The organism is Bradyrhizobium betae, assembly GCF_004123905.1.
GTDB lineage: Bacteria > Pseudomonadota > Alphaproteobacteria > Rhizobiales > Xanthobacteraceae > Bradyrhizobium > Bradyrhizobium betae_A.
In genome coordinates this window covers 1-56177 of the sequence record NZ_MZXW01000047.1, presented here as the reverse complement: position 1 = coordinate 56177, position 56177 = coordinate 1, and the positions used below count along the sequence as shown (strand labels likewise).

Annotated in this window: 55 protein-coding genes (1 of these 55 running past the window's edge); 28 read left to right on the top strand and 27 right to left on the bottom strand. The window is 61.4% G+C overall.

Going from position 1 to position 56177, the window contains the following annotated elements:
- Nucleotides 1-863: the 3' end of a PAS domain S-box protein gene (locus B5V03_RS32035; RefSeq protein ID WP_245502393.1), read on the top strand. It extends 2509 nt beyond the left edge of the window; 863 of the gene's 3372 nt are visible here — the last part of the coding sequence; the start codon falls outside the window, past its left edge; its stop codon occupies nt 861-863.
- Between the two features lie 870 nt (nt 864-1733).
- Nucleotides 1734-2864 carry an alpha/beta hydrolase gene (locus B5V03_RS32030; protein ID WP_129274388.1) on the top strand — a complete coding sequence of 377 codons (1131 nt, stop codon included), beginning with the start codon at nt 1734-1736 and terminating at the stop codon, nt 2862-2864.
- Nucleotides 2865-3352: 488 nt separating this feature from the next.
- Here the strand turns inward: B5V03_RS32030 and B5V03_RS32015 are convergent, their stop codons facing one another.
- The 3 genes from B5V03_RS32015 to B5V03_RS32005 all read right to left on the bottom strand — a co-directional run bounded on the left by B5V03_RS32015 (nt 3353) and on the right by B5V03_RS32005 (nt 8594).
- On the bottom strand, nt 3353-4135 hold the full coding sequence (locus B5V03_RS32015; RefSeq protein WP_129274387.1) for a transcriptional initiation protein Tat: 783 nt from the start codon (nt 4133-4135) through the stop codon (nt 3353-3355).
- Nucleotides 4136-4299: 164 nt separating this feature from the next.
- Entirely contained in the window at nt 4300-7413 is a 3114-nt protein-coding gene (locus tag B5V03_RS32010) for an efflux RND transporter permease subunit (protein ID WP_129274386.1), read from the bottom strand.
- Complete coding sequence (locus B5V03_RS32005) at nt 7410-8594, bottom strand: efflux RND transporter periplasmic adaptor subunit (protein ID WP_129274385.1); 1185 nt, start codon at nt 8592-8594, stop codon at nt 7410-7412. Before B5V03_RS32005 ends, B5V03_RS32010 begins: the two co-directional genes overlap by 4 nt.
- An 84-nt stretch (nt 8595-8678) precedes the next feature.
- Here B5V03_RS32005 and B5V03_RS32000 point away from each other — a divergent pair, with 84 nt between their 5' ends.
- Nucleotides 8679-9329: a hypothetical protein gene (locus tag B5V03_RS32000; RefSeq protein ID WP_129274384.1), complete on the top strand. Its 651-nt coding sequence runs from the start codon at nt 8679-8681 to the stop codon at nt 9327-9329.
- A gap of 276 nt (nt 9330-9605) precedes the next feature.
- Here the strand turns inward: B5V03_RS32000 and B5V03_RS31995 are convergent, their stop codons facing one another.
- The 6 genes from B5V03_RS31995 to B5V03_RS31970 form a co-directional block, all read right to left on the bottom strand.
- Nucleotides 9606-9818 (bottom strand): hypothetical protein, encoded by a 213-nt coding sequence (locus B5V03_RS31995; protein WP_129274383.1) that lies wholly within the window; start codon nt 9816-9818, stop codon nt 9606-9608.
- Between the two features lie 96 nt (nt 9819-9914).
- On the bottom strand, nt 9915-12116 hold the full coding sequence (locus B5V03_RS31990; RefSeq protein ID WP_129274382.1) for a xanthine dehydrogenase family protein molybdopterin-binding subunit: 2202 nt from the start codon (nt 12114-12116) through the stop codon (nt 9915-9917).
- A gap of 12 nt (nt 12117-12128) precedes the next feature.
- Complete coding sequence (locus B5V03_RS31985) at nt 12129-13109, bottom strand: FAD binding domain-containing protein (protein ID WP_129274381.1); 981 nt, start codon at nt 13107-13109, stop codon at nt 12129-12131.
- Nucleotides 13106-13756 carry a 2Fe-2S iron-sulfur cluster-binding protein gene (locus tag B5V03_RS31980; protein ID WP_129274442.1) on the bottom strand — a complete coding sequence of 217 codons (651 nt, stop codon included), beginning with the start codon at nt 13754-13756 and terminating at the stop codon, nt 13106-13108. Before B5V03_RS31980 ends, B5V03_RS31985 begins: the two co-directional genes overlap by 4 nt.
- 53 nt (nt 13757-13809) lie before the next feature.
- Entirely contained in the window at nt 13810-14217 is a 408-nt protein-coding gene (locus B5V03_RS31975) for a cupin domain-containing protein (RefSeq protein ID WP_129274380.1), read from the bottom strand.
- Nucleotides 14214-15386: an aldo/keto reductase gene (locus B5V03_RS31970; RefSeq protein ID WP_349643407.1), complete on the bottom strand. Its 1173-nt coding sequence runs from the start codon at nt 15384-15386 to the stop codon at nt 14214-14216. The genes B5V03_RS31975 and B5V03_RS31970 overlap by 4 nt, the downstream gene beginning before the upstream one ends.
- Nucleotides 15387-15667: 281 nt before the next feature.
- On the opposite strand from B5V03_RS31970, the gene B5V03_RS43075 reads away from it, so the two are divergent.
- Nucleotides 15668-15976 carry a hypothetical protein gene (locus tag B5V03_RS43075; RefSeq protein ID WP_164988425.1) on the top strand — a complete coding sequence of 103 codons (309 nt, stop codon included), beginning with the start codon at nt 15668-15670 and terminating at the stop codon, nt 15974-15976.
- Between the two features lie 356 nt (nt 15977-16332).
- On the opposite strand, the gene B5V03_RS31965 is transcribed toward B5V03_RS43075, so the two are convergent.
- Together B5V03_RS31965 and B5V03_RS31960 are read right to left on the bottom strand one after the other, a co-directional pair.
- Nucleotides 16333-16578 carry a hypothetical protein gene (locus B5V03_RS31965; protein WP_129274379.1) on the bottom strand — a complete coding sequence of 82 codons (246 nt, stop codon included), beginning with the start codon at nt 16576-16578 and terminating at the stop codon, nt 16333-16335.
- Between the two features lie 369 nt (nt 16579-16947).
- Complete coding sequence (locus B5V03_RS31960) at nt 16948-17880, bottom strand: NAD(P)-dependent oxidoreductase (RefSeq protein WP_164988428.1); 933 nt, start codon at nt 17878-17880, stop codon at nt 16948-16950.
- A gap of 392 nt (nt 17881-18272) precedes the next feature.
- Between B5V03_RS31960 and B5V03_RS31955 the strand changes: the two genes are divergently transcribed.
- On the top strand, nt 18273-18953 hold the full coding sequence (locus B5V03_RS31955) for a response regulator transcription factor (protein ID WP_129274440.1): 681 nt from the start codon (nt 18273-18275) through the stop codon (nt 18951-18953).
- A 60-nt stretch (nt 18954-19013) separates the two neighbouring features.
- Nucleotides 19014-20399 (top strand): sensor histidine kinase, encoded by a 1386-nt coding sequence (locus tag B5V03_RS31950; protein ID WP_129274377.1) that lies wholly within the window; start codon nt 19014-19016, stop codon nt 20397-20399.
- A gap of 24 nt (nt 20400-20423) precedes the next feature.
- Here B5V03_RS31950 and B5V03_RS31945 read toward each other — a convergent pair whose 3' ends face one another.
- The 7 genes from B5V03_RS31945 to B5V03_RS31915 form a co-directional block, all read right to left on the bottom strand.
- A complete protein-coding gene (locus tag B5V03_RS31945) occupies nt 20424-20960 on the bottom strand; it encodes a cytochrome family protein (protein WP_245502391.1) in 537 nt (178 codons plus the stop codon).
- 432 nt (nt 20961-21392) lie between these two features.
- The gene (locus B5V03_RS31940) at nt 21393-22226 is read right to left on the bottom strand and encodes an ABC transporter permease (RefSeq protein ID WP_129274376.1); all 834 of its coding nucleotides are present in this window, start codon (nt 22224-22226) and stop codon (nt 21393-21395) included.
- A complete protein-coding gene (locus tag B5V03_RS31935; RefSeq protein ID WP_245502390.1) occupies nt 22216-22821 on the bottom strand; it encodes an ABC transporter ATP-binding protein in 606 nt (201 codons plus the stop codon). Before B5V03_RS31935 ends, B5V03_RS31940 begins: the two co-directional genes overlap by 11 nt.
- Before the next feature lie 289 nt (nt 22822-23110).
- Entirely contained in the window at nt 23111-23326 is a 216-nt protein-coding gene (locus B5V03_RS31930; RefSeq protein WP_129274375.1) for a hypothetical protein, read from the bottom strand.
- A gap of 33 nt (nt 23327-23359) precedes the next feature.
- Complete coding sequence (locus B5V03_RS42085) at nt 23360-23521, bottom strand: DUF2158 domain-containing protein (RefSeq protein ID WP_283811555.1); 162 nt, start codon at nt 23519-23521, stop codon at nt 23360-23362.
- 246 nt (nt 23522-23767) lie between these two features.
- Nucleotides 23768-25117: a PQQ-dependent sugar dehydrogenase gene (locus tag B5V03_RS31920; protein WP_129274373.1), complete on the bottom strand. Its 1350-nt coding sequence runs from the start codon at nt 25115-25117 to the stop codon at nt 23768-23770.
- Entirely contained in the window at nt 25114-25563 is a 450-nt protein-coding gene (locus tag B5V03_RS31915) for a DUF2231 domain-containing protein (RefSeq protein WP_129274372.1), read from the bottom strand. The genes B5V03_RS31920 and B5V03_RS31915 overlap by 4 nt, the downstream gene beginning before the upstream one ends.
- A gap of 252 nt (nt 25564-25815) precedes the next feature.
- Here B5V03_RS31915 and fdhD point away from each other — a divergent pair, with 252 nt between their 5' ends.
- The 3 genes from fdhD (at nt 25816) to cydB (ending at nt 29199) form a co-directional block, all read left to right on the top strand.
- On the top strand, nt 25816-26643 hold the full coding sequence (gene fdhD, locus B5V03_RS31910; protein WP_129274371.1) for a formate dehydrogenase accessory sulfurtransferase FdhD: 828 nt from the start codon (nt 25816-25818) through the stop codon (nt 26641-26643).
- A 157-nt stretch (nt 26644-26800) separates the two neighbouring features.
- Nucleotides 26801-28210, top strand: a complete 1410-nt coding sequence (locus tag B5V03_RS31905) for a cytochrome ubiquinol oxidase subunit I (protein WP_129274370.1) — start codon at nt 26801-26803, stop codon at nt 28208-28210.
- 2 nt (nt 28211-28212) lie between these two features.
- Nucleotides 28213-29199, top strand: coding sequence for a cytochrome d ubiquinol oxidase subunit II (cydB, locus tag B5V03_RS31900; RefSeq protein ID WP_129274369.1), 987 nt, complete (start codon nt 28213-28215; stop codon nt 29197-29199).
- A 262-nt stretch (nt 29200-29461) separates the two neighbouring features.
- On the opposite strand, the gene B5V03_RS31895 is transcribed toward cydB, so the two are convergent.
- Nucleotides 29462-30709 (bottom strand): cupin domain-containing protein, encoded by a 1248-nt coding sequence (locus B5V03_RS31895; protein ID WP_129274368.1) that lies wholly within the window; start codon nt 30707-30709, stop codon nt 29462-29464.
- A 239-nt stretch (nt 30710-30948) separates the two neighbouring features.
- Between B5V03_RS31895 and B5V03_RS31890 the strand changes: the two genes are divergently transcribed.
- From B5V03_RS31890 to B5V03_RS31880, 3 genes are read left to right on the top strand one after another with little or no spacing between them, the layout of a single operon-like run.
- The gene (locus B5V03_RS31890) at nt 30949-33264 is read left to right on the top strand and encodes an FdhF/YdeP family oxidoreductase (protein WP_129274367.1); all 2316 of its coding nucleotides are present in this window, start codon (nt 30949-30951) and stop codon (nt 33262-33264) included.
- 6 nt (nt 33265-33270) lie between these two features.
- The gene (locus B5V03_RS31885) at nt 33271-33771 is read left to right on the top strand and encodes a hypothetical protein (RefSeq protein ID WP_129274366.1); all 501 of its coding nucleotides are present in this window, start codon (nt 33271-33273) and stop codon (nt 33769-33771) included.
- Between the two features lie 40 nt (nt 33772-33811).
- Complete coding sequence (locus tag B5V03_RS31880) at nt 33812-34219, top strand: thioesterase family protein (protein WP_129274365.1); 408 nt, start codon at nt 33812-33814, stop codon at nt 34217-34219.
- A 117-nt stretch (nt 34220-34336) separates the two neighbouring features.
- On the opposite strand, the gene B5V03_RS31875 is transcribed toward B5V03_RS31880, so the two are convergent.
- Both B5V03_RS31875 and B5V03_RS31870 read right to left on the bottom strand, forming a co-directional pair.
- The gene (locus tag B5V03_RS31875) at nt 34337-35014 is read right to left on the bottom strand and encodes a helix-turn-helix transcriptional regulator (RefSeq protein ID WP_129274364.1); all 678 of its coding nucleotides are present in this window, start codon (nt 35012-35014) and stop codon (nt 34337-34339) included.
- Between the two features lie 57 nt (nt 35015-35071).
- Complete coding sequence (locus B5V03_RS31870; RefSeq protein WP_129274363.1) at nt 35072-35524, bottom strand: DUF305 domain-containing protein; 453 nt, start codon at nt 35522-35524, stop codon at nt 35072-35074.
- Nucleotides 35525-35748: 224 nt separating this feature from the next.
- Here B5V03_RS31870 and rpoH point away from each other — a divergent pair, with 224 nt between their 5' ends.
- The 4 genes from rpoH to B5V03_RS31850 all read left to right on the top strand — a co-directional run bounded on the left by rpoH (nt 35749) and on the right by B5V03_RS31850 (nt 43018).
- A complete protein-coding gene (gene rpoH / locus B5V03_RS31865; protein ID WP_129274362.1) occupies nt 35749-36651 on the top strand; it encodes an RNA polymerase sigma factor RpoH in 903 nt (300 codons plus the stop codon).
- Nucleotides 36652-36879: 228 nt separating this feature from the next.
- Entirely contained in the window at nt 36880-40059 is a 3180-nt protein-coding gene (locus B5V03_RS31860) for an efflux RND transporter permease subunit (protein WP_129274361.1), read from the top strand.
- An 11-nt stretch (nt 40060-40070) separates the two neighbouring features.
- Complete coding sequence (locus B5V03_RS31855) at nt 40071-41321, top strand: efflux RND transporter periplasmic adaptor subunit (protein ID WP_433995354.1); 1251 nt, start codon at nt 40071-40073, stop codon at nt 41319-41321.
- 1043 nt (nt 41322-42364) lie between these two features.
- Entirely contained in the window at nt 42365-43018 is a 654-nt protein-coding gene (locus B5V03_RS31850) for a hypothetical protein (protein WP_129274359.1), read from the top strand.
- A 236-nt stretch (nt 43019-43254) separates the two neighbouring features.
- Here the strand turns inward: B5V03_RS31850 and B5V03_RS31845 are convergent, their stop codons facing one another.
- The gene (locus B5V03_RS31845) at nt 43255-43497 is read right to left on the bottom strand and encodes a hypothetical protein (protein ID WP_129274358.1); all 243 of its coding nucleotides are present in this window, start codon (nt 43495-43497) and stop codon (nt 43255-43257) included.
- A 393-nt stretch (nt 43498-43890) separates the two neighbouring features.
- Between B5V03_RS31845 and B5V03_RS31840 the strand changes: the two genes are divergently transcribed.
- The 4 genes from B5V03_RS31840 (at nt 43891) to B5V03_RS41790 (ending at nt 45621) form a co-directional block, all read left to right on the top strand.
- Entirely contained in the window at nt 43891-44085 is a 195-nt protein-coding gene (locus tag B5V03_RS31840; RefSeq protein ID WP_245502389.1) for a hypothetical protein, read from the top strand.
- Nucleotides 44079-44516 (top strand): CidA/LrgA family protein, encoded by a 438-nt coding sequence (locus tag B5V03_RS31835; protein WP_206736211.1) that lies wholly within the window; start codon nt 44079-44081, stop codon nt 44514-44516. Before B5V03_RS31840 ends, B5V03_RS31835 begins: the two co-directional genes overlap by 7 nt.
- Nucleotides 44517-44581: 65 nt before the next feature.
- A complete protein-coding gene (locus B5V03_RS31830) occupies nt 44582-45256 on the top strand; it encodes an LrgB family protein (RefSeq protein ID WP_206736210.1) in 675 nt (224 codons plus the stop codon).
- A gap of 119 nt (nt 45257-45375) precedes the next feature.
- On the top strand, nt 45376-45621 hold the full coding sequence (locus B5V03_RS41790; protein ID WP_164988427.1) for a hypothetical protein: 246 nt from the start codon (nt 45376-45378) through the stop codon (nt 45619-45621).
- Between the two features lie 290 nt (nt 45622-45911).
- Here the strand turns inward: B5V03_RS41790 and B5V03_RS31820 are convergent, their stop codons facing one another.
- The 4 genes from B5V03_RS31820 to B5V03_RS31805 form a co-directional block, all read right to left on the bottom strand.
- Nucleotides 45912-46244 (bottom strand): cytochrome c, encoded by a 333-nt coding sequence (locus B5V03_RS31820; RefSeq protein WP_129274355.1) that lies wholly within the window; start codon nt 46242-46244, stop codon nt 45912-45914.
- Nucleotides 46245-46254: 10 nt separating this feature from the next.
- The gene (locus B5V03_RS31815; RefSeq protein ID WP_129274354.1) at nt 46255-47496 is read right to left on the bottom strand and encodes a molybdopterin-dependent oxidoreductase; all 1242 of its coding nucleotides are present in this window, start codon (nt 47494-47496) and stop codon (nt 46255-46257) included.
- Between the two features lie 512 nt (nt 47497-48008).
- On the bottom strand, nt 48009-48899 hold the full coding sequence (locus B5V03_RS31810) for a LysR family transcriptional regulator (protein WP_129274353.1): 891 nt from the start codon (nt 48897-48899) through the stop codon (nt 48009-48011).
- Nucleotides 48900-48901: 2 nt separating this feature from the next.
- Nucleotides 48902-49960: a YeiH family protein gene (locus B5V03_RS31805; RefSeq protein ID WP_129274352.1), complete on the bottom strand. Its 1059-nt coding sequence runs from the start codon at nt 49958-49960 to the stop codon at nt 48902-48904.
- Nucleotides 49961-50245: 285 nt separating this feature from the next.
- Between B5V03_RS31805 and B5V03_RS31800 the strand changes: the two genes are divergently transcribed.
- The 7 genes from B5V03_RS31800 (at nt 50246) to B5V03_RS31770 (ending at nt 54925) form a co-directional block, all read left to right on the top strand.
- Entirely contained in the window at nt 50246-50779 is a 534-nt protein-coding gene (locus B5V03_RS31800; RefSeq protein ID WP_164988426.1) for a DUF305 domain-containing protein, read from the top strand.
- A gap of 9 nt (nt 50780-50788) precedes the next feature.
- Complete coding sequence (locus B5V03_RS31795; RefSeq protein WP_129274350.1) at nt 50789-52243, top strand: YncE family protein; 1455 nt, start codon at nt 50789-50791, stop codon at nt 52241-52243.
- Between the two features lie 31 nt (nt 52244-52274).
- Nucleotides 52275-52799: a sigma-70 family RNA polymerase sigma factor gene (locus B5V03_RS31790; protein ID WP_129274349.1), complete on the top strand. Its 525-nt coding sequence runs from the start codon at nt 52275-52277 to the stop codon at nt 52797-52799.
- Nucleotides 52796-53563 carry an anti-sigma factor family protein gene (locus tag B5V03_RS31785; protein WP_129274348.1) on the top strand — a complete coding sequence of 256 codons (768 nt, stop codon included), beginning with the start codon at nt 52796-52798 and terminating at the stop codon, nt 53561-53563. The genes B5V03_RS31790 and B5V03_RS31785 overlap by 4 nt, the downstream gene beginning before the upstream one ends.
- Nucleotides 53564-53684: 121 nt before the next feature.
- Nucleotides 53685-53978 (top strand): hypothetical protein, encoded by a 294-nt coding sequence (locus B5V03_RS43070; RefSeq protein ID WP_433995353.1) that lies wholly within the window; start codon nt 53685-53687, stop codon nt 53976-53978.
- 329 nt (nt 53979-54307) lie between these two features.
- Nucleotides 54308-54553: a DUF3551 domain-containing protein gene (locus tag B5V03_RS31775; protein WP_129274347.1), complete on the top strand. Its 246-nt coding sequence runs from the start codon at nt 54308-54310 to the stop codon at nt 54551-54553.
- 99 nt (nt 54554-54652) lie between these two features.
- Entirely contained in the window at nt 54653-54925 is a 273-nt protein-coding gene (locus B5V03_RS31770) for a hypothetical protein (RefSeq protein WP_129274346.1), read from the top strand.
- Nucleotides 54926-55254: 329 nt separating this feature from the next.
- Here the strand turns inward: B5V03_RS31770 and B5V03_RS41785 are convergent, their stop codons facing one another.
- On the bottom strand, nt 55255-55479 hold the full coding sequence (locus B5V03_RS41785) for a BamA/TamA family outer membrane protein (RefSeq protein WP_245502387.1): 225 nt from the start codon (nt 55477-55479) through the stop codon (nt 55255-55257).
- Here B5V03_RS41785 and B5V03_RS41780 point away from each other — a divergent pair.
- A complete protein-coding gene (locus B5V03_RS41780; protein WP_283811554.1) occupies nt 55408-55896 on the top strand; it encodes a GlcG/HbpS family heme-binding protein in 489 nt (162 codons plus the stop codon). The genes B5V03_RS41785 and B5V03_RS41780 overlap by 72 nt on opposite strands.
- Nucleotides 55897-56177 lie beyond the last annotated feature (281 nt).

Genomic DNA, 56177 nt, shown 5'->3' with positions numbered 1-56177 from the left:
CGTTGCTCAAAGACGATGAGATAGTCGGGTTAATTAGTCTGGCCCGCAAACAGGTGCAGCCGTTCACTGACAACCAGATTTCCCTATTCAGGGACTTCGCTGCGCAAGCTACCATTGCCTTGGAGAGCACCCGCCTCGAGCGGCAATATCGCGAGGCGCAGATGGCGCTGGCGCACGCCAACCGGGTCGCGACGATGGGCCAGTTGACGGCCTCGGTTGCTCATGAAATCAAGCAGCCCACCGCAGCGGCACTCAACAACGCGCGTGCGGCTCTGAATTTTTTAGACAAAAGCCCGCCCGATGTGGCGGAGGTGAGGGAGGCGCTCACCTGCATTGTGAGCGACGCCGGTCGAGCCAGCGACGTCGTCGACCGGATCGGGTCTCTCTTCAAAAAAGCGCCACCCCGGAAGGAGATCGTCGACTTCAATGCGGCGATCCTGGAGGTGACCGCCCTAATCCGCAGCGAAGCGATCAAGAGCGGCGTCACGGTGGGCACACAACTGGCGCGCGAGTTGCCACGCATCCAATGCGATCGGGTGCAACTGCAACAAGTGATGTTGAACTTGATCGTCAATGCCATCCAGTCGATGGGTGACGTCGAGGACGGGAACCGCGAATTACACATCAGCACCGTGAGTATTGAGTCGAAGCGCGTGTGCGTCGCGGTGCGGGATACCGGCCATGGGCTGCGCCCGGAGAGCCTGCCGCGTCTATTTGAACCCTTCTACACGACGAAGCCCCACGGCATGGGCATGGGCCTCTCAATCTGCCGCTCGATAATCGAAGCCCACGGTGGGCGGCTGTGGGCGACCGGGTGCGAGCCAAGGGGGACGCTCTTTCAGTTCACGATCCCCGCTGACTGAGCCGCCATCCGTGATTGATCTCGCTTGTTGGCCCTAGCGGATTCGCAGCGGCGCCGGATGTCGCCTTTTTGCGCGAAAAATGCTGAACTTATCCGATTTGATCGCCATTTGAAGAAAACAGCTCCATTTTTCGAATTGTGCCTACCTCAATCTAGCGTACGCCGCGGGGAATCGCTACAGCGCGCAACGGCGGGGTGGAGCAGAATGGACCATCCGATGGATGGAGTGATGACTGAGGGCTATAGACTGCCGTTTTGGGAGGATGGCCCAAGAGCACTGGTGTGCGGCTTTTGGGCCAGCGAGAGTTGTCTTCATGGCCTGAAGCGAGCTCCCTCCGCTGTCCTCGATAAGCCCCTGTCGCACGCTGTTTTTATATCTGCCGCGTGGGGTGCGGGACGCGATCGGCGACGAGGCCAACGTGCCGCGAATTTGCGATCCGAGTCAGCCGGGCACACCGTTAACGACGTCACAACTTCCAGCGTCGGCAGCCTGCTCTCCGCCCTCAGGTATCCCGACCAAGCTATCCAGTTGTTTGTCGACCACGTCCTGCCGGCGGCCGGGCTATAGTGTCGCGGCTGGTCCGGGGCGGGCGGGCCCCCCGGCAGGAACGAAGCGCGAAGGTGCCCAGTTTTCGCGAGCGTTTCGCCTTTCCTTGGCAATGGCGCCGCACAACGGGCCATTTGAGCAGCGCGTGCTGTCCAAGAAAAAAGCTGCGCGATGACCGGCGTTGTGATCCATGTAGCCGCAGAGTGCGGCTTCACCGATAAAAGTCATGGTCAGCCGGATCGTTGGCGTAAGTCCATGCGCCCTAGCGTCGGGCGCTAATAGCAAGTGAATAGATCAGTGCGTATTGGCTTGGAGACCGTTGCCATGTGGAGCAGCTTTCGTTGTCGCAGGGTAGATTGGGCAGTTGCTGTTCTATTTTCCTTCATTTTGGCCGGTTGCGCTGCCAGACTTGGCCCGGAGGTGTTGACGCCCGTGGCCGCCTCGTCTGGAGAAAAGGCCCTGCAGATCTATGTGGCGACCACGCGTGAGCGCGAGATTTCGTCCGGTAACGTGTTCACTGCGAACAGTGCGAATGCACTTAACTTTGCAAAGTTTGTCGTCTCGGTGCCGCCCAACCACAAGTCCGGCAATGTCGAAATGCCGACCGCACCACCCGATCCAAGGAGCAGCTTTGCTGTAGTAGATCAGGCCGTGATGAGTGAAGCCGATTTTCGCAAGGCCGTCGCTCCGCAAGGCAATACTCGGCGAAAAAAACACAAAGCCTTCGTTTTCGTCCATGGGTTTAACAGCAACTTCCAGGAGTCGCTGTTCCGGCTCGCCGAATTGCAGGCGGACATCAAAATCGAGGGGATTCCGATCCTGTTCTCCTGGCCATCGCAAGGACAGGTAGCTGCTTATGAGATGGACAAGCAATCGGCAAGCTATTCTCGGGACTATCTGATGGCTCTACTAACAATGTTGGGCAGCAGCTCCGAGGTCAGCGACATTGTAGTGGTTGCCCATAGCATGGGTGCTATGTTGACCGTTGCCGCTCTGCGCCAGCTTCGTATCGAAGGCAAAGACCGAGTGATCGCCCGGCTAGGGCGTGTTGTGCTGGCGGCGCCCGACATCAACGCGATAACGTTCCGTGCTCAGATACAAGCCATCGGTCCGCTCGATCCACCTTTGCTGGTTCTGGTTTCCAAGGATGATGGTGCGCTTCGAGTGTCCAGTCTTATTGATGGCGGCATCGCGCGTGCGGGCGATATCAACGTTGACGATCCCGTTGTGCGCGAGGCGGCCCTGAAGGAAAAGGTTCAAATCGTCGACATCTCGAGGCTCGCACAGCACGACGGTCTGGGGCATGACCAGTTCGTCAGTGTGGCTGTACTTTATTCACGACTGCACGACCAAGCCGCGCGTTATCGCAACACTCCTGGCACATTCATCTTTGCGGATGACGATGAGACATTCTTGCGACCGATCGACATCGGAAATCAGGTTGCCGTGCATTGACTGCTTGCAACCGGCAGACAGAACCGGTTGATTTCGTTCGATCGCGGCACGGTGGAGAGAAGGAAGAGTTGTCCGCCGTGCACCAAAACGCAAGATCGAAGCCGAAGAAGACCTCAGGCCGAGGTCTCGGAAAAAGAGGCGCAGATCGCTGGTATGCAGCGTCAGATCGAAGCTCTCCGTCGGAAGGCGCAGCAGGGCTTCCAGCAGTTGCAGGGAGGAACGCAAGTGTTCGAGCTCGAATCGTTGATCCGCGCTCCGCTTCACACCACGAGCTTCGGGTCGGATACGTCGCCATGGAAATCAGCGAGATCGTCCACCTGCGGAACCGTAAAGGAAAGCCCGCGTTTCGCCGCGTCGTTGTTCTCCCCGTGTTGCCAGGGAGGAAAGATGGAGCCGTGCTGGACCCGTTCCGCGGCCTGTGCGGCGAGCGGCAGAAGCAGGGCGGCGGCAAGTGCGGTGGCGAGGACTGCTTTGTGTATTTGATCTGCTCACGCGGCGTAGTGGAAGCCGGCCTGCTGCAGTTCCGGAATGGTCGCCACTATTCCGGGGGTCAGCACGACCCCATCGACGAGATGGTTGGTCAGCTCGGCGGCCACCGCCTCGTGCGCGGCATGATCCGGATTCTTGCCGGAGGCGATCAGCTTTGCCGTCACTTCCCAGATCGCGTTATGGCAAGCCAGGAACACGACGCCGCGCTCCTGCAGCGCAGGGATGGTGTCGCCGACGGGACCGAACACGCTATCGGGATCCTCACTCCGCGCGAAAGCACTCGGGGCGGGTTTCGGCACCGTCAGCGTGTTCGTCTTGAAGCGGTCGCCGGTCAACGTCGCGAGTTCATACTTCTCCCACATCACATGGTCGAACAACGCGAGGTGCGCCGTACCATGCGTGGCGGAGACGGCCAGAAAGTCCTTGTGTCCGAAGGAAAAGACCTGGGCATTGATTGAGTTGCGCATCAAGTTGAGCCAAGGGCCCGCGAGATTGGTGTTGTCCCACACCTGCTTGTGCGTGCCGCGATAGGCGATGATCTCCTTGAGCGCTTCGTTGTCCCAGAACTCGGACTGCTCGAGAATCATCGGCACCGACTTGAAATCGCGTCGGCGCGGCGCGCCGCGTAGCCGGCTCATCAAATCGCCGAGCTCTTGGGCGCCGGGTGGGATGATCTGCGCGGTCGTTGCGGCCTGCGAGGAACCGGCTGCAAGCGCAGCGGTCCCGACTGCCAACGCGCCCAAGCTGACAAGGGCGGTACGCCGTGAGCTATCGAGCGTCATTAGTGTCTCCTCATATTGCTTGCTGGTGAACCGATCGAGCATTGCTCGAAAGGTCCGCCTTACTCCCTATGAGGTAGGAGCGCCACGACAGCACACCAACGCAGTTTTCAGATCGATTCGATCACAAGATCTGATGAATACAATGCGATAGGCGTTGCGCTCGCTCATTCGGCAGGCGCCGGATGGACGTCGCCTGACGCCGCTTGATGTCGTCGCGCACCGAATAGCCAATTCTGCAGCCGATCGAGGTAGAGGTAGACGACGGGCGTGGTGTACAAGGTGAGGATCTGCGACAGGGCGAGACCGCCGACGATTGCGTAACCCAAGGGTTGACGGATTTCTGATCCAACGCCGGTGCCGACCATCATCGGCACGGCCCCAAGGAGCGCTGCCATCGTTGTCATCAGGATTGGCCGGAAGCGCTTGATACAGGCCTGGTAGATCGCTTCTTCCGGCGTCAGACCTTCGGCTTGTTCGGCCTGGATGGCGAAATCGACCAGCATGATGCCGTTCTTCTTGACAATTCCGATGAGCAGAACGATCCCGACCACCGCGATCACGCTCAGGTCGAAATGCGCAGCCATCAGGAGCAGCAACGCGCCGACGCCTGCGGAAGGAAGTGTCGAGATGATGGTGATCGGGTGAATGAGGCTTTCATAGAGCACCCCGAGAATGAGATAGATCACGAACAGCGACGCAGCAATCAAAACCGGCGTACTTTTCAGCGAGGCACCGAACGCCTGCGCATTACCCTGGAAGCTCGTCTGAAGCGACAGCGGCGGATGCAACTCCTTTTCGATCGATTGAATGCCGCCGACCGCCTGTCCGATCGCGGCTCCAGGCGCGAGATTGAACGAGATCGTCACGGAAGGGAACTGCCCTTGGTGATTGACGACAAGCGGCGCGACCTTGACGACCGAATCGACCAGCGTCGATAACGGCACTTGTTGTCCACTCGATGACTTGATGTAGATGCCATTGAGTGCTTCGGGCCCGTACTGGAACTTCGGATTGACCTCGAGCACGACGTGGTACTGCTGCAGCGTCGTGTACATCGTCGAGACGATGCGCTGGCCGAAAGCGTCATCGAGCGTGTTGTCGATCGTGTATGGCAGGATGCCGTAGGACGAGGCGACCTCGCGCTTGATCGTGATATCGAGCAGCGGGCCCGCATTGAGCTGGTCGGTCGTGACGTCCGCGACCGCCGGCAACGTCTTTATCTTGTCGAGGAGCACACCTGCCCAGTGATTGAGCTCGCCCGCGTCAGCGTCGTTCATGGTGTACTGGAACTGGGTCTTGTTCAGCCGCGCGCCGACCGTGATATCCTGCGCGGGCTGCATGTAAAGCGTGATACCCTGGATCTTGGCGAGGTTGGTTCGCAATCGTGCAATCACCTTGTCGATCGGGTCGCGCTGGTCGGCCGACTTGAGCTGAATGAACACGCGGCCATCATTGACGGTGGAGGTACCTCCGCCAGCGCCGACGGCCGAGCCGATCGATGCAACGGCGGGATCACGCATGACCGCATCGAGCATGGCCTGCTGGCGCTCGGCCATCGCCTGGAACGAAATGTCTTGGGCAGCTTCCGATTGACCCAGGATCAGGCCGGTATCCTGTTGAGGGAAGAACCCCTTGGGAATGATGACGTACAGGTACCCGGTCACGGCGATGGTGCCGATCATCACCATCATGGTGATGAAGCGATGTCGCAACACGACCTTCAAACCTGCCTCGTAGGCGCTGAGCAGCAGATCGAAGCCGCGTTCGGACCAGCGATAGAGGCGGCCGTGCTCACGGCTCTCGGGTTTGAGCAGGTAGGCGCACATCATGGGCGTGAGAGTCCTGGAGATCACCAAGGAAAGGACCAGCGCGACACTCACCGTGATTGCAAACTCGCGGAACAGCAGGCCGACATAGCCGCTCATCAGGAAGAGCGGAATGAAGACAGCGATTAGAGAGAACGTGATTGCCATGACGGTGAAGCCGATCTCGCCGGATCCCTTCATCGCGGCGTCGTACGGGGACAAGCCTTCCTCAATATGCCGCGTGATGTTCTCGATCTCGACGACGGCGTCGTCGACGACGAATCCGACCGCGATTGAAAGCGCCATCAGCGACAGATTGTCGAGACTATAGCCCATTTCATAGAGAACCGCGAAGGTGCCGATCAGCGAGAGTGGCACGGTGACGGCTGGAATGATGGTTGCCCAGAAACTACGAAGAAAGATGAAGATAACCATCACCACGAGAGCAATGGTCAGCAGCAACGTGAACTGCACGTCCGCAACCGAAGCCCGGATCGTCTGGGTGCGGTCCGAAATGACGTTGATCTTGATGTCGGCGGGAATCGACGCCTGGAGCGTCGGCATCATCGCCTTGATGCTTTGCACCGTCTCGATGACATTGGCTCCGGGCTGACGCTGTACGGCAAGGATGATGGCGCGATGGTTGTTGTACCAACCGGCGATCAGATCGTTCTCTCCGGCGCTGACCGCGCGGCCGATGTCGCGAATACGGACAGGCGAGCCGTTGCGATAAGCAATGACGAGGTCCGCATATTGCTCCGGGTGAAACAGCTGGTCATTGGTGTTGAGCGTGTAGGTCTGTCGCGGGCTGTTTAGCGTTCCCTTGGCCAGATCGACGTTCGCTTGGCCAAGGACGGTTCGTACATCCTCCAGATTGATGCCTCGCGCGGCCAGGGCCTGTGGATCGACCTGCACGCGAACTGCGGCCTTCTGCTGGCCGCCAATTCCGACGAGACCCACGCCCTGGATCTGCGAGATTTTCTGCAGCAGGATGTTTTCGGCATACGCGTCGACTGTGGTCAGCGGCAAGCTGTCCGAGGTGAGGCCGAGCACAAGGATCGGCGTGTCGGCCGGGTTGACCTTCCGGATCGTCGGCGGATAGGGCAGGCCAGTCGGCAGATACGGGCTTGCCGCGTTGATGGCTGAAAGCGTATCGCTGACGGCCCCGTCAATCTGGCGGTTCAAGTCGAATTGTAGCGTGACCTGGGTGTAGCCGAGCGCGCTCGCCGACGTCATTTGCGTGAGTCCGGGTATTTCCCCGAACTGCAGTTCGAGCGGCGAAGCCACCGACGAGGCCATCGTCTGCGGGTCCGCGCCAGGCAGCTGGGCGGTGACCGTCAGTGTCGGATAGTTGACGTTCGGCAGTGCGGCCACCGGCAGCAACGGATAGGCGATGAGTCCGGCAGCCAGCAGTCCGACCATCAGCAGTGCGGTCGCGATCGGTCGGCGAATGAAGGGCGCGGAGATGTTCATGGGATCGGTGCCTGTAATGCGTCTTGAGCTACGGCTTCATCTGCGGCCTTGCCGTGCAGTGGGACGACATGCGTTCCCGGCCGCAGCTTGTATTGCCCGTCGACCACGACCTGCTCATTGGCCTTCAGACCGGAATCAATCAGCGCCTGGCCGTCACTGACTTGGGCAACCTTGATCTGGCGGAGAGATACCGTGCCGTCCGGATTGACGACGTAGGCATATGGTCCGTTCGGTCCTTGCTGGACGACAGAGGCGGGAACGGTCAGGCCGTTGTGTCGCGTATTGAGCAGCAAGCGTGCATTGACGAGTTCGCCCGGCCACAGGCCGTTCTCCTTATTGGCGAAGTTCGCCTTGAGTTGGATCGAGCCGGTCGTCTGCAGGATCTCGTTGTTGACGAGCCCGAGCTGTCCCTCACCCAGGCGGATCGTGTTGTCCTGATTGTAGGCCAGAACAGATAGCGCTGCCTTCGTCTCCCGCTGCTGTTGCTGGATCTGCGGAAGGACGGTCTCGGGCAGGGTAAAGATCAGCGAAATCGGGTCCAGCTGTGTCACCACGCAGAGGCCGTTCGTATTTGACGGGCTGATGATGTTCCCAACATCGATTTGGCGAATGCCCACCACGCCCTCTATTGGAGATGTAAGTCTCGTGAAACTGAGCTGCACGTTCGCAGCGTCGATCAGAGCCTGGTCCGCCTTGATCGCCGCCTGTAGCTGACTGACCTGCGCATTCTGCGTTTCAACCAATTGAGGCGTCGCCCAGCCCTTGTCGCCGAGCTGGGAGTAGCGGGTCTGATTCGCTCGTGCATTTGCGAGCTGCGCCTGATCGCGTTCGAGATTGGCAGCATATTGATCGATCAGGGCCTGATAGGGCCGTGGATCGATCTGCGCGAGCAGATCGCCGGCGTGGACCCGCTGTCCTTCGGTAAAGTTGATGCTGGTGATCTGACCCTGGATCTGCGCCCGTACGATATCCGTGTTGTAGGCAATCACCGTACCGACGCCAGTCAGATAGATCGGAACGTCATGCTGGGTGACAGTCCCGGCAACGATCGGAACAGGTGGCGCCGGAGTCGGTGCAGCCGCGGCCTTCTCCATCGGGTGAAAATGCGTCAAGTGCAGCAGGCCGGCACTCGCGGCGACCGCAGCCAACACGGCGACAGAAATGACGATCTTCTTTTTCATAGAGGGTTGCTCCGGAGGACAGAAGCTCAGCAGCCGCTTGGTGAGCCCGTTGATGTCGACGTGCCGAGGGATGGGCATCCAGGTGTGAAGGTCGAAGCGGATGCCGCAGGCGGCGTCACGATCGGCATTGCCGGTAGGATCGGCGTCACGTTGCCTGTCACCAGCGGGACTGCCGGCGTGGGAAGCAGCGTGGCGGAACTGACACCGAGATTGCCGATCTCTGTTGAACCGAAGGGGAGACCGGTCTTGGGACTGCCGCCGGACGTTGTCGGAAGGGTCGAAGTTGGGCTGGAGGATGCGGCGATGCTGCTCGAGCCGGAGCCGCACATGCCCGACATGCCAGCGGTATCGAGCGCGCCCGAGATGGGGCTCTGCATCGTTGCTGACGTCATTGACAATGATGAGGTCGTCCCTATTCCCGACGAGGTCGATGCCGCTGTGTTCCCGACTCCGCCCGTTGCTGGTGTTGACCCAGCCATCGCCATTCCGCCGCCGTCATATGTCGACGTCGAGCCATACATTCCGCTTGGCGAGGACCCAAGTGTCGAGCATGCAGTCCCGGTCGTAGGTGTGGCAATGCTACCGGTGACAACAGGAGCCGGGCTGAGGCCTGCTGAAGGCAGCTCGGTTGCGCCCAAACCAATTCCGATCGGTGAAATCGGCGAACCAGTCGTGCTGCCGAGCGGGGAGGTTGCACCGACTGTAGGCGTCGGAGCGGCCATTCCTGTCATCTGAGCAAATGCGGCACCGCTCGCGAACAGCGCAAAACCGGCGGCGATCAACCAACACCTCACGTGCATCCTCCATTCGAACCAATTGGGCGCAGGTAAGAAGTGTCTATGCGTCGGCGCGCTCCTTCCGAATTCGCACGAAGATGGTGAACTGGACCGATTGCCGATCATGCTCGAATACGCATCGAAAGAAGACCCGCCGAAGCGGGTCTGTCTGCATGCCGGACTGGCACCGCCTAGGGCATCGCCGCGGGGCGGGCGTGCCGATGGCTTGGCGGTGTCAATCGTTGACCTTCGGTCCGCCATGATAAACGTGCTCATTGAGTTCCGTTGCAGATGTCGGCGCCTGGTCAAATGCGGCGTAGCCGCTGTCGGCGCGGGCGATTGCCGTCTGAGACATGCGCGGCGGATATGTTGAGATACCCGCAATAGCCGGCAGAACGAATGCAACGAGCATCGTGACGGATGCGATCATGGTCGAGAGCTTTCTCATGCTGTATCTCCTAATGTGAACCCTGATAGATAAGTTGGCTGGCGCGGCCAGATAGGACAAAGCGTTTCCCGAAGAGTTGAAAGTGCCGGTACGCGGCTATGCCTGATCCGGCAGACTAGCGAGCACCTTGTCGAGCGTGATCGGATAGTTCCTGATCCGTGCGCCGCACGCGTTATAGACAGCGTTGGCGATCGCAGCTCCGGCGCCGCAGATTCCGAGCTCACCGATTCCCTTACTCTTCAGCGGATTGGATCGCTCGTCCAGCTCGGGAAGGAACACCGCCTCCAGGCTGGCAGGAATATCCGCGTGTACCGGCACATGGTACTCAGCCAGGTCGTGGTTGACGAAATAACCAAAGCGGGGATCGAGCACGAGATCTTCGTGCAGGGCTGCGCCCACACCGAACACCATTCCGCCAATGGCTTGCGACCGCGCTGTCTTTGCGTTCAAGACACGGCCGGCTGCGAACACCCCGAGCATCCGCCGCAAGCGCACTTCTCCGGTGTCCTGGTCAACGCCAACCTCTGCAAAATGGGCACCGTAGGACTGCTGGGAGAAGTCCTGGTTGTTGCGGCCCGGCTTGATCTCGCCATCGGCTTCAACTCCCGAGCCAACAAGTTCTGTAAGGCTCACGGAACGCTCACCCGTCGCAATGTGGCCGTCGCCGAAATGTGCTGTATTGGGGTCCATGCCGGCGAGCCCCGAAAGTTTCTCGCGCAGCGCGTGGCACGCTTCGAACAGTGCTGATCCAGAACTCGCCGCGCCGAACGAACCTCCTGAGCCGGCCGCCTCCGGAAAGATCGTATCGCCGATATCGACGCGCACTCGTCCCATTGGCAATCCCAGCATTTCCGCCGCGATCTGTGCCAGGATCGTGTAGGTCCCGGTGCCTATGTCGGTCATCGCCATTCTCACCGTAGCTATACCATCGGGATCAAGCCGCACATTAGCTCTTGAGAAACGGAGGGGATTGCCTCGGGTCCCGGCAGAGACGCCCATTCCAACCAACCATCGCCCATTCCGAACCTGGCCAGGCGTTGAACTGCGCTTGTCCCAACCGAATCGGCGGGCGCCCTCTTGCATGCAGGCGACCAGGTGACGGCTGGAGTAGGGAATGTGTTTTTCGGGATCTTCGGCAGGCTCATTCCGGATCCGAAGCTCGATCGGATCGAGCATCAGTTTTTCGGCGAGCTCGTCCATAGCGCACTCCAGCGCCAGCAATCCGACAGCTTCGCCGGGTGCGCGCATGGAGGATGCGACAGGGATATCGAGCGGCACCAAGCGATGTCGCGTCAGCCGGTTCGGACCGGCATAAAGTGAACGGGTCTGCAGCGCAGCCGCCTCGTAGACTTGTTCTGAGGGCAAGTTGCCCGAGAAAACGTCGTGACCGATTGCGGCAATCCGGCCGTCGCGATCGGTGCCAAGGCGGATACGTTGGATGGTGTCCGAGCGATGCGTCGTCACATGGAAGATCTGCTGCCTTGTGAGGGCAACCTTGACGGGCCGCTTGAGGTATCGCGACGCGATCGCGGCCAGGATAGCATCGGCGTTCACCCATAGCTTGCCGCCGAAGCCGCCGCCGATGAAGGGGCTGACCAAGCGCACGTTTGCGAGGGGGATATTCAACGTTCTTGCGATGACCCGCTGGCCCTGGTTTAGCATCTGGTTCGCCGTATGCAGGATCAACTTGTCTCCGTCCCATATCGCGAGCGTTGCGTGCGGCTCCATCATCGCATGGCTTTGCAGCGGTGTGCTGTAGGACACGTCGATCTGCACGGGAGCGTTCGCGTAGGCGTCCGAGAAGTTTCCGACTTCGCTGTCGGCCGGCGCACCGTCCGGCTGGTGTGGGACGCGGGCCAGAGCGAGGTGATGAGGCAGGGCGTATTGTCCCTTCTCCCGATCGTACTCGACTTTGACCAGATAGGCGGCGGCCCTCGCCTGCTCGAACGTCTCGGCGACCACAAACGCGACCGGCTCGCCGTAGTGGGACACGACAGGACCCGTGAGCACAGGATGCGCTTCACGATGATTCCCGGTGCCCTGTTTGGGAGCGTCGCGATAGGTAAGGACAAGTTTGACGCCGGGCGATCGTTCGGCAGTCAGCGTTTCGATCGAGGCTATCCGCCCTTTTGCGATCGAGGCCTCAACGACAAAGCCGTAGAGCGAATTCTGCTGCATTTCATAGGCGTAGTGCGCGCCGCCGGTAACCTTTAATCGCCCATCGACGCGATCAAGCGGTTTTCCGACGATCTTCTCGGCATCCAGCGCGTTCGCCCCGACAGGTCCATCCATTTCCATCTTGATGATCTCTCAAGTGCGGGTGATTTCGCCGAGCACGGCATGCAGGGTGCGGCGGGTCAGCGGGATCTTAAAATCATTGGAGCCATATCCATGCGCGCCCTCGACAACTGCGTCCGCGGCTGCGTCGAACGAATTGGCGCCGGCAGCTGTATTCGTGAGACTGTGTTCGGCGGCGGCGACGCGCCACGGCTTGGGAGCGAGACCACCGAAGGCGAGCCGCGCCGAGCGGATTCGTCCGCCTGCGCTGTCGACGATGGCGGCCACCGAAACCAGCGCAAAAGCGTAGGACGCGCGGTCGCGCACCTTCCGGTACATCTGAGCGCCTGGAGGCGGCGGGGGCAATGTGACAGCCGTGACGATCTCGCCGGAGGCCAGCGCCGATTCAATTTCCGGCGTGCGGCCGGGGAGCCTGTGGAAATCGGCGATGGGAATCGTGCGGGCTTTTCCTTCGCGATCGATCGCCTCGACCTTTGCGTCGAGTGCGCGCATGGCGACCGCCATATCCGACGGATGCGTCGCGATGCACGCCTCGCTCCCGCCCAGGATCGCATGGATGCGGTTGAAGCCGGCGAGTGCCGAACAGCCGGAGCCGGGTACGCGCTTGTTACAGGGTTTTGTGATGTCGTAAAAATAATAGCAGCGCGTCCGCTGCAGCAGATTACCGGCCGTGGTCGCCTTGTTGCGCAACTGGGCGCTCGCGCCGGCGAGCAGGGCACGGCTTAGCACGCCGTATTGCTGCCGCACCCGCTGATCTGCCGCGAGATCGCTGTTGCGGACCAACGCGCCGATGCGTAAGCCGCCTTCCGAGGTCTCATCAATTTTGTCGAGCGGCAACCGGTTGATGTCAACCAAGGTCGATGGCGTCTCCACCTGCAACTTCATGAGATCGAGCAGGTTGGTGCCGCCCGCAATGATCTTGACGCCGGGATTGCTCGCGGCGCTAGCCGCATCCGCGACCGATCGTGCGCGCTCATAGGAGAAGGCTTTCATGTCTGTTCTCCCATTGCCTGCTTGATCGCTGCGACAATGTTCGGGTAGGCCGCACAGCGGCAGATATTACCGCTCATCCGCTCACGAATTTCATTGTCACTCATCTCCGCCAGCGGCTGCGTGAGATCGGCAGTGACATAGCTCGGCATGCCTTGGCGGCGCTCGGCCAGCATGCCCACGCCGGAGCAGATCTGGCCCGAGGTGCAGTAACCGCATTGAAACCCGTCATGCTCGACGAACGCCGCCTGCATGGGATGCAAGTCTTGGCCGAAAGCGAGCCCCTCGATGGTGGTGATCGACTGGCCATCGTGCATGACAGCCAGTGTGAGGCATGAATTGATGCGTCGTCCTTCGACCAGAACGGTGCAGGCACCACACTGGCCGTGATCGCATCCCTTCTTCGAGCCGGTGAGCGCCAGGTGTTCGCGGAGGGCGTCCAGCAGGGTTGTACGGGGATCGAGCGTAAGATGGTGCAGATGGCCGTTCACCCGCAGTTCGATGGATATGTCGGACGGTTCCGCCTGCTCGGTCTCGGCGGCAAGCGCGCCACGTGGAAGGCTACTCAGGAGGAGCGCGGTGGTGCCGGTCTCGATGACCGTACGGCGCGTGACCTCCATGGTTGGAAAGATGGATAGTGTATTTTCCATGTCTGTTCCGTATTTGCAGGGCAGATCAAAGATGCTGGGCAAGGTCACATCGCTCAAGACCAGAACGTGTCCGGTAGATTGACAACGATGGGTACAGGCGTGCTGCGCACCACGACCCATCGGAAAGGCAGGACGCGGGATGGATTGATCTCCATATGCGGGAGAAACGCAGGAACGTGAATGAAGTCGCCGGCCTTGGCCCGTGAGGAGAACTCGCCCTTGCCGCCCCATCGCACTTCGCAACGGCCTGACAGGACGAACGCGATCGTGTCCTGTTCGCCGTGGTGGTGGATTCCGGTTCGTGCGCCCGGCTCCACTTCGAAGAGGCCACCCCAGATTGCCGAAGTGATGCCCAGCGACGGCCCGATCGCGGCAAAACGATGGGAGCCCGATGTTTGAGCGGTCGTCGTGTCGAACCGGTCGCGGCTCACGATTTGGATCGCGGATCGTGTGTCCATCATGCCGCCTCCCGATCCGGGGGCGCCATGAATTCGGGGCCTATCGGATCGCTGATTGTCTCCCGAAGAATTCGGTCGATCTCGGTCATGGCGGCCTCATCGATTCGCCAGCCGAGAGCGTCGGTGATCGGCGAGAGTTGCTCCGCGCGCCGCGCACCCCACAACGCAATGTTCAACTCGCCGCGATCCAGTACCCAGCGTACCGCCAGATGGATCACGCTCCTGTTGAAGCGCTCCCGTGCGAGGCGGTCGAGTCGCTCCACCGCATGGAGATATTGCTGAAAACGTGGCGATCGAAATTTGGGGTCGCTCTTTCGCAGGTCGTCGCCGGTGAAACGGCTCGACGTGGACATGCTGCCGGACAGCAGGCCTCGGCACAGCGAGCCGTAGGCGAGCAGCGCGACCTTCTTCTCGTGGCAATAGGGGAGCACGTCCTGCTCGATTTCGCGTTCGAACAGATTGTAGGGCGGTTGAGCCGTGTGAAGTGGCGCGACCTTGCGGAATTCATCCATCTGTGCCGGGCTGAAATTGCTGACGCCGACTGCGCGAATCTTGCCGGCGCGGTGCAGCGCGCGGACGGCCTCGGCAGTCTCGGCGATCGGCGTCAGGGAATCGGGCCAGTGCACCTGATAGAGATCGATGACATCCGTCCGAAGCCGCCGCAAAGAACTCTCGGCTTCCTCGATGATTCGGGCCTTGCGCGCGTTACGGAACGGCTGGCCGTTTCTCCAGTCGAGCCCGACCTTTGTGGCGATGACGGCGTTCCGGCGGCGACCGTCGGCAAGGGCTTTTCCGACGATTTCTTCCGAGCGGCCGAATCCGTAGACCGGCGCAGTATCGATGAGAGTGATTCCGCGATCGAGCGCTTCCTGAATTGTCTTGATTGCATCGCTTTCGTCGGTTCCGCCCCACATCCAGCCACCGATCGCCCAGGTGCCGAGCGCTATGCGCGATACGCGGATGGAAGTGCCGGGAATGTCGATGCATTCCATGTTCATGTTCGGAACGACCTTCATTTGTTTACTCCTTTGTGGTCTGCGCCTGATTGCATCAGACGGCGCGCGGGGGATGATCGCGCGAACCAGTCTCGGTGCTCTGATCGGACGCTGGCTGTCTCTGAAACTCGCGGCCGCAATTGCAGACCGGCGGCATTGAGTGGGCGAACTTGACAAGTCCGAGGTATTGCCACTGGCGATGGCTCGCCATTGAATTGGACTTCAGAGTCGTCACTATGAATTGACGCCCTCGATCGGGGCCGCCATCGGTCTGGATGACGCGAGCGGATCCAGACCGAAGGCAAGGAGCTGCAGGTGCATTAGCTGCAGCTGAGCGGCAACGGCTGATCAGGATGCAAGACGTACCAATCGTAGCAGTCGGAGCCGCCGCCATAGTACCCGTACCCTGGGCGGTATCTGCCGTAGTGATTCATGGCGTGGTCATGGATACCTGTGCCATGCGCAAGGGAATGCTCGGCAAGGCCGAGATGACCACGACCGCTCGGACCCATGTCGCCACGCATTGCCATGCCGCCGACATGAACGCCTCCGCCGAGGCCGCCCACGTGGGCACCGCCTCCGATACCGCCCATGTGCGCGCCTCCTCCGAAGCCGCCCATGTGTCCGCCACCGCCAAAACCTCCACCGTGACCGCCACCGCCGAAACCGCCGCCGTGACCGCCGCCACCTCCGCCTCCGCCTCCGCCGCCGCCCCGTGCGTCCGCTGCGCCGACAGCCAATGCGGACGCAAGCGCGGCCGTGGCTAGGATCATCATCATTCGTTTCATCAGAACACTCCTTGTATTTGATTTCATCGGCTGGCGCGGCATCCGTACGTGGCTGTGGGGCCAGGCTTTCGTGATGCTTGATAGAGTAGGAATGCTCGCCAGCGTCGCCATTCAAATTGCCATCACAAGGTCCGGAGCAGTGTCTGCTCTCGGCAATTTGAGAAGTTCCGAGACCATAGAGACGCTCAGTTGTTGCTTACTGCCGTAGAGAAGGATCAACAGAAAAACGGGCTGGAAGAGAATCCAGCCCGTTTTTGTCTGTGCGCTGGTCGACGGAGTCACAAGCGCCGAGGCGCAAGAAGAACAGTCGAACAAGCCGAACCGCATTACCCAGATCAGAACGCGCCCGTGCCCGGTTCGCAGGGAACGTTGTTGCCGGTCCACGGCGCCGTTGCAAATGCGCCGACGCGCGGCGCCGGAACGCAAGCACGGTCACCCGAATAGAATGGCGCTTCCGGCGCGGCGGCATTGGCTTCCATGGCGGCGCGCCGGGAGGCGACGCCGCTTTCGCGAGCCATGGCCGGTGTTGCGAGCATTGCCACCGCGATCAATCCAGTCGAGAGCAGTTTGAGATTCGTCATTGAGCTTCTCCGTTGAAAAACAGCGGGCCAAGTCGAGGAGTGGCCCGTCTGAGCAGATGCGGTGGATCGCGGATCAGCCAAACGCACGAAATGTTCACGCGACTTCAATGGAGCGTGAGTCAGGGGCGTGCGGGACAGCAATCGGCATGCGTGCGCGCCGTTGCGACACGTTTCTAACGCGTGCGCGCTCAATCGCGGGTCCGAATGTTAGTTTCAAGGCTCAGCAGGTTCGTGATTGAAGACACCAGGTGACTGCGCAAACCATTTCTCGATCGCAGCTCGCAAAGTGAGCAGAAAGATCTCCGTGCGTCGCTCCGTTGAGGCCCCGGCGCGTTGAGTCGGTCCGACCACGTTGCACGACCGACGGGTCTAAAGTCCGGCTTCCTCCGAAGCCACCATTCCGAGCGCCGTCCAGTCGAGTCCACCGTGGCCACGCGCGATTCCCGTGATCAGGCGGTCGCGAACGACACCCACCGACGGCATAGGAGCGCCGGCCAGCTCCGCCTCGGCCAGCGCCAAGCGGACGTCCTTGAGCGCCAGCGGCATCGTCAGTCCCGGCTTATAGCTGCCGGCAATGAGCCGGCTGCCGTAGTTCTTGTGGACGCGACTGTCGAACATTGTGCCCGTCATGATATCCACGAATTGCTGAGGGTCCTGTCCGCGCTTGCGCAGAACAGTCACGATTTCGCCGAGGACCTCGAGAGCTGTCGCCGTCATCATGTTGCCGAGCAACTTGAGCAGATTGGCCTGTGCGGGATCCGTCCCGATGACGAAAGTCTTCCCCAGCGAATCCGTCAACGACCGGCAATGTTCACAGGACTCCGGCTTGCCTGCCACGATGACGGCCAGTTGGCGCGCTCTGGCGGCGTCGGGGTTGCCGAAAACGGGGGCTGCAACGTAGCCTTGACCGCGACGCTCGTGCTCGAGCAGCAGCGCGGCCGAGGCCCCAGTGCTGATGGTGCTCATTGACAGATGGATCGTGCCGGGCCGTAGCGACTCCGCGATCCCGAATGATCCAAAGAAGGTATCTCGCACGGCAGCGTCATCGGGCAACATGGTGATGATGATGTCGCTGTCGAACAAGTCCGGCCGATGAGTTGTGGCCGAAACGCCGAGCGCCCGGAGGTCGTTGATGCGTTCCGGCCGGCGTACGTAGGCCGATACCTTGCGACCGTCGGCCGCGAGATTGGCCGCCATGGCGGTACCCATCAGGCCGAGCCCGATAAATCCAATTTTGGAGGACATCCGCGAATCAACCTGCGGATTGCCATTCGTGTTCCGTTCGTCGATGTCATCCAGCATGGCGGCTCGCTTTCTTGATCGGGCACCAGAAGGTAAGCAGCCGGCCCGAGGATGTCGTCTAAAATCGATTTCAATGTTGCGCGAAATGGGGCGGCGAAGCCGCGGCGGGGCGACCATGCGCTGGCTGGTCCCCAATCCGCTAAGCCCGTTAAATTGCTATTTAATGGCGCCGCCTTGGCGGAGAGTTTATGTCTTTCCTCGAGGGCCCTGCCGCGCTTTGCCAAAGGCGGCATGCTAGTCCGAAGCGGGCGGCGCTAAGCCAAGTCGTTGGGTAGCGCGGTCCGGCCCATTCCCGGTCGGCTATGTGGACGGTGCCTATGACTTTGCCAACGAGCGAGCATATGATTTCCGGCCGGCCGGCCGGGCACTTTGGCACACTTGAGATCGAGCTGATGATGAAGGTTCTATTGATCGAGGACGACGCCGGAACGGCCGAGGAGATCGTGGCCGAGCTGAGCGAGCTTGGGTTTGAGGTCGAGTGGGCGTCAAACGGAATCGAAGGCCTCGACAAAGCCCGGGCGCTGCATCCCGATGTCCTGATCGTCGATCGCATGCTGCCCGGCATGGACGGACTTACAATCATCGAGGCGCTACGCAAGGAGCAGGTTAGCACTCCGGTCCTGGTGCTGAGCGCACTCGGCGCCGTCGACGATCGGGTGCGGGGTTTGCGAAGCGGCGGAGACGATTACCTGACGAAGCCCTTCGCAGTCGTGGAGCTCATAGCAAGAATAGAAGCCCTGCTTCGTCGTCCCACGGAGAGCCGCGGGACGACGTTGCGGGTCGGTCCTCTTGAACTCGATCTCATCGAACGTACCGCGTGGCGCGGCGAGCGGAAGATCGATTTGTTGCCACGCGAATTCCGCCTGCTCGAATACATGATGCGGCGAAGTGATCAGTTGCTGACCCGTGCGATGTTGCTGGAAGAGGTCTGGAACTACAAGTTCGTCCCCGCCACGACCAATCTGGTCGATGTGCATATGGGCCGGCTGCGGCACAAGGTCGACGGCGCTGGGGAACCCCAGTTGATTCACAACGTCCGGGGCTCCGGGTTTATTCTGCGACCGCAGCAATAGGCGCTGCCAGCGCGGTTGCCTGGCGATCGAATGAGGTACGAACATCAACCGGCGGGATCGATGCGCCAGCTCCAATTCATACGCTCGAACACCTTCCGCTGGGCCTCGGCGGTGGCCGCTGTCTTCGCCCTGCTCATGATCGTGCTGTTCGGCTTCATCTACTGGAAGATCGACGGCTACCTGATTGCGCGATCCGATCGCATGATCGCTCAACAGCTTGATTTCCTGGCAGGCCTGCCGCGGGACCGCCGCGCCGATGCAATCTCGGACCACCTTGGCCAGGATTCCCGGGGCGTTCAGTATGCGGGATTGTTCGATGCTGCCGGCAATCGGCTCGCCGGCAACCTCAAAGAGCTGCCGCGGGACTTCACCGTCGGTGGAGCGGCACAGGCCGCGAGGGTAGCGCCGGTCGGCCAACCGCCAGGTGGCGATCCACTGATCCGGGCGATAGGCCGGCGTCTTGAAAACGGTGATGTCCTCGTGTTGGGGCGGAACGTCGACGAGACCCACGAGATATCGAGCGTCGTGGGGCAAGCCCTCGCGCTCGGGCTCTTGCCGGCACTCTGCCTTTGCTTACTGGCCGGAGCCTGGCTGAGCGTGCGCGCGCAACGGCGGGTGGAGGAGGTCAATCAGCGGGTTCAGCGCATCATCGCCGGCGACCTCCGCGAGCGCCTTCCGCATCGTAACGTCAATGATCCGTTCTCCAGACTGGCTGTGATTGTGAACAGCATGCTCGATGAAATGGAGACAATGATCAATGCGCTCGCCGGCGTCGGCAACGATATTGCGCACGACCTACGAACCCCGTTGACCCGCGCCCGATTGTCCCTGGAGCGCGGGCGTACACATGCAACCACCTTGGAGCAGCTTCAGAGCGTCACGGACAAGGCGATCGGAGGCATTGATCAGTCGCTCGCGATCATCACCGCTCTTCTGCGACTGACGGAGATCGAGAACAGCCGGCGTTCGGCCGGGTTCGGCAATGTTGCGCTGCATGAAATCTTGCGAGAGGTATGTGACATCTACGAGCCGATCGCCGAGGACAAGAGCATCAAGCTTGGCGTGGATATCGACCGCAAGCTGCACGTTTGGGGTGACCGGGATCTGCTCTTCGAGGCGGTGGCGAATCTCGTCGACAACGCCATCAAGTTCACGCCGGCGGGCGGAAAGGTCGGCCTGGATCTAATGCGTGGGGACAGGGAAAGCATCGTGCGCGTGAGCGATACCGGGCCGGGTATCGGCGCACAGGAGCGTGAAGCCGTGCTGCGGCGGTTCTACCGCTCCGACAAGATGCGCAACACGCCGGGTGTCGGGCTCGGACTTAGCCTGGTGGCGGCCATCACCAAGCTGCATGGCTTCCGGCTGATCATCCATCCCGGCTCGGGAGGGCGGATCGAGATCGTCTGTCTGGACAAGGCAAATGGACCAAACTCGTCGCAGATATGATTGAAGCTCCGGGCAGATGCGTCGCTACCGTCCAGCTTTGTCGAAAATCAGGTCTGTTTGGGATGGGCCGGCCGGGCGGCCAATCACGATCGTGCCGTGGTTCAACGCCTGGTGACAGGAGTTGCAGGCGTCGCTGAGCTCGTCATAGGCTTTGCCGAAATCGGCGTCGTCCCTCCGATCGATCGCATCCTTCAGGTCCCCGAGCGGCTTTTGGATAACTGACTCGATCATGTCGGGGAACGGGGTGCCCTCTTCCATTGGATGCGCGCGTCCGAGTCGGCCGAAGGCACCGCGGAGATTGCCTAGCTCGTAATCGGCCAAATTCCAGTTGCCGGCCTGTTCGGCACGCCATATCCGCTCGTGTCTAGGCTGTATCGTGCCGATCATCATGTCGCTGATGCTCGGCAGATACGTCGCCGGTTGAGCGGAGACGCCTGCTGAGCCCGCATGAGCTCCGGGCAGGCGCACAAAGGCGGTTGTCAGCAGGATTACGATGGAAGCTGACAGCAGGCCAAGCGCCAGCGAGCTCTTCGATATCGCAGGCAACGGGCCAAGGTTCATGGTGGTTGTTCCGAACGTCGTAGGCCGGTGTCATCGACGGCCTGGAAATCCGCTCCGTCAGGCGGGTATTGCTCGTGCATTGCAGTCGTCACGCTTACCGAGCGCCTCCCGCACGACGGTTCTGTCACCCGCGCGTCAGCGAGATGGCGCAAACCGCTGCACCGCTGGCCAAAGCCCGCATCGACCTTCCCGTGAGCCACGCGCATGGTGTGGTTTCAACGCCAATGCCGGCAGCGGTGAGGCTGTCAATCTCTGGAACCAGATCCCGGCGGTCATGAGGGGTAGGAGGATCATCGTCTCAACTCGTGGATTATCATCACTTGAGCTAGAACTGGGCTCTCAAAGAGCCGAAGCCTTTCGCAATTGCACGATGCTATCGCCAGCTTGGACGGCTTTTCGGGTGCGGCAAGAACCTGCCGGGAGATGACTCAATCAGCGTGCTTGCCCAGACGGGCGGCTCGAGGCCATTGTCTCCGCCGGCCGAATCGTGAGTTGGGCCGCGGCGGAAAACGCGCGTGAGCGCATGAGAACCGTTGCAACGAGGCCCGTGATGCCGGAGGCGGCCAGGATCATTGCCACGATGATGAATTGGTAGATGCCCGCATAGACCGGACTGGCGCCCGAAACCACCATTCCGGCCATAACCCCCGGGATCCACACCAGTCCCAGGGATTTCATCATGTCGAGGCGAGGCAGAAGGCTCGCATACACGGCATTCTGAAGATAAGGCGCAACGATAACGGCGGGCTCCGCGCCGAGCGACAGGCCCGCCTCGATCTGGCCGACATGGGCAAGGATCTCGGCTCGGAGGCGCTCGATTGCCTGTGCGCACGCATTCATCGCGTTGGCGATAATCATGCTGCCGACCGGGACGAGCATTGAAATATCCGGCTGAAGACTGCCGGTCGCGAGCATCACCGCGATGACGGTGCCTGCACCTGCGGCGATCGACCAGAAACAGAGCGGAAGTGCACCAGCCATTCCCTTGAGACGTTGGGCCGCGGTGATCGCTGCGGCGATCGCCATCATGAAGAGGATGAGGCCGCCGATCAGCAGGCGACCGTGCAGCAGCAGGGCCAGTACCAGGCCGACCAGAACCATCTGCACGAGGCCGCGCGCCATCGAGACGACCGCCTCGCGCTCCACATGCACGGACTGCCACCGACATAGCGCGACGACGGCCGCGCACAACGCGATCGCCCCGCCGGCCTGCGCGAGGCCAGTCAACACGTCGCCGCCGATACTGTTCTGGAGCTCAGCCAGCATGCAGAACCTGCTCGGTGGCGCCGATTCTGGCCAGCCGGCCTGCTTGCATAACCATCGTCCGCCCCGCGAGCCGCTCCGCCTGGGCGCGATTGTGCGTGATGATGAGGCACGTCATTCGCCGTTCCCTGACGATGCCCAGAATGAGCTCCTCGATGTCGCGCACTGACGCCTCGTCAAGGGCGGAGGTCGGCTCATCCAGCAACAGCACCTCGGGCTCGTTCGCGAGGGTCCGCGCCAGCGCGACGCGTTGCGCTTCGCCGCCGGACAAGTTGCTGACGTCGCGATCGGCAAGTCCGGGCAAGCCGACGCGCTCCAAGAGACCCTCGATTTGCGCAGGCGCCAGCATCTTGCCGCGTTGGTGCGGCCCAAACGCAATGTTGGCGGCGATGGTGCCTGGGAAAAGATAAGCTGTCTGCATCACCATGCCAACCCGGCGCCGCAATTCCGGTGGGGTGATGGAACGGTAATCCTGCGACTCGAGCAGGACGGTGCCGGACGTAGGCTCGTCCAGACGATTGAGCAGCCGGAGGAACGATGACTTCCCGGCCCCGCTCGGTCCAACGATGGCGAGTATCTCGCCGGCCAATGCCTGCACACTGACGTCCTGAACGAGAACGCGCCCAACCACCTCCCGTGATAGATGTCTGGTTTCGAGGCCGGTGATTGCGGCAGCCGGCTTGGGCTCGCTTGTGGCCTGCGGAGAGGCGCCCGCTACTGTTCCAATGTCATTCGCGACGCCGTTCGGGCTTGTTGCCACGGAAAGTCCTCTCGACAGGCGCCACCGCGAAAAGCCGGGGAAGTCCAACGATCACGAGACGAGGGATAGCCCGGGTCGGATAGATCAGGTCAGGGTAATATCACGAGAGATGGCGAACACGCGACGTCTAGGCCGCACGTTTGGGAGTATACGGTCCAATCACGCACTTGTAGCCCTGTAACTTCCACTGGCTGTATGGGCCATGCGAGAGCCAGTCGGCGATTCCGCTCTGCGCATTGGTCTCGCATGCGCTCATGGTGATGCCGGATTGCTCGCTATTGGTGACGACCTTTTCCAGGCAGACCGCTCCGTTGCAGACAACTGCCACCAGCGTAATCAACATTCTTGCCTCCAGGATGATTGCAAAACAGCCCGATCAGAATTTCTGCAACACGTCGGCCGGGAAGGTGGCATCGTCGGGTCGGCCGCTATCGTCTGTCCAAATGCACTTGACCTGGTCGTCCTTGACCGCCGAGACGGTCATCATGGGTCCTCCAGATCGCAACCTGACGAGTTCGCCCCGCTCGAATTGGACCATGGCGTCGCCCTTCGGGGATAAAGGTGCTGTAGAGGCGAGTGCGGGACACGATGCGCCGATCGCAAGAAGCAGCGTCGCAACAGTGACGCGTCGTTTGGTTCGCGAAGACATGCCAAGCTCCATCCGTCCTGATTTCGAGGTAGGCGCTCGCTGCGCCGATCCGATTAAATTCGATGACAAGAGTTATCCCACGAGGGGCGAGGCGGGCCTGTTCCCAGGCGTCTCGACCCCACGTCCGTTCGGTCGCTACGAGGCCGGTTTGGGCGTAGCAGAGACACCAGCCGATGAGACGCGCCACACCGCGTTGCCGACGTCGTCGGCAATCAGCAGTGCGCCACTGCGATCCATGGCGAGGCCGACAGGCCGGCCATGGGTGTGGTTGTTCGCATCGAGGAAGCTCGTGACGACGTCCTGCGCCGGGCCGGAAGGCTTGCCGTCTCTGAAGGGGACGAAGACCACCTTGTAGCCGTTGAGGGGTGTTCGATCCCAGCTGCCGTGCTCTCCGACGAAGGCGCCGCTCTCATACTTCGCGGGCAAGCCAAGGCCGGAGGACATGGCAAATCCCAGGGGTGCCACGTGGGAGCTCAGCGAATAGTCCGGCACGATCGCTTTGGCGACCAGATCGGTCCGTTGCGGCTGAACGCGCGGATCGAGGTGTTGACCGTAATAGCTGTACGGCCAGCCGTAGAACCCGCCATCCTGCACTGAGGTGAGATAGTCCGGCACTAGGTCGGGTCCGATCTCGTCGCGTTCGTTGGCAATCGCCCACAGCTTGCCGGTCGTCGGCTCCCACTGTAACCCCGTCGGGTTGCGCGTCCCGCTGGCAAAGATGCGGTGAGCGCCGGTGGCGCGATCGACTTCCCAGATGGCGGCGCGTTCGTACTCGGCTTGGATGCCGTTTTCCGCAATATTGCTGTTCGACCCGACGCCGACATAAAGCTTGGATCCGTCTGGGCTCGCCAGAAGGCTCTTTGTCCAATGGTGATCGATCGGTCCACCCGGCAGATCGGTCAGCTTGGTACCTTTGGCGGTGATGCTGGTCTGCCCGTCCTGATACGGATAGCGCATGATCGCATCCGTATTCGCGACGTAGAGATCGTGACCGACCAGCGCGACGCCGAACGGAGAATTGAGGTGATCCAGAAACACCGTCCGTACGTCGGGAATGCCATCGCCATTGGTGTCGCGGAGCAAGGTGATCCGGTTGGCGTCCTTCGCCTTGGCGCCGGCGAGCGTCTCTACCACGCCGGTGACAAGATCCTTGGGACGGAAGATCGGCGCCTTTGGACCGTTGCTCTCGACGACCAGCACGTCGCCGTTCGGCAGGACGTAAACCGAGCGCGGGTGCTGCAGCCCTGTGGCAAGCGCATGGACCTGCAGCCCCTGCGGGACCTTGGGTGTCTCGGATCCCCAGCCCACCGGTGTCGCAATCCTGATCGGTGGCAGCAGATACTGATGCACCGGGGGCAGCACGGGATTTGCGCCGATCTGCAGCTTCGGGTCACCTCCGGTGTCGTTGCAACCGGCCAAACCCAATCCGGCGACAGCGACCATGATGGCAGCAACCCGGGGCAAGCTCGTCTTGACTTCGGTCATGCCTTTGCTCCGATACGATAGCGGTGGGTCAGCGTCCAGCCGGGGGATATCGCGAAAAGCAGAACAACGAGGACGACACCCGAGAGGGTTAGCCCCATGGGTACGACCGCGGTATAGCCATCCCGGCTATGGACAAGGACATTGAGAATGGACAGCACGACCGCGGCCGCATAGGCAAGTGCGTGGATCCATGCCGGTCTTTGGTTACGAAAGAGATCGACCATCGCGGCCAGCACGACAAGCGCAGCCATGACAAGTCCCCCCGCGATCAGCCAGACGGAAAACCGGTACCACATCACTTCGGCGGTCCCCCAATAGGCCAGGTCGGTCGCGAATGCCGCCGCAAAGTAAGCGACTGGGAATGGCACCAAGATCTGGTGAATAGGTCGTCTGATTGCACCTGCCCGTGGTCGGTCGGCGAGGTCAGTACTTTCCGGCTTAGTCATGCTCCTACGCTCCGTGCATTGAGTTCGCTGTCCTCAAGCCCAAGAATGTTCAGGGGGCCGTATCGGCCTGGTTGGGCTTGCCTCCGATATCGTCGTCGATGGTCGAATGATCTTTCGAATTCGCACGCGGCAAGGGCGAGTCGTTTGCCCAGAGGCGCCGTCGTGCGATCAAGAAAATGCGATCGCGGTGCAGGAAACGTCAGTCTGCAGGCGAGGCTATCTGAACGAGTACGTTATCTGGAAGGAGCAGCAATGATTAGCGATGGCACACTTCGGCAGCGTGCGAAGCTTCTCTGGTGCGGTGGAAACCCCACCCTTTCATCGAGATATGTGGCCGAGGAGAGGGCGATTGCGCTCACCTTTGGCGGGTCCACCAACGCCGTGATGATGGCCACGCCGGCCGATCTGGAGGATTTCGGAGTTGGCTTTGCCCTAACGGAAGGGATCATCGAGCAGGCGGACGAGATTGCCAGTATCGAGGTCGTGGAGAGCAGTCTCGGGATCGAGATCCAAATGTGGCTGGGCCGAGACCGGGCGGACGAACTCTCGGCGCGTCGCCGGGCCATGATCGGTCCGGTCGGGTGCGGATTATGCGGGATCGAAAGCCTGGAGCAGGCCTGTCCCGCGCCACGGCATGTGTCAAGCACAGCGACCTTTCGCGCGCGCGACCTGTTGAACGCCATGACCGCGCTGGCGCCCTTGCAAGAGCTCAATCAGAAGACACGGGGCGTGCACGCCGCCGCGTTCTGGCAACCGCACACCGGCATAGGTCTGGTGCGGGAGGATGTTGGCCGTCACAACGCACTCGACAAGCTGGCCGGTGCGCTCTTGCGAGAGAACATGGCGCGGGCAGGCGGTGCGATCCTCCTGACAAGCCGAGTTTCAGTTGAGATGGTGCAGAAAACCGCGCGGATCGGCGCTGCTGTCCTCGTTGCGGTCTCGGCGCCGACCTCTCTCGCAGTTGAGACAGCTGATCAGGCGGGCATCACGCTGATCGCGGTCGCCCGTTCAGACGGATATGAGATCTTTACCCATCCCGATCGCCTGATCTTTTCCGACTTCCCGACTGTCGCGGCCTGACAGGCTGCTGGGGCCCACAGGATCACGCCGCCGCATGGACCGGCTCCCGCGTGCAAATGCGCAAAATCCGTTCGCTGCGGAAAAGGCCGCGGTGAAGCAGCTCCTACCTACATCGAGGCGGGATCAACGCGGTCCGTGAGGGGAAAAGGATGTTCACATGAATGCAACGGCGCTTCTGCTGTCGCGGATACAGTTCGGCTTCACCATTTCATTTCACATCATCTTCCCGGCCTTCACGATCGGTCTTGCGGCCTGGCTGACCGTGCTCGAAGCCATGCACATGCGAACCGGCCGTGCCGTCTATCAGGCGCTGTTCGAATTCTGGCTCCAGATCTTCGGCGTCGCCTTCGGTATGGGCGTCGTCTCGGGAGTCGTGATGGGATTCCAATTCGGAACGAACTGGAGCGTCCTGTCGAAGATGTCCGGGCCGATCCAGGGTCCGCTTCTCTCCTACGAAACCTTCACGGCGTTCATGCTGGAAGCCAGCTTCTTCGGAGTCCTGGTGTTCGGACGCAAGCGGGTGCCGCCAAGCTTCTATCTATTCTCCACCGCGATGGTGTCGCTCGGGACCACGCTGTCCGCCTTCTGGATCATGACCAACAACAGCTGGATGCAGGTGCCGGTCGGTTATGTCCTCCAGAACGGTTACTTCGTGCCAGACAATTGGACCAAGATCATCTTCAACTCGGTCGTATGGTCGCGCTTTCCGCACATGCTGCTGGCGGCCTACCTCACGGGGGCATTCTGCGTTGCCGCAACCGGTGCCTGGTACGTGCTGCGTGGCGACAATTACGCGGAGTCCAGGGTGATGCTGCGGATGGGACTGTTCCTCGCAGCCCTCCTGATCCCCGTGCAGCTCGTGTTCGGTCATCTCGTCGGCGACTACGTTCACGATTACCAGCCGGCAAAGTTCGCGGCCATCGAGGGGCGTTGGCATGACGAGCAGCCTGCGAGCGAAGTGCTGATCGGGCTTCCCGATCCGGCGACTGAAAGCAATAGATACGAGATCAAGCTGCCGATTCTCGGAAGCATCATCGCCAGCTCGAGCCTGACCTCGAAGGAGGTGGGGCTGACCGATTTCGCGCCGCAGGATCGCCCGCCGGTGCTGATACCGTTCGTAACGTTCCGCATCATGGTCGGCTGCGGGCTGATCATGCTCGCGATCGCGTGGTTCGGGTCCTATCTGAGCATCAAACGGCGCCTGCGCCGAAACCGCGCCATGCTTTGGGCAATCTTCCTCAGTTTCCCGCTTCCGTTTATCGCCATTCTCACCGGCTGGTATGTTGCCGAGGTGGGACGACAGCCCTGGGTGGTCTACGGATTGCTGCGGACGGCCGACGCCGTGACGCCGTTCCTGACGGCGCCGGCGGCACTGACCTCGCTCGTGCTATTCGGAGCGGTTTATCTCTTCATCTTCTCTTTCGGCACATTCTACATCTATCGCCTCTTACGCACCGGTCCGACCCGCCTCGCCGTCGAGGCGCCGCACGGCGCCTCTCCAAACCGCCCGATGTCGCTGGCCGACCCAGAGCTCATTCAGTCAGTTTACCGGAGCGCAGGAGAATAGAGATGGTCTTGTTCTGGGTTGCTCTTCTGGCCATTAGCATATTGATCTATCTGTTGCTCGATGGATTCGATCTCGGGGTCGGCATGTTGTTTGGTCTCGCCGGCAGCGAGGCAGCTCGCGACACGATGCTCGACACTGTTGCGCCGGTCTGGGATGGCAATGAGACCTGGCTTGTCGTCGCCGGCGTGATCCTGTGGGGCGCGTTTCCTCTCGTCTATGCCACGCTACTGTCGGCCTTCTATCTGCCTGTTATTATCATGCTGCTCGGGTTGATCCTGCGCGGCGTGGCCTTCGAGTTTCGCCACAGGGCGGCGCCGCAGTTTCGCTGGATCTGGGATGTGAGCTTCGTGGGCGGGTCGTTCGCTGCGAGCTTCATGCAAGGCGTGACGGTTGGTGCCCTGGTGCAGGGCCTGAAGTTTACCGACGGGGCCTATGTCGGCGGTATTTTGGGTTGGCTCAGCCCGTTCTCGCTGTTGTGCGGCATCGGGCTGTGCCTCGGCTATGCCCTTCTGGGGGCCAGCTGGCTGGTGCAAAAGTGCCGATCGGGCGTCCGTGACAGGGCTCGACGCCAGATTCCCGGGCTGGCGCTCGCGGTCCTGGCGTTTCTGATCATCGTCTTTGCGCATGCTCTGATCGAAAATCTTCCGATCATGCATCGCTGGCTCGATCGACCGTACCTGTTTGTATTTCCTGCCGTCGGAGCTTTGGCCGCGGCCGTGCTGGCCAGCAGTATCCTGCGTCACAACGATCGCTGGCTGTTCGCAGCTGTCGCCGTCATCTTTGTCGCGGCGTTCGGAACGCTGGCACTGTCCTTCTGGCCTTACATGATTCCGTTTGCCATCACGATTGAGGACGCGGCGGCGCCTCACGCCAGTCTCGCCTTCATGTTCTGGGGCGAGGGCCTCTTCGTCTTCCCCTTGATGGTACTCTATGTCGCGATCGGCTACCGGGTGTTCAGAGGTAAGGTGGGAACCACATCAGGTCACTAAGATCCTTCTGCCTTATCCGCGGAAGCGCTCGCGATGCTCGCTGGGACCGGCGCCGATGCGCCGGCGGCGGAGTTTTTTCTCGTTCGGAAAAGCTGAGTCGGATCGCCAAATCTTCGAGGACGTGAGGGTGATTTGACGACATCGCGGCGTCGGCATGCTCCGGCATACGCTCCGAAAGCGAAAGGACCGCCACGAGAAGGCCATCGATCAGATTGTGCTGATCGATGGCCTTTCGCACGTTCAATCGAGCGAGGGGTTAGGTTTATCGCTTCGCCATCACGCCCGGCGCATTGTCGGGCCAACCTGCGATCGTGCGTTCGTCGACATTGAGATGCTGCGCCACGAGTTTCGGCGGGGTGTGCGTGAGCCAGTTGGAGAGCGAGACTTCTTCGTAGCGTGACGCGCGAAACACGCCGATGAATTGCAGATCGGTGTCGCCGACATTCTCGACATAATGGCCGAGGTTCCGCCTGACATAGCCGATGTCGCCGGCATTGAAGTCCATCGTCAGAGCGTTCGGACCCGTATCGAAGACGGTCATGCGCGCCTTGCCCTTGACGTAATATTGCCACTCATCCGCATTGGGGTGCCAGTGCATCTCCCTGATGCCGCCGGGACGAACTGTGACCAGCGCGGCCGCTAGTGCGGTCGAAACCTTGAAATTGCTGCTGTCGGCGATCTGGATGGTTCCAGTATCGGACGATCTAAACGGACGGGAGGATCCGAGCGGGAAGATGAAGGGATGGGTGGGGACGGGGGCCTCCTTCTGAATCGCGGCGCTGTCGCCGGCGAGGTCACCGGGCACGGTGCCCTGGAATATCCAAAGATTGTGCAGCGGGATCCTGGAAAACGTTTCTGCCGGGACGCCGAAGTTCTTGGCCAGGATCTCGGGCGGCGTATGCGCGAACCAGTCCGTGACGAGCAGGGTGTTGAATTCGTCGGCATGCCCGTCATCGAAGCAGATCACGAATTCGCATCCGTCCGGGCCCAAGCCCTGCAGCGAATGCGGCGCCCCCGGCGGGAAGTACCAGAGATCACCCTCCTTGACGTCCGCAACATAGGGGCGGCCCTGCGCATCGAGAACGGTCACACGGCACGTGCCATAGGTCATGATGGCCCACTCGGCAGCCTGGTGCCAGTGCAGCTCGCGGATGCCGCCGGCCGTCAAGCGCATGTTGACGCCGGAGATCTCCTTGGAAATGGCAAAATCGGCAACTGTGACCTCCCGGGCCCATCCGCCATTCTGGATCCGCTTCGGCGCGTTGTTGAACGAGGCCCACGGTGTCGGCATGCCGCCGACATCCGTCGCGGGGGGAGATTGCGCAGAGGGAAATTGATTGCCCAGAACCTTACTCTGCGGGCCCGGATCAAGGAGATTTCCCGGACCCTTCGCGTTGATGGCGCCCTGCGGCGGCTCGTCCGGATTGCCGAAGGATCCGGCCTTTGCTGCGGACACCGTCATCGCCGCGCCCATTGCCGAGGCCGCCAGCAAGTTTCGTCTCGAAATCATGATCGCATCTCCAGGAGGGTTGCACTGCAGAGCCGTTGATAGCGGTCTCTCTCGCTAGAGGTGGGAAAGCGCCGGTATGAGCCAATCCGGAGAAGACGTCGGCTTTTCCAGAATGCACTACGACGTTTTCGTGATCAGACCTTCCGGTTCGTCGCGCTGGCATGAACCGGCATTCTCGAAAGAAAGTCAGCGGTCGGAATTGCAGTTGTTCTGCATCGATACCCGCAGAGGCTCTCGCGATGTCGGAACGGAAAGAAATTTACCCCTATCATCATCCGGCCGGTGGTTGGGGTGCTCTCAAGGCCCTCAGCGAGCACCTGATCGAGCAGCGGATTCCGATCAAGGGGGCGAACACGCTCCGTCGCATGAATCAGCCCACAGGCTTCGACTGTCCCGGGTGCGCCTGGCCCGATCCGAAACACACTTCGTCATTCGAGTTCTGCGAGAATGGTGCCAAGGCGGTGGCGTGGGAAGCGACTGCCAAGCGCTGCACGCCGGAGTTCTTCGCCGAACACCCGGTGGCCGAACTTGCCACCTGGAGTGACTATGATCTCGAAATGCTGGGCCGCCTCACCCATCCGATGGCGTATGATGGAGCAACGGACAGCTACCTCCCGGTGAGCTGGAGCGAGGCGTTCTCGATCATCGGTCGCCATCTGAACGCGCTGCCCGACCCTGACATGGCGGAGTTCTATACCTCCGGCCGCACCTCGAACGAAGCCGCCTTTCTCTATCAGCTCTTCGTGCGGGAATACGGCACCAACAATTTCCCCGATTGCTCAAACATGTGCCACGAGGCAACGAGCGTCGGCTTGCCCCAGTCCATCGGTGTGGGCAAGGGGACGGTCCTGCTGGAGGATTTCGACAAGGCAGACTGCATCTTCATTTTTGGCCAGAACCCCGGGACCAACAGCCCGCGCATGATGACCAATCTGCGCGATGCCGCCCGTCGTGGGGCTTCGATCATCTCGTTCAATCCGTTCCGTGAGCGCGCGCTGGAACGGTTTCAGGCCCCGCAGAGCCCGATCGAAATGGCGACGTTGAGTTCGACGCAGATCAGCTCGCGCCTCTACCAGGTGCGAGTCGGTGGTGACGTCGCGGTGATCAAGGGCCTCATGAAGGTTCTGGTCGACGAAGACGCGGCGGCGCGAGCAAGAGGTGAGCAGGCCGTTCTGGACTGGGATTTCATCGGTGATCACACTCGAGGCCTTGATGAGCTGGTGAGTGACCTGAGCGCCACGCCCTGGACGGATATCGAGCGTTACTCGGGGCTCAGTCGCGAAGAGATCGAATATGCCGCGCAAGTCTACATGAAAGCCGAGCACGCGATCATCGTCTATGGCATGGGCATCACCCAGCATCGGCGCGGCGCGCAGAATGTTCAGCAATTGGCCAATCTCGCCCTGCTGCGCGGCCATATCGGCCGTGAGGGCGCAGGCATCTGCCCGGTCCGCGGCCATTCGAACGTGCAGGGAGATCGTACGGTCGGCATCACCGAGACACCGGCCGAAGACTTTCTCGATCGGCTCGAACTTCACTTCGGTTTCAAGCCACCTCGTGCTCACGGCCATAATGTCGTCACGGCGCTCGAAGCGATGATTCGCGGCGACGCGAAAGTGTTCATCGCGATGGGCGGCAACTTTGCTGCGGCAATTCCCGATTGGCAGCTTACCCAGGATGCCCTCAGGGGGCTCGATCTCACGGTCCACATCTCGACCAAACTCAACCGCAGTCACCTGATCCATGGGCGCGACGCCCTGATCCTCCCCTGCCTTGGCCGCACGGAGATAGACATCCAGGCGACCGGGCCGCAGTCCATTACCGTGGAGGACTCCATGTCAATGGTGCACGCGTCGGCCGGTCGCAACCAGCCCGCCTCCGAGCATCTTTTGAGTGAGCCTGCGATCGTTGCCGGCATGGCCCGGGCGACTCTAGGGCAATCCTCCGTCGTCGATTGGGGCGGCTTCGTCGCCGACTATAATCGTATCCGCGAGGCGATCGAAGTCGTGCTCCCGATATTCCAGGCCTACAACGAGCGAATTCGCGTGCCCGGCGGTTTCCATCTCGTCTCAACCGCGCGCGAGCGCATCTGGGCGACGCCGAGCGGCAAGGCCAACTTTCTGGTTTTCGACGGCCTTGGCGAAGATCCGAACGACGATCATCCGGAGACGCTCTGGCTGAGCACAATTCGCAGCCATGATCAGTACAATACCACGCTCTATTCGATGTCCGATCGCTATCGGGGCGTCTATGGCCAACGCGACATCGTGTTTCTCAATCAGCTAGAGCTGGACAAGCGCGGGCTCGCGGACGGTGATCGCGTCGATCTGGTGACCGTGTCGACGGACGGACTAGAGCGGCGGGTGCGGAACTTCCGCGTCGTCGGATACTCGTTCCCGAACGGCTGCTGCGCGGCCTACTACCCCGAGACAAATCCGCTGGTGCCGCTCTATGAGCACGATCCCCTCAGCTTCACACCGTCTTCCAAGGGCATCCCGGTCCGGATCGAGCGGGCCGGCGCCAACGTGACGGACGAGTCTCCCCATCAGGATTAGAGCACAATGCAAAACGAGCTGCACAAGGCGTCGGTCTGGATCCTCGGCAAATGGCTAGGTCGAATCATACGCTACGACGATCGCGCGGATGCGCGAACCGATCTCGCCGAGTTTGGTGCGTTCGAGGCCAATCTCGCTGAAGTCACTGTGGTCGACCATGGTGCAGATTTCCTCATCTCCAGATGGGGCGCAGAGATTGGCATGCTTTGCGGAGGCAACCAGCGAAACCGGCGTCTGTCAGAGCTGCCGCGGCCGAGCCGCGGTCAACTGCGGCGGATCTGCGTGAGGGCGATGATGTCGAGGGCACCGGCCGCTGAAAACGCGGTCTGGGCCGTTCGCGGCGGCATTTGGGAGTGTGTGATGCTGGCGTTACCGGCCGCCGGCAACGAAGACGGCGTTTCGCACCTGCTGATCGCGTTGCTCTTCGCGCCTCATCCGCTGTTCACTGATCCATTCCAGCCCGAAGATGCGGCGCGCGCGATTGCAACGCCATCGATCGACAGCTGAAGCGCCAGTTAGCGAAGTGCGATCAGAGGAGTTGAAGCAGATGGAACCGAGCACAAACCTCGCCATTGGCATGGCTGCGGCCGTGTCGATTGTGGTCACTCCCGATATGACGGTCGGGTACTTCGTTCCGGGTATGCCGCAAGTTTATGCGACTCCGATGATGATCCTGCACATGGAAATGGCCGCTGGCCTCGCGATCGCAGCCGCACTGCCCCCGGACTACGTAAGTGTCGGCATGTCGGTCGACATCCGGCATCTGGCGGCCACGCCGATCGGCGGTCGCGTACGCGCGCTTGCGCGTGTCAAAAGCGTCGACTCAAAGAGCGTACTCTTCGAGATCGAGGCGTGGAATGATCTTAGAAAGATCGGTGCCGGAACCCACCGCCGAGGGATCGTGAATGTCCCTGACTTCGAGAGGCGGTCCGGCGTTCACCAAGCCGTGAGCTAACGCCTCTTGCCCTTTGCCCGGCAGCAAAGCGGTCATCTTACAGGGCATGCCCGGTAACCGGCGAGGCCGCTTTCAACTGTCGTCGACCGGTTCATATCCGGAGATCGCGCAGGGCTGTCACAGAAGCTCTGCGGCGGACGTCTCGAGCTCGGACCGTGGGAGCATGTGATTGCCGACGCGCCAGTTCCTGGGAGTGCATCCCGTGAACTGCTTGAATACCGTCGTAAAGTGCGCTTGGGTCTGGAAGCCGACGGAGAGCGCGATCTCTATGATCGGCATCGTGGTGTCCCGCATTAACTCCGCGGCTCGCCGAATACGCCGCTGCAGCAGGAATTCGTGCGGGCGCAGGCCTGTGGCTACGCGGAATTGAGAGGCAAAGTGCATGCGGCTAAGTCCTGCGACCGCAGCCAGATCACGCGAGTTGATCTTCGAGGACATGTCGGCATCGATGTAGTCAATGACCCGTTTGAGTCGCCATCTCTGCAGCGCTTGGACGTGGCGGCCGCGAACAGAGGATCGATCGCTCCCCTCAACGGCAGTCAGCAGACCAAACTGCCTGACAGCAATCGCGAGCCGAAGCGATTCCATACATTGACGATCATTGTTGTGTGTAGCGACCTTAAGGGCCTCAAACAGCGACTGAACGACTTCATCTCCGGACCCCATCTCAGCGTGGGCCGACGGCGGAGTCGAAAGGTAATCACTCGCAATGGAAGCTGAACGTCCGGCCTCGTTCCCGCTTGGGGCGGAATGCGCGAACAACTGCCGAAGGGGATCGTGGGTCTGGACGGACATCTTGAGTCGCTCCGGGATAACGAATGCTGTCAGGTCTTCACGTGTGGCGAGATGCCGTCAATTCGGTGCGTGCGAGGCGATCTCGGCGCCGGTCGACGGCGCCAACCTGGCGACGGCCGGCAGCGCGTGGCGCAGAGAGGAGATCTCCTCCTTCTGCTCGCTCATCATTCGCCTTGCGAGCTGCCGAAGTTCGTCGTTGCGCCCGTACTTGATCTCCGCACGCGCCATGTCGATCGCGCCCTGGTGGTGAGGGACCATCACATTGACGAAATCGCGGTCGATTTCGCCGGTCGGCGTCATCAGCATGCGGCGGTTCATGTTGCTCATCGCAAGATCGATCTCGAACAGAAACTGCTGCTCGTCCGCATCTGTCACCCTACGGTCCTCAGAGCCGTGCTTCGGGTCCTGCGCGAGGGCGAAGGATGTCGCCATGACCGATAGGCTGGTTGCCAGCGAGATAGCGCGTCTGCGTACGAAACCGCGGGAAACCAAGGGCACATCGAACTCCATGGCAAGCTAATGTGGTCGGTGTCACGCGGACGAATGCGTGTTGCTTCGCCTGAAGATGCCAAGGGGAATCGATCAGCTCAATTAAAACTGGATTTAAGGTTCGGCAAGCGAGATGCGCGACGGCCGGTTAAACCCAAATTCAGATTTCTTAAGCCCAATTTAGTGGCCGCCCCATCCGCGGTCTTCCTACAGTCGAGGTGCCGGACTCAACGTAGGAGCAGGAAATGCAGGCTCAAAATGCCACCGCCAATGTCACCGGAGTGCCAGCTCTGCAATCAGCTGGCATTCTCGCCTATTCCTCCGCCATCAAGCGCTTCGATTTGCTCGAGCGCAGCCGAGAGCAGCAGCTCGCGCGGCGTTGGCAGGAGCGGCGCGACAAAAGCGCGACTGACGAGTTGGTCACGAGCCACCTCCGTCTCGCTGCGAAGGTGGCCCGAGGCTACAAGGGATACGGTCTTCCGATCGCCGACCTGATCGCGGAAGCCAATTTGGGGCTGGTGATTGCCGCCTCACGTTTCGAACCCGGACACGGTGCCCGATTTTCGAGCTATGCGATCTGGTGGATCAAAGCGACCGTCCACGAATACATCTTGCGCTCATGGTCGCTGGTCAAGATCGGCACGACGGCCGCGCAAAAGAAGCTCTTTTTCCGGCTGCGGGGTGAAATAAGGAAGCTCGCCGGCGAGACGGCAGCCCTGACGCCCGAAATGGCGCAGGTCATTGCCGAAAAGCTCGAGGTGACCGTTCGCGACGTGACTGAGATGGATAGCCGGCTCTGTGGCGATCTTTCGCTGCATACCCGGGTTGGTGACGGCGATGGATCGGCGGAATGGGAAGCTACGCTCGTCGATGAGTCTCCAGACGCAGAGGAGATCGTCGTGGAGCACGACGAAGCGACACGCAGGTCAAGGGCCCTGCGCGTTGCACTGGAGGTCTTGACGGGGCGTGAGCGGCGCGTGTTCGAAGCGAGACGGCTTGCTGAGCAACCGATGACACTCGAGCAGCTCAGCTGCGAGCTATCGATCTCGAGCGAACGGGTGCGGCAGATCGAGGCAAGCGCATTCGCCAAAGTCAAGCGCGCGACGATACTCGCGGCGAGGACCGGCAGCGAGGCAATGGCCACGTGAAGCGCACGGACACCGCGTGCCTAGCTCTGTGCGCGCATGCTTATCTCCAAGTGGATAGGAAGCGGTAGCCAATCACGGCTGCTCGAAGCCTGACTAAAAGGTGAAGTCGCGCGATAACTTCGTCATTTCATGTCGCGCGTCAAAATCCCAACTTGGTTGAGCGGGGCTGCCTGAGCGACTTCATGTCTCGTCGCGTTTTCAGGACTGGCAACGGCGCAGGGGTCTAGAATGGGAATTGTTCGATTTGCATTGAGGTTCCCGCACACCTTCTACGTGGTAGCGGCACTGATCCTGTTTCTGGGCGGTGCGGCGCTGTGGTCGATGCCGACGGACATCTTCCCGGAGATCCGGATCCCCGTGGTGACGGTCATCTGGCAGTACACCGGTCTATCCACGCCGGAGATGGAGCAGCGCGTCAGTACCTATAGCCAGTATTCCATCAGCGCCAATGTCAACGGCATCAAGAACATGGAGTCTCAGACCCTCAACGGCCTATCGGTGCAGAAGATCTATTTCCAGCCCGACGTCAATCTCGACCTGGCTATCGCGCAGATCGTTTCGGCAACCAACTCCATTCGTGCGTTGATGCCGCCGGGCATCCAGCCGCCGATCGTCGTGCAGTTCAATGCGTCCAGCGTTCCCGTGCTGCAGCTCAGCCTGAATTCGGACAATCTCAACGAGCAGCATCTCTACGACTTCGGCATCTATCGTGTCCGGCAGCAGCTTGCGCCGGTTCCCGGTGTCACCCTACCGACGCCGGCCGGCGGAAAGTACCGCCAGGTCATGGTGGACATCGATCCCGACAAGCTCCTGTCCCGAGGTTTGACGCCGCTGGACATCGTCAACGCGGTCAACACCCAGAATCTCACGCTACCCTCCGGCACCGCAAAGATGGGAGACATACAGTACACGGTACGCACCAACGCGACCCCGGCGACCATCGACGATCTCAATAAGATTCCGGTCAAGTTCACGAACGGCGCCACGATCCTGCTGAAGGACGTTGCCCAAGTGCGCGACGGTTCGATGGTGCAGCAGAACATCGTTCGCGAGAACGGACGTCGCTCGGTCCTTCTCAGCATCATCAAGAACGGTAACGCCTCCACACTGGCAGTCGTCAACGGTGTGAAGAAGGCGCTGACCGCCGTTCGCGCTGCCGCGCCTCCCGGACTGAATATAACTGAGCTATTCGACCAGTCGGTCTTCGTCACGAATTCGGTGAACGGCGTGCTCCGGGAGGGGGCGATCGCGGCGGGGTTGACCGCCTTGATGATCCTCCTGTTCCTGGGCTCGTGGCGCTCCACCCTGGTGGTGATGATTTCGATCCCGCTGGCGATTCTGTCGTCGCTTGTCGTGCTCTACTTCCTCGGGGAGACGCTGAACACGATGACGCTGGGTGGCCTCGCCCTGGCGGTCGGAATCCTGGTCGACGATTCGACCGTCACGATCGAGAACACCCATCGGCTGTGGACCGAGGGCATGTCGCTCGCGGACGCGACTTTGCATGGAGCGGCGGAGATCGCGGTCCCCACACTGGTGTCCACCCTTGCCATCAGCTGCGTATTCACGTCGGTGGTATTCCTCGAGGGGCCGGCCAAATACCTGTTTGCGCCGCTGGGGCTCGCCGTCGTATTTGCGATGCTTGCGTCCTATGGATTGTCGCGGACACTGACGCCGATCACGATTGGGTTGCTGCTGAAGGGCGAACGCCGGCACGTCCACGGCGAAGTCTCCGCCGGGCTATTCTCGCGCCTGTCCTCCGCCTTCGAGCGCAACTTCGAGCGGCTGCGTGAGGGCTATTCCCGGCTTCTCGGCTTGGTGCTTCGACGCCGCGCCGTCGTGCCGATTGTTGCGATCCTGATGCTCGGCCTGGGCGCCGTGATGCTGAGCCTCGTAGGAAGGGATTTCTTTCCCTTGATCGACGGTGGCCAGATCCAGCTCCATGTCCGCGCGCCGGCAGGAACGCGTATCGAGACGACCGAAGCCATGTTCCAGAAGGTCGAAGACAAGATCCGCGAAGTCATTCCTGAGAAGGATCGCTCGCTCGTCGTCGACAATATCGGTCTGCCCGCGCGAGCGTACAATTTGGCCTTCGCCGACGGCTCGACCATCGGCATCAACGACGGCGTCATCCTGGTCTCGCTCCGGGACGGCCACAGGCCGACTGCGGAGTATATCAAGAAGCTGCGTCAGGTCCTGCCGGCGTCGTTCCCCGAGGACACGTTCTATTTCCAGGCGGCCGACATCGTCACGCAGATCCTGAACTTCGGGCTGCCGGCGCAGATCGACCTTCGAACCGTCGGCTATGGAGCAGACAATCTTGAGATTGCCAAGAAGCTCCAGAAGCGGCTGGCCGCCATTCCGGGTGTCGTCGATGCCCATCTCCAGCAGGAGATCGACGGTCCGGCGTTCTATGCGGATATCGACAGGACCCGTGCAGCCCAGCTCGGCCTGAACGCCAGCACGGTGGCGACCAACATCAATGTCAGCCTCAGCTCGTCGGTGCAGGTTTCGCCGAATTTCTGGACCGATCTGAGCTCGGGCATTCCCTACTATCTCGCCGTGCAGACGCCGGAATACAAGATCGACTCGCTGAATGCGCTGGCCAATACGCCTGTGTCCACGTCACTCGCTGCGAGTGGCCAGACGGTACCGGGCATGCTCGGCAACATCGCGACGTTCAAGCGCGATACAGTGCCGACCAACGCCAATCAAAGCAACGTCCAGCCGGTCTACGAGGTCTATGCCAGCGCGCAGGGCCGCGATCTCGGCAGCGTCGCAGCCGATATCGGCAAGGTCACCGCCGATCTGCAAAAACAACTCAAGCCCGGCAACTCCATCCAGGTCCTGGGCCAGATCCAGAGCATGAACGACTCGTTCCGGGATCTTGGCATCGGCCTCGTGTTCGCGGCAGTGCTCGTCTATCTGCTGATGGTCGTCAACTACCAGAGCTTCGGTGATCCCTTCGTGGTCATCCTGGCGTTGCCCGCCACGCTGTGCGGCATCGTAACCATGCTGTTCATCACCGGTACTACGCTCAATGTCCCATCGCTGATGGGCGCGATCATGTCCGTGGGTGTCGCATCGGCGAACTCCATCCTGCTGGTGACGTTTGCGCGCGAGCAGCAGTTGAAGGGCCATTCCGCTCTTGAGGCGGCATTGAGCGCCGGTCGTACCCGCGTGCGGCCAGTGCTGATGACGGCTGCCGCGATGATCGTCGGCATGATCCCGATGGCGATCGGCGGTGCCGGCGAGGAGCAGAACGCGGCGCTCGCGCGGGCCGTGATCGGTGGACTGCTGTTTGCGACGCCGACGACCCTGCTCATCGTCCCCTATCTGTTTGCCATGCTGCGCAAGGGCAATGACGGAAAGCCGCAGCATGGCGTGTTCGAGGAAACGCAGGTATGACTGAGATAGATGTGCGGCCCGACCGGCCGCTCCACGACCTCGATCTTCCGGACGATGGGGATAGGCCTCTGCTGCGGGCCGAAGGCCGACTCAAGCGGCGGCCCGGAGCAGCCGTGTTCGGGTCAGCGGCGCTGCTCTTGCTTGCCGGGGGGCTCGCTGTGGGTGGCTGGCACCACTATCAGGCGGAGCGTGCGCTGGCGGCGACGTCCGAACAAGTGCGTATGCTTGTGCCGGAAGTCCGCGTCGCGATCGTCCGCGCCGGGGACAGCAAGATAGACGTTACGTTGCCGGCGACGACGGCAGCGTTCGAGGCTGCCAACATATTTGCGAGGACCAGCGGTTACGTCGAAAAGCGCTACGTCGATATCGGCGATCGGGTGAAAGCGGGGGCGATCCTGGCCGAGATCGTCGCGCCCGAGCTGGACCACCAGATCGCGCAGGCCCAGGCCACCCTGGCGCAGACTCAGGGAACTCTTCAGCAGACGCAAGCGAGCCGTGAGCTCGCCGAGGTCACCAACGCGCGCGACAGCGGTCTCGTCAAGCAGGGATGGCTGACCGCCCAGCAGGGCGACAATGACCGTCTGACGCTGCGCGCACAGCAGGCGGCGGAGGCCGTGGCGAAGTCGAACATCGCGGCTCAGCAAGCTCAGATCAAGGTTCTGGAGCAGGACAAGGCCTATCAGCGCGTGGTGGCTCCGTTCGACGGCGTGATCACCCAGCGCAGTATCGACAATGGCAGCCTCGTGCAGGCCGGTTCGACATTCCTGTTCACGTTGATGCATGCGAATGTCATCCGCACGCAGGTGTTTGTGCCGCAGGACGAGGCGGTCGGCGTTCAGCCGGGTGTCGATGCGGTGATCCGGGTCCCGGAGCTACCCGGGCGGGCGTTTCCGGGAAAGGTCACGCGGATTGCCACCGCGCTCCAGCCCGGGAGCCGTACGTTGCTGACGGAGATCGACGTTCCCAATCCGGATGGCGCGCTTCAGCCGGGCATCTATTGTACCGTCGAGCTCTACATTCCGCGCAAGACGCCGTCGTTAATGATACCGGCTGATGCCGTTGTCTTCGATGAGAACGGCCTTCATGTTGCGGTCGTTGAAAATGGCGTCGTTCACATGCAGAGGATCTCGATCGCACGCGATTTCGGCACGCAGGTGGAGGTGCACGATGGCGTCAAGCCGGGCGATCAGGTGATCCTCAACCCGATGCTGAGCCTGACGGAGGGTAGCCGGGTTTCTGCCCATCGGCCGCAGACGAGCTAACTCGCGGCCAAACCCGATGAGGCGCCGATCGACAGCTCAGTGTGCTGGATCGCAGCCTCACTATTCAAGTCCGCGAGCATGCTTCCGCGACCCGTCAATGTTGACCGCCGGGCGTATCGGGCGCGATTGGCGCCGCATTCAATGTCACCGAGGCACTACGTGCCTTGGCGCCCCCTGGTTCGCAGGATTTAAAGATCCGGAAGCGGCTCACTGTTCATTGACCGCCTGTGAGCAAATCTTGCATTCGCCTCCGCTGCATCAATCCGCACCTCCCTCATGGGGCAACACACGTTCGTTGCATTTGAATGGAGAAGGTTGATGACAATGTTGAAGATCTTGTCGGCTGGGCTAATCGCGACCGCGATGTTCACGACCGCCGCCAGTGCACGCGAGACTAACGCGAACCAACGCCACATCACGGAGCGCGCTCATCACGCGAGTGTCTTTCCGTTTGCAGAACCTTTCGGCGCCTATACCGCAACGCCTTCGGAGCAGCCGGGCGGCATTTGCGATCACGGTGACAATCCGCAGGTTTGCTGAGGGGTAGACCAAGGAGGGAAGCGGCATAAGCCGACTGCGCAGTCACGCGATGCGAGCGCCTCCCGCTCGCTTCCGCATGTTCAGGTGGCGCCCGATTCTCATCCTCAAGGATGAGATATTAGCCGCCAAAATCCTAGGATACTGGACTCACTCCGCGGCGGGGACACGGCCCGGCGCAGCCTCCCGGACCGCGCCCGCGAGCCCGACCAGTGGGTTCAGTCGAACGACTTGTCGAGGATCGTAAGAATTGCGCTTAGCAGCCAGCAGGCGGGGATGCGCCTGCTGCCGCAGCAGTGCCGCTGGTGAGGGGACTAGCCGGAGCCGGACTAGCGAGGTCCATCGAAATGCTTTCGGGACATGCGCTCGTGTTCGGGGTGGGCATCACGCTCGGCGCGGGGCTGATGCTGGTGTCGACGGCGTCGGCGTTGATCGCCGGCGGTTGAATGGTCCCGGGGGCAGGGGTTGACGGGATATCAGGCGTTGACGCCGGCAGAGCCGCTGCATTGGCCAAGGTGCTTCCGGGTGCCGACGTGCACGAGCTTCCGGGAGTGGAGCTGCCGAGTGGAGGCGCTGGCGCCACGGTGCCTGTTGTGCTGCCAGTGACCGTGCCGACGATGGTCACGGGCATGGCTGGCGGCAAGGTCGGCGGCAGGCTTGTAGCGGCCATCGGCGCAGCCAGACCCGACATCGCAGTGATGGTCCCCATTGCGCCCATCGGGCTCGTTGCACTCATCGCCACGGTCGGGCTCGCAGAAACGCTGCTGCTCGTGGCGGTGACGCTCCCCACGGATGGCGAAAGCTCAACCGCGGTCGGCGCGCAATTCACGCTTGTTCCTGGAAGCGTGGGGTCTTGTGCCAGTGGGGGCGAAGCCAAAGTGGTTGCCGGGGCACCGGGAATGGTCGCGGCCGAGAAAAGGCTCGTGAACGGGCTTGGCCCGGCCAGCGGGGACGACACGATCGCGCCCGGCGTTGTCGGAATGGCCATGGCGGTCGTTCCCATAGTCGAGACTTGTGCCAGGCAGCTGTTGCCGCTCAGCAGGAGGGCAGCTGTCGCACAGATGAGCGTACGCATTCAAAATCCCCGGCGTTCTATGATCGTCATCGGACGTACGCACTGGGGCCGGAAGATCCAATTCACGTTCGAGAGGGGAGATTGATGGCTCGAAGCCGTCGAGCGCCGACAGCGCCGTTGATGCGCGCATATGCGGGGCGCTCGATCATGATGTTCGGGAAGATCGCGACGGCTGGCCGAGAGACAGCGAAACCAAATATAATTGCTGCGCAAGATCGCTACGCGAATGACACAGGAGCTGATGCAGAAACTTCGAATAGCAAACAGGGTGCGCCGCAGGTTGCGGCAGCACCCCGCATGACGCTTCGCGACGCCCTGCGCTTAGCGGTATCTCGGCCCGATATGGACGTTGCGGCCGGCGAACACGGGAGCCGCGCCGCCGGCGCGCTCGAGGCCCATCCTGCCCGCCGGCGTCAGGGCGCCGCCGTTCAGGACGTCCCGGTTCGGATACATCGACGCGTACGCCGCCGGCTCCTGGTCGGCGAAGGACCACGCCGCAAATGCGGATGGGATTGATGCCGTCGAGATCAACGCCGCAGCAATCAGTGTCTTAAATACAGTCATCATCGTTCTCCATTCTCTCATTCGTGCGGAGAATGAGCGGCCCGCGCTTACTACTGCTCTCCTTGTGGCGTTTCCCGAATCGAATGTTCTTGATGTGTCTGATGTAGGAATTTTCATCGGCGACGGTGCATCGTCGCAGATCACTCTTCCGAGAAAGCGAACTACGCTTCGAGCTATGAACGCCCCGATATCGAATCTGTATTCTTTGTCATGATTGCTCTCGCCATCGTGCTCGGCGAGAGGCGTGCCTGAGGCCTACTTCGAGTTCAGGTCACCTCAACGCCTGGAGTATGAATCATGAGGCTGTTATCGCCGCTTTGCATCGCGCTTTGTCTCGTCCTCTCCGCCACCACAGCATTCGCCCGGGGCGGCATGGGATCGATGGGATTGCACATGTCGATGGGTGGCGGCGCGCTTGGCACGAGCGCTGCGGCGCCGGGCACGAATTCACTGGGCACCGCGCTGCCCTCATCCGGGACAATCGGTCATGCCATGAAAGGCCCGCTGCTCGGTACGAACGCGGCCATCGACAAGGAGGACGCGCGGGTTGAAAAGATGCTGGAGGGGTCGATCTGTCGCGGATGTTGAGCGCGTGCATCTCTCAGGCCAAATTGATGATACCCGCTCTTCTCGTTCTGCTGGGTTGTGAGCTTGCCGGCGACGCGCTCCACCAAATGGTTGGGCTTCCCGTACCCGGACCTGTGATCGGCATGTCAATTCTGGCCGCCGCGCTGGCTTTCAGAAAGGGAGGCGCGAGCTCCGGGTCGCCGATCACCGGCAGCCTGGAGCAGGTCGCCGAAACCCTGATCCGTCACATGGGACTTCTGTTCGTGCCGGCGGGTGTCGGCCTGGTCGCGGAGATCGACGTGTTGTGGTCGGAATGGTTGCCGATTGCCGCCGGCCTGATCGGATCGACGTTGCTCAGCCTGGCTGTCACTGGCCTCGTGATGCACTGGAGCATTCGCCGCCGCGCCGCGCGGCGCGCGCGAGACACCGTGCAGGGTGTGGAGCGGGGGTGATCCAACTCGGACCGTCGCCAATGATTGCAATTGACCATCTCTGGAATTCGCTTGGCGCGACGCCGTTGGTCTGGCTCGTCGTAACGCTGGCCGCCTATACGGCCGGCAGCGCGCTGCAGCGGGCTTGCGGAGGGGCGACGTTGGCGAATCCGGTGCTGATAGCCATCACTATCGTGGCTGCCGTCGTCGTCGTGACCCGGACCGACTACACGGTCTATTTTACGGCGACCCAGTTCATCAATTTCCTGCTCGGACCAGCAACCGTCGCCCTGGCCATTCCGCTGGCGCGAAGCGCCCGGCTGGTGAGGGAGAATCTTGCGGGCGTCGGACTGGCGCTGTTGGCGGGCTCCGTGACATCGACGATCAGCGGCATTGGCCTCGTGTGGTTGTTCGGAGGCTCACGCACTGTTGCGCTTTCCATGGCGCCGAAGGCCTCGACGACTCCCATCGCTGCCGCGGTGTCGAGCCAGATCGGCGGTATTCCGGCCCTGACGGCCGCGCTCGCGATTGTCGGCGGCATCGTGGCGGCCGTTGTTGGTCGGACGATGCTGACCAGGTTGAACGTCAACGACTGGCGGGCCCATGGCCTCGCTGCCGGAGTTGCAGGAAGCGGCATTGCGGCCGCGCAAGTAGCCGAGCGCAACGAGCTTGGAGCCGCATTCGCCGCGCTTGGTATCGGACTCAACGGCGTCCTGGTTGGAATCGTCGTGCCGCTCGTTGCGCAGTATTGGAAGTCATGAAATCGATCGTCCGCGCCCCCCTGGACTGACGGCAATGTGATACGCCGCGCGACTGCCCGGATTGGGATGACGAGCGGCACGTCCTACCTCCGGGAAATGAGCAATTGGAGAAAAGTTCGATGCGTTCTCTTTTGACTGTGGGATTTCTGATTTCGCTGACCGCCTGCGCAAGCGCGGCTCCCATCCACGGTAAGCACGGACGACATCGGCCCGTGGCTCATCATGGGCCGGTCGTGTCACTGGGTGACTACGTCATCCCGAGGGCAGCCTATGCAGGTTCTCGACCGCCGGTCTATGACGACGATACGCCCAGCTACAACGATCCGTCCAAGTTCGGCGGCCAATCGCTCGGGATGGACCCGTAGAGACCGGCCGGTTCGCCGGTTGTGCCGCGTGCGATAGTGAAGATGATTCGGAGCGATTCAATGCGCTGTCTGCTAGTGTTTGGTCTTTTGCTGGCTTCGTGTGCGACTGTTTCCGCTGCAGCGCACGGTCCAATTCGCCCGGCAGCGCGTCTGCACATGCAGAAACATCGCCTGGTAAATCCAGGTGCGGCTTTGCCTGGCCGGCCACGATTCGCCGTCCCCGGCTGGAGCAATGAAGACACCGAGCGCTGGCTGGACGACGCCAGCTCGGCCTGGTCGCAGGCCTGACGTTAGTGTGTTCCCTTTGTGCTGGCTAGATAATCGACGATCGCGGGTACGTCGCCCTCCTCGATGGGCGCTCTGTAAGCCTTGATCATCTTGTGGACCTCGGAGTCCCAAGCGGACCTGGAGAGAGCAGGTTGGTTCAGCACCATGTCCGCGGAGTGACAGGCCAGACAGTTGTTGTTGATGGCGTCCGCGCTGGATCCGCCCGGAAATAACGCATCGCCCGATGGAAGCTCGACGTTCGTCGATGTGATCGCCGGAGCTGGCTGAACCTGGGCGGAGGCGGGCGTCAGAACGGCGGCGAATGCGGTGCCGAGAGCAATGATGGCATGTCGCATGAAACTGCTCCTATATGGCGGTGATATGAGCCGTCTCGACGGCATTGAGCATGAAACCGCTGTTGTTCCAGTTGGGCATTGCGGGCTGAATGTCGCCGCTCAGACTCGTGCAGCGGACCATGAGTGATTGATGGCCTTTCACCAACTGGGGAATGTTCACGTGCCACCGGCGAAAGCTGTATTTTCCAAAGTCATCGCCCAGTGTCGCGAGTTGCCAACTCCGGCCGGCATCCATCGAAAGCTCGACCTTGGCGACGCCCGTGTCGCCTCCGAAGGCAATCCCGCGGATCGTCGCGCCGGCACCAGCCGGAAGAGACGCACCTTCCGTAACATTGGTGAAGAAGGACCGCGGCACCATCCGGCTTATTGGAACCATTTTGATGCCGGTCTGGCCAGGCGTGATGTTGGCGTGCGGTGTATCCGGGATGGTGTACGCGGTCGCCATCCAGTAACTGTCGTCTGCGCGATCGAGGACCTCGACGTCGCTGAGCATCTTGACCCAATAGGTCGAGTACCATCCCGGCACGATCAGGCGCAGCGGAAAGCCGTTCAGCAGCGGCATCTGCTCGCCGTTCATCGCGAAGGCGATCATGACTTCGCCATCGCGAGCATGATCGATGTCGAGCGACTTGCGGAAATCAGGTGCTTCGGGCACGACCGGCTCGTCCAGTCCGCTGAAGCGGACCTGTATCGCGCCGGACTTGATGCCCGCGCGGTCCAGCACATCCTTGAGCCGTACTCCCACCCATCGCGCGTTGCCCATCGCGCCATGCGCCCACTGTGCGCCTGGGACGCGAGGTGAAAAGAAGCCGCGGGAGTTGCCCGAGCACTGGTTGACGGCGGCGAGCTCGACGCGAGGCATCTTGAGCAGATCGCCGATGGACAAGGACAGCGCCTGGTTGACGTGGCCGCGTACGGCGAGCCGGAAGGCGTCCGCATCGACCGAGGTCGGGATCACAGCCCAGTGCCAGCGCACATAGAACTGGTCGTTCGGCGTGAATACCCCGCGATCGAACACCTCCATCGGGGTTTCCAACAGCGGCGGCCGGGCACGCTGCAGGATCATGGCTCCCTTCTGAGGGAAGTCATGCGTGATCGGCCGCTCCTGCGGGCCATTGGCGAACGGAAGGCGCACCGACTGATCGGCCCAGGCCGATGAGCCGGCGAGCGCCATGCCCGCGACCCCGATGGTCTTGAGCACGGCGCGGCGGGACAGCGGTTGAACGTGCTGATCGTTGCGATGTAGTGGCATCAAGATCCTCATGCTGAAACGGGTTCGCGTTCGATGCAGGGCCGGTCATCCGAGGTTGATGTCGGCGAGGGGATCTTCGACCTGCCGGCGGGGTTGCGCCTGGCGAATGCATGGAAGAGGTCCTGTTGTAAAACGAAGGTGCTGTTGCGAGTGAATGTTGCTCCTGTTGCCCGAAGAATGCGTCGAGCTGCCGGCATGCGCGAGCGATGCACCGAGTACCGAAGTGGTGGTAGCCAGCAAGACAATCGCGAGGTGAGCGCGGTGCGAGGCGATCATTGTGAATCTCCATCTCGATGTTTTGGCAAGCGGAGTGTCCGATGTGCTTGCCGCTTCTCAAGGAGATAGACCGCAATACGGCAGCAATCCAACGGGATGATCAGATCGTTCTGATCGCCGGCCACGATCGAATGCCCAAAGCTGCCTCGTGCTGACGCTGCCCGCGGCGTTGCTGGCGATGCATCAGTTCAGATGTTGCAATGGAATAGAGGTGCGTCCTGCGGGCGCAGGCCGTCCTACGCAGCAGGGCCCGCTGTGATGCTGGACATCAGCGCGGCTTCGGCCTTGCTCACATGCCGCTCCTTGTGGCGCAAAGCGTAGAACGAACGTTTCGCCATTTCGCCCTCCAACTGGAACAACCGCTTTGCCGCGATCGCGTTTTCGACCACCAAATCGGAGATGGCCGCGGCGCAGCGGCCGTTCTCGACCGCCGTTCGTATGGCCTCGTTCGAAGCGAGCTCGAGCTGCACCTTGAGGTCGGAAAGGCGTACTCCGCGCTTCTTCAGGGCCCGTTCGAACATGGCACGCGTTCCGGACCCCTTCTCGCGAAGGATCCACGGTGTCGTCGCAATCCAGTCTGGAGGCAGCTTTCTCTGGTTCGCCAGAGGGTGTTGCGGGCCCACGACGGCGACCAGCGCATCGCCGTCGAGGCGTCGGGCCGACAATGCAGCGTCATCGATGTCGCCTTCGATAAAACCGAGATCCGCCATGCCTTCGCGCACGTCCGTCGCGACATGTTCGGTGTTGGCAATCTTCACGTCAAGTTCGATGCCGGGATAGACAACCTGGAAGGCCAGCAGCCTCGCGGGCAGCCAATAGCTGCCGACCGTCTGGCTGGCGGCGATCACAAGCCGTCCGGCCTTGAGCCCGGCGAAATCCCGCAGAACCTGCTCCGCCGCATGGGCGCGCGCCAGCACGGCACGGGCTTCTCCGAGAAACGAGCGGCCCATATGCGTGAGCACGATGCCGCGACCGACCCGATCGAACAACTTGACGCCATAACGGCCTTCGAGCGCGGCGATCGCCGCGCTCGTGGCCGATTGGGTCAGATTCAGTTCGCGGGCGGCCTGCGTCACGTGCTGCCTGTCGGCGACCGCGGCGAAGATTCGAAGTTGTTCGAGCGTCATGCTCACCCCATGAATTTAATGAGAGCTAGGCTGAAGGTTGCAATGAACAGGAAGGCAAGTGCACCCAATATAGCCGGACGCACACCTCGCGCGTAGAGTTTAGAGACATCAGTCTCGAGGCCCATGGCGGCGAGTGCGATCGTGAGCAGGAAGGTGGACAGGGTGATCGTCGCGTCCCTCACCCCTGCCGGAATCGTCACGACACTGTTGAGGGCGGTCACCGCAACAAAGCCGATTGCGAACCAGGGCAGGGATGGCGCTGCCGGCCTGCCGGGCGCGCCTCGGGCCGCAAGCCGGGACCCGACACTCAGGGCCAGCACCACAGGAGCCAGCAGCATGACTCGCGCAAGCTTGGCGACCGTCGCGATTTCCCCGGCGCGCTGGCTGTTCTGAAAAGAAGCGGCGGCCACCTGCGCGATCTCATGGATGGATGCCCCGCTCCAAAGGCCATAGGCCGCGCCGTCGAGATGCAGAAGATGGGGCAGCACAGGATAGACGAACATTGCGATCGAGCCGAAGATCGTGACGCAGGCAATCGCATAAGCGACATCCTCGTCGGACGCTCCGGTGACGCTGTTGGTCGCGACAACGGCCGAAGCACCGCAGATCGAGGTGCCCGCGGCGATCAGTTCGGTGAGCTTTCGGTCGACGCCCAAAGCGCGGCCGGTTGCGAGGGTAAAGGCGAAGGTGGCAACGAGCGTGCCGATGACGATCAAAAGTCCCCTTGCACCCACGGCTGCAAGCTGGGTCAGCGTGATCTGAAAGCCAAGGAGAACGATTGCGGTCCGAAGGAGACGGCGCATGCTGAAAGCAATTCCCGGGGCGGCGAAGGACCGAGTGCCGACGAGATTGCGCATGGATATCCCGATCGCGATGGCGAGGATCATGGGGCTGAAGGTGGCAATCCCTGGAACGCCGTGAAGCAATTTGGCGACGAGAGCGATAGCTCCTGCCAGCGCCACCCCCGGGATGACAGCGCGGGCTGGCTTCGCCCGCGATGCGATGGTCTCGCGGATGACGGATTTGACTGGAGAAGTGCGGAAGTCGATGGCAGAGGTCATTGGCGTTACTCCGGGTTATGCCAAAACTGGTCTGCGCCGATGAATTGGTCCAACAGATTGATATTTGAATTATGATTGATAAAATCGATTAATCGTGGCCTATGTGTGTTCCTTGGGCGGGACGCTAACGCATCTGTGATCGGGCCGAAGATCGTGCCTTAGTCATTGTTGCCGTTGGCATTTTCGAAGGCCATCTGCCCGTGGCCGAAGAACCTTTGCGGCCGCTTGGAATAGAACGCGTGCCGCTTCGTCCAACTCCCCATGCGATCAACATGGGAGTTCAGGATGCACCAGCAGTCCCGCAGATTCATTGCGACCCTCGCAAGCAGGTGTCGTTTCCGAAGACCAGGGCTCGCCGCGATCCTGTTGGGCGGGCGGGTCCTGATTGCTTGCGCGATCCCACCGCTCGCGTTCGCGCATGAAGTCCATCCGGCCGATCCTCCGGCCGGGCTGACCGGCGAGGAATCCACGTTCCTGAAAGAGAACGACGCCGCGATGACCAAGATGATGAACGACATGGCGGCGAAGCCCAGCGGCGATGTCGATCGCGACTTCGTTGCCATGATGAACCCGCATCATCAGGGCGCCATCGACATGGCCGTAATCGAGCTGCGCTACGGCAAGAACGAGCAGCTTCGGCGGATCGCGCAGGAAATTATCGTCGACCAAATGCAGGAGATCGCCGCGATGAAGCTCGCAATCGGCGAGCCGGCGGCCGACACGACCCCCGTGCCGACGCAACGGCAGGCTCTCCCTGCGGCACACGATCACCATCATTGGGACATGCAGATGGACATGTCCTCCGGAATGAAACACTAGGAGCGAAACATGAAAACGTGGAAAACTGTCTTCCTGGCGGCAACGATGCTCGGAACAGGGTCCGCTGCGTGGGCGGGGCAAGCGCCCGGCGCGCTGTCCTCGCCTGACATCCCGATCAGCCATCACGACCGTATTTATGCGGCCGAGCAGTTCTCGAATACGGTGTCGGTGACAGACCCCGTCGACAACAAGCTACTCGGCGTGATCCGGCTGGGCGATCCGCAGCCGCTCAATTTCAGCCCGCTCTACAAGGGGCAGGTGCTCGTTCACGGTATGGGCTATTCGCCCGATCATCACACGCTCGCCGTGGTGTCGATCGGCTCGAATTCGGTCACCTTTATCGACACCGCGACCAGCGCGGTCAAGCATATGACCTATGTCGGTCGTTCGCCGCATGAGGCATTCTATACGCCGGACGGCAAGGAGGTGTGGGTGACGGTGCGCGGCGAGAACTACATATCCGTGATCGATGCCAAGAGCTTTGAAGAGAAGACGCGCATCACGACCCCAAGCGGTCCTGGCATGCAGATTTTCTCGCCCGACGGCAAGTACGGCTACATTTGCTCGTCGTTCAATCCGGAAACCGATGTCGTCGCGGTTGCCGATCACGAGATCGTCGCCAAAGTGAAGCAGGATAGCCCGTTCTGCCCGAACATCGCCGCGACGCCCGACGGCAAGCAGGTCTGGTTCACGCTCAAGGACGTCGGAAAGACGCAGGTATTCGACGCACGTCCTCCGTTCGGCCTCCTCAAGACGATCGATACCGGTCCGATCACGAACCATGTCAACTTCGCACAAACCGCCAACGGATCGTTCGCCTATGTCACGATCGGTGGCTTGAACGAGGTCAAGGTATTCCGCACCGACGATTTCTCGCAGGTCGCGACCATCCCGGTCGGCAATTTGCCGCACGGCGTCTGGCCGTCGGGCGATGGCTCGCGCGTCTATGTCGGCCTCGAGAACGCCGATGCGCTGGTGGCGATCGATACCGCGACCAACAAGGTCATTGCCAACATTCCGATCGGTCAGGCACCCCAGGCGATCGCCTATGTCCCCAACGCTGCGCCAAATCCCGACAACCGCGAGAACCTGCAGCCGCTTGGAGTTGCCGGACAAGTTGCCCATCTCGCCCTCGCGCCCAAGCAGCGGACGGGCGATGGCAAGGTGCCGACCAGCGTGTCGCTGTTCGACCAAGGCCTGATCCAGATCCTGCAGGCATCGGTGACGGGTCTCCAGCCCAAGCAGAAATATGTGCTGGCGCTCTCCGAGCATGCGGACGGCAGCGGCGCGTTGCAGTCGCTCGCAGCGTTCATGACGAACCCGGCAGGATCGGCTATCGTCAACGCCGTCGGCCCGATCCGGCAGATCGTCGATCAGGGGACAAACGCCGACAGGCGATATCTTGTGATCGCGTCCGGCGAACCAGCCATGCCCGGCGAGGCGATCCAGATTGAGACCCGTTGACGTTCGGGAAGGAACGCAGGCGGAGGGCGAGATGAAGGATATGTTGGTTCAGGTCGAGCCGCTGATCCCCGCCCTCCGCCGTTATGCTCGCGCCCTGTTGCGCAACCGCGCGAACGCGGACGATCTTGTGCAGGACTGCCTGGAGCGCGCTGTCAGCCGCTGGCATCAAAGACGGGACGGGAGCGTGCGCGCATGGCTGTTCACGATCCTGCATAACCTCGCGACGGATCAATTCCGTCAGACGTCGTCGCGCGGCAGGCATGTGCCGATCGAGGAAGCGGGTGAGGGCGATTTTCGCGGGGCCGCCGCGCAAGAGCATCGGCTCATGTATCAAGACGTACTAGACAAGCTTGCGAAACTGCCGGGGGAGCAGCGGGCCGTACTGTTGCTGGTTGCAGTCGAGGATCTCTCTTATGCGGAAGCTGCGAAGGTATTGAACGTCCCGATCGGGACCGTGATGTCGCGCCTGTCGCGAGCACGCGAGAGAATGCAGCAGGAGCTCGATGGCCTCGCCGGGGCGCCAGGAAATGTGGTGACGATGCGGAGGCTGACATGAACAACCGGCCGATTACGGAGGATGATCTGCACGCCTATGTCGACGATGTGCTCGAGCCGGAGCGTCGAGCGGAAGTCGGCTCCTACCTCGCCGATCATCCGGATGTCGCCAAGCGCGTCGCCGGCTTTACCGATCAGCGCGAGCTGTTGCGTTCGGCGCTGGCGCCAATCGCCGACGAGCCGTTGCCACCCGAGCTGAACCTCTCACGCATTGTCGAGGGCCAGAGGCGTCGTTCTCCGCCGGCATGGTGGACGATCGCGGCGATGCTGCTGCTGAGCGTGGGTGGGTTGGGCGGCTGGGTCATGCGCGGCTCATTGGAGGCGGCACCTAGCGGCCTGGCCGCACTCGCGCAGGAAGCGACTTATTCCTACAATGTCTACGCACCGGATCGGATCCGCCCTGTCGAAGTGCGAGCATCCGACACCACGCAGCTCGTCGAATGGATATCGAGTCGGCTCAACCGGCCTGTCAAGGTGCCGGACCTGGCGAGTTCAGGCTACCGTCTGATGGGGGGACGCCTGGTCGCGACCCAGCACGGACCAGCCGCAATGTTCATGTATGACGACGACCACGGCAGCCGCGTCGTCGTGCTGACGCGGCCGATGAGCAGCGCCGACCAGAACGCACCGATCACAACACACTCAAACGCCGGCGCCACCGGCATTGCCTGGGCGGACGACGGCATTGGCTATAGCCTTGTGGGCCCGGCGCCGCCGAACTCGCTGAAGGCGATTGCGAATGAGGTTCGCAGGCAGGCGCTCTGAATTGGCGGGCCATGTGCGGCGGACCGCCTCGGCGTGCGATCACCTTATTGAACGAGAATTCAGGATGTCGAGCCGTGAAGACCGCGCGTTGCTCCCTATCTCTCACGAGAGAGGACCTATCATGATGACCATCAACTTTATGACTGTCGCCTTCATCACCGTGGGGCTCGCGGTCGCGCCCCTTGCTGCGGAAGGGGAGAGCTACGCCTATGTGAGGCACGACGTCTCGACAATGCAATCCGCTGCCTATGGAACGTCCGGATTGTCGATACCACCATCAGGGACCTACGGGACATCCGGAACGTCTGTCGGAACTGTCACCGCACCCTCGGTGGGGTCGTACAACTGGCCTTCGGTAGGCGTGACAAACGCAGTGCCCACTTGGCGCAACACCAATCCTTCTGTTCACAGGTAGCGAGAACTGCCGCCACGTCTCGAAGCTCGTTGCGGAGGCGGGCGCCACCACCCACGCCGATTTACAGCTTGTCCCTCCCACGGGAGACTGAACTTTGGCGCGCTCGAAGTTCAATAGCCGCCTCAAGCAGGCTCTGGGATCCCGCCGATTTGACCGGTCGTGAAGCCGCGATAGCTTCGTGTTATGGCCGTCCGAACGCACATAGACCAGCAGCGGTGCCTCTCTCCCCAGCGGACCCGCAGGAACGATCCTAGTTCGCGCATCCTCGATCCCCGCGAGAATGCGGCCGGGACCGTTCGCCCTCTAAATACAAGCCAGGAGTTGAATCGATGCACATAGTTCTATTCGCAGGGTTCTCTGTTGTTGCCCTCCTTGCGACCGCCACCCCAAGTTTGGCAGCCCCCGCAGTTGATCGGTACTGCCTGCAAGGAACGGAGTGGGGCTATCCTGGCAACTGCCAGTTTCCGTCCTATCGCCAGTGCATGGCAAGTGCGTCTGGTACAGATGCATACTGCGGTATCAATCCGCGTTATGCGTCTGCGAACCAGCGGCAAGGCTACTCGCCGGCCTATTGAAGTCAGCACGAGCACCAGTGCGAGGCGCCGCTGAAATCGACTGTTCGAGGCAACTCGGAGGGGCTTGGCGCGATCGCCCGCGGTACGGCGGAAGTCGTGATGAAAAGGAAGTTCATCTTGCGTAAGATCATGGTTGCTCTTTCAATCGCCGTTGCACTTGGCGGTTCTTTTATCCCCACCAATGCATTCGCATCCGGTAGCGCCCTAGGAGATGGTCGTATGGCGAGCAGCGCGAAAGCGTATCACGGCGACCGCGTTTTCCCTGCTCACGAACGCGGCTACGAGCGGCACCCGTGGCGGCGACGCGCCTACGAGTGGGACCCGTGGTATCACTGGGGCGCCTATTACGGCCCCATGGTTCCCGCGGTTTGAACTTGGCCAGGCTAGAGCGCGGACGCTGCCGATCCGGCCGATGTCGGCCATTGTCGGGGTACGGGCTAATGTAGCCCGTCACATAACTGCAAGGCTCATGGCGTCGACGGCTGCCAAGCTGGAACAGCCGACCGGTGAACTTTATGCGATTGCGGGCTTTTTGCTTCAGCGCGCGCAACGGTTTTGCGGCGGGTGGCGGTGAAGTCCACCTCTCTCATCTGGACCGGCATCGTCGAAGATAACGGGCGACAACTTATGCGCGACTGCCACCCCGAACTCATTGTTGGTCCTCTGGTTCCACAAATGTCGTTTTCGACTGACCAAACCAATCAGAACGGCGAGGCCGTGAAATTGAAGGGTTGCGTCACGTCGTAGGCAGCCTTGGTCACGGGCACAACATAGTTGACGGTGAGGGCGCCAAAGGGCGAGCCCCACGTGAGACCGACACCAATCGACGAGCGGAGGATGTTACTCTTGGCGACATTGACGGTCTGCGTCCCGAACGTCGTGGGCCCGTTATAGCCAAACACGCTGCCGGCATCGACAAAGGCCAACGTGATGACCCTCGATCAAGCCGGAGCGCAGACGGTGCTGCAGGCGGGAGGGAGAACGCAGAGCAGCGGAATGCGCCCTCGGCGATCGCGGTGGTTGATCCTGCCGGCGATCTGCTTGCTTTCCAGCGGATGGATGATGTCCGCCCGGCAAGCGTGGACCTTGCCATCGAGAAGGCACGAACGGCGGCGCGGCTACAGAGGTCGACGGCAGAGATTGAGGACAACATAAATCAGGGCCGCACGGCGTTCGTCACTGCCGGCATCCCGGTGCTGCGCGGCGGCATGCCAATCCGTATCAACGGTGCAGTCGTGGGCGCAGTAGGTATTGCGGGCTTGAGTAAGGAGACTGACGCCGAGATTGCGAACACCGCCGCGGCAGCGCTGAGCCCTTCACCTATGACGGGTCAGCGTAGGTGATCGGAATGACTGTTCTTGTGGGCATGTCCATGCGCCATCGATATGGCCGTGATCGAGCTGGTGCGGCAGGAACGAGCAGCGTCGGCGTAGCGCGCGACTGCCCCTTTGGCGGAAGTGGTCGGCTTTGTGAGGAGGCGCCCTAAACCTTCGTATCTCTAGATGCCGGACGAATATCTGCGTTCAATTGAGCTGCTGATCGTGATCGTCTTAGGCTGCGTGCGTCGGAAAAGCGAACAGGCTCATCAAGTGCGACGATGAAAATAGGGTGATCGACGAACAGC

Bases quoted from the DNA above. Each gene is read 5' to 3' on its own strand.
- B5V03_RS32030 (WP_129274388.1), top strand. From the start codon at position 1,734: ATGTGGAGCAGCTTTCGTTGTCGCAGGGTAGATTGGGCAGTTGCTGTT.
- B5V03_RS32015 (WP_129274387.1), bottom strand. From the start codon at position 4,135: ATGACGCTCGATAGCTCACGGCGTACCGCCCTTGTCAGCTTGGGCGCG.
- B5V03_RS32010 (WP_129274386.1), bottom strand. From the start codon at position 7,413: ATGAACATCTCCGCGCCCTTCATTCGCCGACCGATCGCGACCGCACTG.
- B5V03_RS32005 (WP_129274385.1), bottom strand. From the start codon at position 8,594: ATGAAAAAGAAGATCGTCATTTCTGTCGCCGTGTTGGCTGCGGTCGCC.
- B5V03_RS31995 (WP_129274383.1), bottom strand. From the start codon at position 9,818: ATGAGAAAGCTCTCGACCATGATCGCATCCGTCACGATGCTCGTTGCA.
- B5V03_RS31990 (WP_129274382.1), bottom strand. From the start codon at position 12,116: ATGGAAATGGATGGACCTGTCGGGGCGAACGCGCTGGATGCCGAGAAG.
- B5V03_RS31985 (WP_129274381.1), bottom strand. From the start codon at position 13,109: ATGAAAGCCTTCTCCTATGAGCGCGCACGATCGGTCGCGGATGCGGCT.
- B5V03_RS31980 (WP_129274442.1), bottom strand. From the start codon at position 13,756: ATGGAAAATACACTATCCATCTTTCCAACCATGGAGGTCACGCGCCGT.
- B5V03_RS31975 (WP_129274380.1), bottom strand. From the start codon at position 14,217: ATGATGGACACACGATCCGCGATCCAAATCGTGAGCCGCGACCGGTTC.
- B5V03_RS43075 (WP_164988425.1), top strand. From the start codon at position 15,668: ATGCGCAAGGGAATGCTCGGCAAGGCCGAGATGACCACGACCGCTCGG.
- B5V03_RS31965 (WP_129274379.1), bottom strand. From the start codon at position 16,578: ATGACGAATCTCAAACTGCTCTCGACTGGATTGATCGCGGTGGCAATG.
- B5V03_RS31960 (WP_164988428.1), bottom strand. From the start codon at position 17,880: ATGCTGGATGACATCGACGAACGGAACACGAATGGCAATCCGCAGGTT.
- B5V03_RS31955 (WP_129274440.1), top strand. From the start codon at position 18,273: ATGATGAAGGTTCTATTGATCGAGGACGACGCCGGAACGGCCGAGGAG.
- B5V03_RS31950 (WP_129274377.1), top strand. From the start codon at position 19,014: ATGCGCCAGCTCCAATTCATACGCTCGAACACCTTCCGCTGGGCCTCG.
- B5V03_RS31945 (WP_245502391.1), bottom strand. From the start codon at position 20,960: ATGAACCTTGGCCCGTTGCCTGCGATATCGAAGAGCTCGCTGGCGCTT.
- B5V03_RS31940 (WP_129274376.1), bottom strand. From the start codon at position 22,226: ATGCTGGCTGAGCTCCAGAACAGTATCGGCGGCGACGTGTTGACTGGC.
- B5V03_RS31930 (WP_129274375.1), bottom strand. From the start codon at position 23,326: ATGTTGATTACGCTGGTGGCAGTTGTCTGCAACGGAGCGGTCTGCCTG.
- B5V03_RS42085 (WP_283811555.1), bottom strand. From the start codon at position 23,521: ATGGTCCAATTCGAGCGGGGCGAACTCGTCAGGTTGCGATCTGGAGGA.
- B5V03_RS31920 (WP_129274373.1), bottom strand. From the start codon at position 25,117: ATGACCGAAGTCAAGACGAGCTTGCCCCGGGTTGCTGCCATCATGGTC.
- B5V03_RS31915 (WP_129274372.1), bottom strand. From the start codon at position 25,563: ATGACTAAGCCGGAAAGTACTGACCTCGCCGACCGACCACGGGCAGGT.
- fdhD (WP_129274371.1), top strand. From the start codon at position 25,816: ATGATTAGCGATGGCACACTTCGGCAGCGTGCGAAGCTTCTCTGGTGC.
- B5V03_RS31905 (WP_129274370.1), top strand. From the start codon at position 26,801: ATGAATGCAACGGCGCTTCTGCTGTCGCGGATACAGTTCGGCTTCACC.
- cydB (WP_129274369.1), top strand. From the start codon at position 28,213: ATGGTCTTGTTCTGGGTTGCTCTTCTGGCCATTAGCATATTGATCTAT.
- B5V03_RS31895 (WP_129274368.1), bottom strand. From the start codon at position 30,709: ATGATTTCGAGACGAAACTTGCTGGCGGCCTCGGCAATGGGCGCGGCG.
- B5V03_RS31890 (WP_129274367.1), top strand. From the start codon at position 30,949: ATGTCGGAACGGAAAGAAATTTACCCCTATCATCATCCGGCCGGTGGT.
- B5V03_RS31885 (WP_129274366.1), top strand. From the start codon at position 33,271: ATGCAAAACGAGCTGCACAAGGCGTCGGTCTGGATCCTCGGCAAATGG.
- B5V03_RS31880 (WP_129274365.1), top strand. From the start codon at position 33,812: ATGGAACCGAGCACAAACCTCGCCATTGGCATGGCTGCGGCCGTGTCG.
- B5V03_RS31875 (WP_129274364.1), bottom strand. From the start codon at position 35,014: ATGTCCGTCCAGACCCACGATCCCCTTCGGCAGTTGTTCGCGCATTCC.
- B5V03_RS31870 (WP_129274363.1), bottom strand. From the start codon at position 35,524: ATGGAGTTCGATGTGCCCTTGGTTTCCCGCGGTTTCGTACGCAGACGC.
- rpoH (WP_129274362.1), top strand. From the start codon at position 35,749: ATGCAGGCTCAAAATGCCACCGCCAATGTCACCGGAGTGCCAGCTCTG.
- B5V03_RS31860 (WP_129274361.1), top strand. From the start codon at position 36,880: ATGGGAATTGTTCGATTTGCATTGAGGTTCCCGCACACCTTCTACGTG.
- B5V03_RS31845 (WP_129274358.1), bottom strand. From the start codon at position 43,497: ATGACTGTATTTAAGACACTGATTGCTGCGGCGTTGATCTCGACGGCA.
- B5V03_RS31840 (WP_245502389.1), top strand. From the start codon at position 43,891: ATGTCGATGGGTGGCGGCGCGCTTGGCACGAGCGCTGCGGCGCCGGGC.
- B5V03_RS31835 (WP_206736211.1), top strand. From the start codon at position 44,079: ATGTTGAGCGCGTGCATCTCTCAGGCCAAATTGATGATACCCGCTCTT.
- B5V03_RS41790 (WP_164988427.1), top strand. From the start codon at position 45,376: ATGCGTTCTCTTTTGACTGTGGGATTTCTGATTTCGCTGACCGCCTGC.
- B5V03_RS31820 (WP_129274355.1), bottom strand. From the start codon at position 46,244: ATGCGACATGCCATCATTGCTCTCGGCACCGCATTCGCCGCCGTTCTG.
- B5V03_RS31815 (WP_129274354.1), bottom strand. From the start codon at position 47,496: ATGCCACTACATCGCAACGATCAGCACGTTCAACCGCTGTCCCGCCGC.
- B5V03_RS31810 (WP_129274353.1), bottom strand. From the start codon at position 48,899: ATGACGCTCGAACAACTTCGAATCTTCGCCGCGGTCGCCGACAGGCAG.
- B5V03_RS31805 (WP_129274352.1), bottom strand. From the start codon at position 49,960: ATGACCTCTGCCATCGACTTCCGCACTTCTCCAGTCAAATCCGTCATC.
- B5V03_RS31800 (WP_164988426.1), top strand. From the start codon at position 50,246: ATGCACCAGCAGTCCCGCAGATTCATTGCGACCCTCGCAAGCAGGTGT.
- B5V03_RS31795 (WP_129274350.1), top strand. From the start codon at position 50,789: ATGAAAACGTGGAAAACTGTCTTCCTGGCGGCAACGATGCTCGGAACA.
- B5V03_RS31790 (WP_129274349.1), top strand. From the start codon at position 52,275: ATGAAGGATATGTTGGTTCAGGTCGAGCCGCTGATCCCCGCCCTCCGC.
- B5V03_RS31785 (WP_129274348.1), top strand. From the start codon at position 52,796: ATGAACAACCGGCCGATTACGGAGGATGATCTGCACGCCTATGTCGAC.
- B5V03_RS43070 (WP_433995353.1), top strand. From the start codon at position 53,685: ATGATGACCATCAACTTTATGACTGTCGCCTTCATCACCGTGGGGCTC.
- B5V03_RS31775 (WP_129274347.1), top strand. From the start codon at position 54,308: ATGCACATAGTTCTATTCGCAGGGTTCTCTGTTGTTGCCCTCCTTGCG.
- B5V03_RS31770 (WP_129274346.1), top strand. From the start codon at position 54,653: ATGAAAAGGAAGTTCATCTTGCGTAAGATCATGGTTGCTCTTTCAATC.